General features: G+C 73.0%; 52 protein-coding genes (2 of these 52 cut by a window edge). 31 read left to right on the top strand and 21 right to left on the bottom strand.

From position 1 onward, the window contains the following. Window positions 1-408, bottom strand: partial view of a cellulose binding domain-containing protein gene (locus tag ACZ6QO_RS22780; protein ID WP_465853589.1) — the 5' portion only. It extends 57 nt beyond the left edge of the window; only the first 408 of its 465 coding nucleotides appear in the window; its start codon is at window positions 406-408; its stop codon lies beyond the left edge, outside the window. Window positions 409-708: 300 nt separating this feature from the next. After that, window positions 709-1467 carry a TetR/AcrR family transcriptional regulator gene (locus tag ACZ6QO_RS22775; RefSeq protein WP_465853588.1) on the bottom strand — a complete coding sequence of 253 codons (759 nt, stop codon included), beginning with the start codon at window positions 1465-1467 and terminating at the stop codon, window positions 709-711. Between the two features lie 141 nt (window positions 1468-1608). Here ACZ6QO_RS22775 and ACZ6QO_RS22770 point away from each other — a divergent pair, with 141 nt between their 5' ends. From ACZ6QO_RS22770 to ACZ6QO_RS22760, 3 genes are all read left to right on the top strand, one after another. Next, on the top strand, window positions 1609-2613 hold the full coding sequence (locus ACZ6QO_RS22770) for an ATP-binding cassette domain-containing protein (protein ID WP_465853587.1): 1005 nt from the start codon (window positions 1609-1611) through the stop codon (window positions 2611-2613). After that, window positions 2610-3461 (top strand): ABC transporter permease, encoded by an 852-nt coding sequence (locus ACZ6QO_RS22765; protein WP_465853586.1) that lies wholly within the window; start codon window positions 2610-2612, stop codon window positions 3459-3461. Before ACZ6QO_RS22770 ends, ACZ6QO_RS22765 begins: the two co-directional genes overlap by 4 nt. A gap of 215 nt (window positions 3462-3676) precedes the next feature. Further along, window positions 3677-4900 (top strand): YVTN family beta-propeller repeat protein, encoded by a 1224-nt coding sequence (locus ACZ6QO_RS22760; protein WP_465853585.1) that lies wholly within the window; start codon window positions 3677-3679, stop codon window positions 4898-4900. A gap of 49 nt (window positions 4901-4949) precedes the next feature. Here ACZ6QO_RS22760 and ACZ6QO_RS22755 read toward each other — a convergent pair whose 3' ends face one another. The 5 genes from ACZ6QO_RS22755 to ACZ6QO_RS22735 form a co-directional block, all read right to left on the bottom strand. Next, window positions 4950-6212 carry an ABC transporter substrate-binding protein gene (locus ACZ6QO_RS22755; RefSeq protein WP_465853584.1) on the bottom strand — a complete coding sequence of 421 codons (1263 nt, stop codon included), beginning with the start codon at window positions 6210-6212 and terminating at the stop codon, window positions 4950-4952. A gap of 1 nt (window position 6213) precedes the next feature. After that, complete coding sequence (locus ACZ6QO_RS22750) at window positions 6214-7344, bottom strand: branched-chain amino acid ABC transporter permease (protein WP_465853664.1); 1131 nt, start codon at window positions 7342-7344, stop codon at window positions 6214-6216. 88 nt (window positions 7345-7432) lie between these two features. Further along, complete coding sequence (locus ACZ6QO_RS22745) at window positions 7433-8323, bottom strand: branched-chain amino acid ABC transporter permease (protein WP_465853583.1); 891 nt, start codon at window positions 8321-8323, stop codon at window positions 7433-7435. Beyond that, a complete protein-coding gene (locus ACZ6QO_RS22740; protein WP_465853582.1) occupies window positions 8320-9129 on the bottom strand; it encodes an ABC transporter ATP-binding protein in 810 nt (269 codons plus the stop codon). Before ACZ6QO_RS22740 ends, ACZ6QO_RS22745 begins: the two co-directional genes overlap by 4 nt. A 67-nt stretch (window positions 9130-9196) precedes the next feature. Next, complete coding sequence (locus tag ACZ6QO_RS22735) at window positions 9197-10009, bottom strand: ABC transporter ATP-binding protein (RefSeq protein WP_465853581.1); 813 nt, start codon at window positions 10007-10009, stop codon at window positions 9197-9199. A gap of 186 nt (window positions 10010-10195) precedes the next feature. Between ACZ6QO_RS22735 and ACZ6QO_RS22730 the strand changes: the two genes are divergently transcribed. Together ACZ6QO_RS22730 and ACZ6QO_RS22725 are read left to right on the top strand one after the other, a co-directional pair. Further along, a complete protein-coding gene (locus tag ACZ6QO_RS22730) occupies window positions 10196-11410 on the top strand; it encodes a PucR family transcriptional regulator (RefSeq protein ID WP_465853580.1) in 1215 nt (404 codons plus the stop codon). Window positions 11411-11676: 266 nt separating this feature from the next. After that, on the top strand, window positions 11677-12354 hold the full coding sequence (locus tag ACZ6QO_RS22725) for a phosphatase PAP2 family protein (protein ID WP_465853579.1): 678 nt from the start codon (window positions 11677-11679) through the stop codon (window positions 12352-12354). A gap of 111 nt (window positions 12355-12465) precedes the next feature. Here ACZ6QO_RS22725 and ACZ6QO_RS22720 read toward each other — a convergent pair whose 3' ends face one another. Further along, window positions 12466-12849 (bottom strand): STAS domain-containing protein, encoded by a 384-nt coding sequence (locus ACZ6QO_RS22720; RefSeq protein WP_465853578.1) that lies wholly within the window; start codon window positions 12847-12849, stop codon window positions 12466-12468. A gap of 173 nt (window positions 12850-13022) precedes the next feature. Between ACZ6QO_RS22720 and ppk2 the strand changes: the two genes are divergently transcribed. Both ppk2 and ACZ6QO_RS22710 read left to right on the top strand, forming a co-directional pair. Beyond that, complete coding sequence (gene ppk2, locus ACZ6QO_RS22715) at window positions 13023-14000, top strand: polyphosphate kinase 2 (protein ID WP_465853577.1); 978 nt, start codon at window positions 13023-13025, stop codon at window positions 13998-14000. A 145-nt stretch (window positions 14001-14145) separates the two neighbouring features. Next, complete coding sequence (locus tag ACZ6QO_RS22710; RefSeq protein WP_465853576.1) at window positions 14146-14610, top strand: ATP-binding protein; 465 nt, start codon at window positions 14146-14148, stop codon at window positions 14608-14610. Between the two features lie 36 nt (window positions 14611-14646). Here ACZ6QO_RS22710 and ACZ6QO_RS22705 read toward each other — a convergent pair whose 3' ends face one another. Next, window positions 14647-15621: a helix-turn-helix transcriptional regulator gene (locus ACZ6QO_RS22705; RefSeq protein ID WP_465853575.1), complete on the bottom strand. Its 975-nt coding sequence runs from the start codon at window positions 15619-15621 to the stop codon at window positions 14647-14649. Window positions 15622-15750: 129 nt separating this feature from the next. On the opposite strand from ACZ6QO_RS22705, the gene ACZ6QO_RS22700 reads away from it, so the two are divergent. The 6 genes from ACZ6QO_RS22700 (at window position 15751) to ACZ6QO_RS22675 (ending at window position 25119) form a co-directional block, all read left to right on the top strand. Then, window positions 15751-17355, top strand: coding sequence for a peptide ABC transporter substrate-binding protein (locus ACZ6QO_RS22700; protein ID WP_465853574.1), 1605 nt, complete (start codon window positions 15751-15753; stop codon window positions 17353-17355). A 100-nt stretch (window positions 17356-17455) separates the two neighbouring features. Continuing rightward, on the top strand, window positions 17456-18382 hold the full coding sequence (locus tag ACZ6QO_RS22695; protein ID WP_465853573.1) for an ABC transporter permease: 927 nt from the start codon (window positions 17456-17458) through the stop codon (window positions 18380-18382). Then, window positions 18375-19286, top strand: a complete 912-nt coding sequence (locus tag ACZ6QO_RS22690; protein ID WP_465853572.1) for an ABC transporter permease — start codon at window positions 18375-18377, stop codon at window positions 19284-19286. Before ACZ6QO_RS22695 ends, ACZ6QO_RS22690 begins: the two co-directional genes overlap by 8 nt. Window positions 19287-19532: 246 nt before the next feature. Next, a complete protein-coding gene (locus tag ACZ6QO_RS22685; protein ID WP_465853571.1) occupies window positions 19533-23339 on the top strand; it encodes a S8 family peptidase in 3807 nt (1268 codons plus the stop codon). Between the two features lie 117 nt (window positions 23340-23456). Continuing rightward, entirely contained in the window at window positions 23457-24191 is a 735-nt protein-coding gene (locus ACZ6QO_RS22680) for an alanyl-tRNA editing protein (RefSeq protein WP_465853570.1), read from the top strand. 40 nt (window positions 24192-24231) lie between these two features. After that, entirely contained in the window at window positions 24232-25119 is an 888-nt protein-coding gene (locus ACZ6QO_RS22675) for an aminoglycoside phosphotransferase family protein (protein ID WP_465853569.1), read from the top strand. Between the two features lie 141 nt (window positions 25120-25260). On the opposite strand, the gene ACZ6QO_RS22670 is transcribed toward ACZ6QO_RS22675, so the two are convergent. Both ACZ6QO_RS22670 and ACZ6QO_RS22665 read right to left on the bottom strand, forming a co-directional pair. After that, a complete protein-coding gene (locus ACZ6QO_RS22670; protein WP_465853568.1) occupies window positions 25261-26703 on the bottom strand; it encodes an acyltransferase family protein in 1443 nt (480 codons plus the stop codon). 58 nt (window positions 26704-26761) lie between these two features. Beyond that, a complete protein-coding gene (locus ACZ6QO_RS22665) occupies window positions 26762-27256 on the bottom strand; it encodes a hypothetical protein (protein WP_465853567.1) in 495 nt (164 codons plus the stop codon). Between the two features lie 883 nt (window positions 27257-28139). On the opposite strand from ACZ6QO_RS22665, the gene ACZ6QO_RS22660 reads away from it, so the two are divergent. Then, window positions 28140-28880, top strand: coding sequence for a fasciclin domain-containing protein (locus tag ACZ6QO_RS22660; protein WP_465853566.1), 741 nt, complete (start codon window positions 28140-28142; stop codon window positions 28878-28880). A gap of 124 nt (window positions 28881-29004) precedes the next feature. Here ACZ6QO_RS22660 and ACZ6QO_RS22655 read toward each other — a convergent pair whose 3' ends face one another. The 6 genes from ACZ6QO_RS22655 to ACZ6QO_RS22630 all read right to left on the bottom strand — a co-directional run bounded on the left by ACZ6QO_RS22655 (window position 29005) and on the right by ACZ6QO_RS22630 (window position 36831). Then, a complete protein-coding gene (locus ACZ6QO_RS22655) occupies window positions 29005-29667 on the bottom strand; it encodes a hypothetical protein (protein ID WP_465853564.1) in 663 nt (220 codons plus the stop codon). A 12-nt stretch (window positions 29668-29679) separates the two neighbouring features. After that, window positions 29680-31395: a hypothetical protein gene (locus tag ACZ6QO_RS22650; protein ID WP_465853562.1), complete on the bottom strand. Its 1716-nt coding sequence runs from the start codon at window positions 31393-31395 to the stop codon at window positions 29680-29682. An 88-nt stretch (window positions 31396-31483) separates the two neighbouring features. Further along, window positions 31484-32095, bottom strand: a complete 612-nt coding sequence (locus ACZ6QO_RS22645; protein ID WP_465853560.1) for an SgcJ/EcaC family oxidoreductase — start codon at window positions 32093-32095, stop codon at window positions 31484-31486. A 406-nt stretch (window positions 32096-32501) separates the two neighbouring features. Beyond that, window positions 32502-33851 (bottom strand): M20/M25/M40 family metallo-hydrolase, encoded by a 1350-nt coding sequence (locus tag ACZ6QO_RS22640; protein WP_465853558.1) that lies wholly within the window; start codon window positions 33849-33851, stop codon window positions 32502-32504. Next, window positions 33848-35680 carry a prolyl oligopeptidase family serine peptidase gene (locus tag ACZ6QO_RS22635; RefSeq protein ID WP_465853556.1) on the bottom strand — a complete coding sequence of 611 codons (1833 nt, stop codon included), beginning with the start codon at window positions 35678-35680 and terminating at the stop codon, window positions 33848-33850. Before ACZ6QO_RS22635 ends, ACZ6QO_RS22640 begins: the two co-directional genes overlap by 4 nt. 35 nt (window positions 35681-35715) lie before the next feature. Then, entirely contained in the window at window positions 35716-36831 is a 1116-nt protein-coding gene (locus ACZ6QO_RS22630) for a C39 family peptidase (RefSeq protein ID WP_465853554.1), read from the bottom strand. 200 nt (window positions 36832-37031) lie between these two features. On the opposite strand from ACZ6QO_RS22630, the gene merB reads away from it, so the two are divergent. The 7 genes from merB to ACZ6QO_RS22595 all read left to right on the top strand — a co-directional run bounded on the left by merB (window position 37032) and on the right by ACZ6QO_RS22595 (window position 45972). After that, window positions 37032-37694 (top strand): organomercurial lyase, encoded by a 663-nt coding sequence (gene merB / locus ACZ6QO_RS22625; RefSeq protein WP_465853552.1) that lies wholly within the window; start codon window positions 37032-37034, stop codon window positions 37692-37694. A gap of 205 nt (window positions 37695-37899) precedes the next feature. Then, window positions 37900-38679, top strand: coding sequence for a peptidoglycan recognition protein family protein (locus tag ACZ6QO_RS22620; protein ID WP_465853551.1), 780 nt, complete (start codon window positions 37900-37902; stop codon window positions 38677-38679). Window positions 38680-38801: 122 nt separating this feature from the next. Continuing rightward, window positions 38802-40619 (top strand): methylmalonyl-CoA mutase subunit beta, encoded by a 1818-nt coding sequence (locus ACZ6QO_RS22615; RefSeq protein ID WP_465853549.1) that lies wholly within the window; start codon window positions 38802-38804, stop codon window positions 40617-40619. Further along, window positions 40616-42823, top strand: a complete 2208-nt coding sequence (gene scpA, locus ACZ6QO_RS22610; RefSeq protein ID WP_465853547.1) for a methylmalonyl-CoA mutase — start codon at window positions 40616-40618, stop codon at window positions 42821-42823. The genes ACZ6QO_RS22615 and scpA overlap by 4 nt, the downstream gene beginning before the upstream one ends. A 15-nt stretch (window positions 42824-42838) precedes the next feature. Further along, window positions 42839-43828, top strand: a complete 990-nt coding sequence (meaB, locus tag ACZ6QO_RS22605) for a methylmalonyl Co-A mutase-associated GTPase MeaB (protein WP_465853545.1) — start codon at window positions 42839-42841, stop codon at window positions 43826-43828. A gap of 192 nt (window positions 43829-44020) precedes the next feature. Beyond that, window positions 44021-44347, top strand: a complete 327-nt coding sequence (locus ACZ6QO_RS22600; RefSeq protein ID WP_465853543.1) for a hypothetical protein — start codon at window positions 44021-44023, stop codon at window positions 44345-44347. A gap of 125 nt (window positions 44348-44472) precedes the next feature. Next, window positions 44473-45972: a phosphatase PAP2 family protein gene (locus ACZ6QO_RS22595; protein ID WP_465853541.1), complete on the top strand. Its 1500-nt coding sequence runs from the start codon at window positions 44473-44475 to the stop codon at window positions 45970-45972. A gap of 266 nt (window positions 45973-46238) precedes the next feature. On the opposite strand, the gene ACZ6QO_RS22590 is transcribed toward ACZ6QO_RS22595, so the two are convergent. After that, complete coding sequence (locus tag ACZ6QO_RS22590; RefSeq protein WP_465853539.1) at window positions 46239-46496, bottom strand: TFIIB-type zinc ribbon-containing protein; 258 nt, start codon at window positions 46494-46496, stop codon at window positions 46239-46241. A gap of 35 nt (window positions 46497-46531) precedes the next feature. Continuing rightward, window positions 46532-47584: a phosphotransferase gene (locus ACZ6QO_RS22585; protein ID WP_465853537.1), complete on the bottom strand. Its 1053-nt coding sequence runs from the start codon at window positions 47582-47584 to the stop codon at window positions 46532-46534. A gap of 77 nt (window positions 47585-47661) precedes the next feature. Between ACZ6QO_RS22585 and ACZ6QO_RS22580 the strand changes: the two genes are divergently transcribed. The 4 genes from ACZ6QO_RS22580 (at window position 47662) to ACZ6QO_RS22565 (ending at window position 51122) form a co-directional block, all read left to right on the top strand. Next, a complete protein-coding gene (locus tag ACZ6QO_RS22580) occupies window positions 47662-48567 on the top strand; it encodes a TIGR03619 family F420-dependent LLM class oxidoreductase (protein WP_465853535.1) in 906 nt (301 codons plus the stop codon). A gap of 300 nt (window positions 48568-48867) precedes the next feature. Beyond that, window positions 48868-49467, top strand: coding sequence for a hypothetical protein (locus tag ACZ6QO_RS22575; protein ID WP_465853533.1), 600 nt, complete (start codon window positions 48868-48870; stop codon window positions 49465-49467). Between the two features lie 242 nt (window positions 49468-49709). Then, window positions 49710-50765, top strand: a complete 1056-nt coding sequence (locus ACZ6QO_RS22570) for an outer membrane protein assembly factor BamB family protein (protein WP_465853531.1) — start codon at window positions 49710-49712, stop codon at window positions 50763-50765. A gap of 162 nt (window positions 50766-50927) precedes the next feature. Next, the gene (locus ACZ6QO_RS22565; protein ID WP_465853530.1) at window positions 50928-51122 is read left to right on the top strand and encodes a hypothetical protein; all 195 of its coding nucleotides are present in this window, start codon (window positions 50928-50930) and stop codon (window positions 51120-51122) included. A 250-nt stretch (window positions 51123-51372) separates the two neighbouring features. Here the strand turns inward: ACZ6QO_RS22565 and ACZ6QO_RS22560 are convergent, their stop codons facing one another. Next, entirely contained in the window at window positions 51373-52155 is a 783-nt protein-coding gene (locus tag ACZ6QO_RS22560) for an aminotransferase class IV family protein (RefSeq protein ID WP_465853528.1), read from the bottom strand. A 105-nt stretch (window positions 52156-52260) separates the two neighbouring features. On the opposite strand from ACZ6QO_RS22560, the gene ACZ6QO_RS22555 reads away from it, so the two are divergent. Both ACZ6QO_RS22555 and ACZ6QO_RS22550 read left to right on the top strand, forming a co-directional pair. After that, on the top strand, window positions 52261-53061 hold the full coding sequence (locus ACZ6QO_RS22555) for an HAD-IIA family hydrolase (protein WP_465853526.1): 801 nt from the start codon (window positions 52261-52263) through the stop codon (window positions 53059-53061). A 39-nt stretch (window positions 53062-53100) separates the two neighbouring features. Next, on the top strand, window positions 53101-53739 hold the full coding sequence (locus ACZ6QO_RS22550; RefSeq protein WP_465853524.1) for a hypothetical protein: 639 nt from the start codon (window positions 53101-53103) through the stop codon (window positions 53737-53739). Between the two features lie 108 nt (window positions 53740-53847). On the opposite strand, the gene arfB is transcribed toward ACZ6QO_RS22550, so the two are convergent. Continuing rightward, the gene (gene arfB, locus ACZ6QO_RS22545; protein WP_465853522.1) at window positions 53848-54273 is read right to left on the bottom strand and encodes an alternative ribosome rescue aminoacyl-tRNA hydrolase ArfB; all 426 of its coding nucleotides are present in this window, start codon (window positions 54271-54273) and stop codon (window positions 53848-53850) included. 214 nt (window positions 54274-54487) lie between these two features. Here arfB and ACZ6QO_RS22540 point away from each other — a divergent pair, with 214 nt between their 5' ends. The 4 genes from ACZ6QO_RS22540 to ACZ6QO_RS22525 all read left to right on the top strand — a co-directional run. Continuing rightward, window positions 54488-55339: a hypothetical protein gene (locus ACZ6QO_RS22540; protein WP_465853520.1), complete on the top strand. Its 852-nt coding sequence runs from the start codon at window positions 54488-54490 to the stop codon at window positions 55337-55339. A gap of 19 nt (window positions 55340-55358) precedes the next feature. After that, window positions 55359-55967, top strand: a complete 609-nt coding sequence (locus ACZ6QO_RS22535; protein ID WP_465853518.1) for an HAD family hydrolase — start codon at window positions 55359-55361, stop codon at window positions 55965-55967. 122 nt (window positions 55968-56089) lie between these two features. Then, a complete protein-coding gene (locus ACZ6QO_RS22530; RefSeq protein WP_465853516.1) occupies window positions 56090-56362 on the top strand; it encodes a GlsB/YeaQ/YmgE family stress response membrane protein in 273 nt (90 codons plus the stop codon). Between the two features lie 189 nt (window positions 56363-56551). Further along, window positions 56552-56989, top strand: partial view of an alkaline phosphatase D family protein gene (locus tag ACZ6QO_RS22525; protein ID WP_465853515.1) — the 5' portion only. 1134 nt of this gene lie beyond the right edge of the window; only the first 438 of its 1572 coding nucleotides appear in the window; the start codon lies at window positions 56552-56554; the stop codon falls past the right edge of the window.

The following is a 56989-nucleotide window of genomic DNA, read 5'->3' as shown; positions in this document are numbered from 1 at the left end:
GGCGAAGGAGGTGGGCACGGGGTTGGCGCCGGGCGTGTTGGCGATGAAGCCGATCACGACGGTCGCGCCTGTGGCCAGGGAGCCGTTGTAGGAGGCGTTGGAGGCGGTCACGTCGCCGCCGCTCTGGGCGTAGATCGCGTTCCACTGGTAGGCGATGGTCTGCCCCGCGGTGAAGGACCAGGCCAGTTGCCAGCTCGTCAGGGCGTCGCCCAGGTTGGTGATGGACACGCTCCCGACGAACCCGCCACGCCAGGTGTTGTCGACCGTGTAGGAGACCCGGCAGCCGGCGTCGGCGGAGGCCGGGCCGGCCCCGGTCAGCGTGGTGGCGGCGAGGCCCGGGACGATGAGCGCGAGTGTCACGAGCGCCTTCCGCCATCGTCGGCGGGTCTTCAGGGGGATGGCCTGCATGTCGGACCTCCTGTGCCGGGCGTCGATCGCTCACCGGGACGCGGCGCCGCCGAAAGGATGTGGTGCCCGATGGTGACGTCACGTCCGGCCGGACGGTCAACGCGACCCGTCGGCACGACGCGTCCAGGCGAAGAACCCGCTGCTCCGGGCATGCGCGCCGACGTCACCAGGTGAAAGTTTCCACCGCCCTTTCACCGTGATCCCCGAGCCGGGCGCCGCGCGGAGGCGTGTGGCGGGCGGTCGAAAGGGACCGCCCGCCCGTCCCGCCGGGCCGTGAGCCCCGGGTGAGTCCTGGGCGGGTCAGGACGGGCGCGAGGAGGGCGCCCGGTCGTGGAGGCGGGGAAGGAAGCCGTCGAGGAGGCAGTCGAGCCCGTAGGCGAAGTCGAGATCGGGGTCGCTCTCTTCGTCTTCCTGCTGGATGAGGCGGCTGAAGGTGGGATAGCGCCCGCTCGCCACCACCTCCTCGATGTACGGCTGGACGGAGGCCGCCCACTGCTCCTCCGTCATGCCGTTGCGCCGCTTGGCCTCCTCGCCCGCCAGCTCCTGCAGCACGAAGCCGGTGACGTAACTGGTCGTCGCGCCCACCATGCGCGCCATCTCGGGCAGGCGCAGCCCGTGCCCGTCCAGGGCGGCCAGGGTGTGCTCAAGATGGCGCAGCGCGTTCGGGCCCAGCGGCGCGCGGGAGGAGGCGGCGGCGACGAACCACGGGTGGACGCGCAGCACCGCGCGGGTCCGCGTGGCGATGTGCGCCAGGACCTCGCGCCAGTCTCCCGACCTCCCGGGCGGCTCGATCATGCCGTACACCTCGTCGACCATCAGGTCGAGAAGGTCGTCCTTGTCGGGGATGTGCCGGTAGAGCGACATGGTGCCCGCGCCGAGGCGCACCGCGATGGCGCGCATGGACAGCGCGCCCAGGCCTTCGGAGTCGGCGATCTCGATCGCCGCGGCCACGATCTGCTCCCTGGTCAGCGCCGGGCGGCGGGCCGGAGCCGACCGCCCGATGCGCGACCACACCAGGCCCGCGCGCGGCGCGGCCCCGCCGCCTTCCCGCTCACCCATCGCGCTCTCCCCTCACGTGCCGGGACGCCGCCGAGCGCCCTCGCCGTCCATTATCCGGCTTGCGTACAGCGCACGCTGAGGCGTACGTTCAATCTATAAGCGTACTAAGTACGCATGGCGATGACCGACCGGAGGCGGGCGATGACGGACCGGGAGGCTCCCGCGATCGAGGCGGAGGGCCTGCGCAAGCGATACAGGAAGACGGTCGCGCTCGACGGCGTGGACCTGGCCGTAAGGGCCGGCGCCGTCTGCGGCCTGCTCGGGCCGAACGGCGCGGGCAAGACCACCGTGGTCCGCATCCTCGCCACGCTGCTGCGACCCGACGGGGGCGCCGCGCGGGTGACGGGTCACGACACCGTCCGGCAGGCCGAGCTCGTGCGCCGCCGCATCGGCCTGGCCGGCCAGTACGCCGCGGTCGACGAACTGCTCACCGGCCGGGCCAACCTGGAGATGATCGGCCGCCTGTGCCATCTGCCGCGCAAACGGGCGCGGCGGCGGGCGGACGAGCTGCTCCACCGGTTCGCCCTCGCCGACGCGGCCGAGCGGCCGGCCAGGACCTACTCGGGAGGCATGCGCCGCCGCCTGGACCTGGCGGCCGGCCTCATCGCCGAGCCGCCCGTCCTCCTCCTCGACGAGCCGACCACCGGCCTCGACCCGCGCGGCCGCTCGGACATGTGGACGCTCGTCGCCGGCCTGGCGGAGGCCGGGACGACGGTGCTGCTCACCACGCAGTACCTGGAGGAGGCCGACCGCCTGGCCGGCCAGATCGTCGTCATCGACGCCGGCAGGGTCCTCGCCACCGGGTCGCCCGCCGCGCTGAAGGCGGCCGCCGGCGGCGAGCGCGTGGACGTCGTCGTGCGCCGCGACGACGAGGTCGAGGCGGCCCGCGCCGCGCTGGCCCGCCTCGCCTCGGCGCGGCCGCGCGTCGAGCGGCACCTGCGGCGCGTGACCGTCCCGGTGACCGGCGGGCCGGCGGCCCTGGTCGAGGCGGTGCGCGAGCTGGACGCCAGGTCGGTCGGCATCGAGGACATCTCCCTGCGCCGCCCCACCCTCGACGACGTCTTCCTGCGCCTGACCGGGCGGCCCGCCGGCCGGTCGGGCGACATCCCCGCCACCGGCGAACCGACCCTCCACGGAGCGGCATGATGGACATCCCCGGCACCCTGGCCCCGCCGCCGCCGCGCGGCCGGCGTTCCCGCCTGCGCTGGATGGCGGCCGACTCCCTGACCATCACCCGGCGCGACCTCAGCCACATCAGGCGGACGCCCGAACGGTTGCTCGACGTGACCCTGCAACCGATCATGCTCGTCCTGCTGTTCGCCTACGTCTTCGCGGGCGCCATCCACGTCCCCGGAGGCGACTACCGCGACTACCTGGTGCCCGGCGTCTTCGTGCAGTCCATCTTCTTCACCGCCGGCGGCACGGCGGTGCGCGTCTCGCTGGACATGACCCGCGGCATCCACGACCGGTTCCTGTCGCTGCCGATGGCGCGGTCGGCGGTGCTGCTCGGCCGTACGGTCTCCGACCTGTTCGAAAGCGCGCTCAGCCTGGTCATCATGGCGCTGTGCGGGCTCGCCGTCGGCTGGCGGGCGCACACCTCCGCCGGCTCCGTCCTCGCGGGGTTCGCCATGCTGCTCGTACTGGCCTACGCCGTGAGCTGGGTGGCGACCTACGTCGGGCTGGTCAGCCGCGGGCCGGAGGCCGCGACCGGCGTCACCATGGCGGTGCTGCTGCCGTTGACCTTCGTCGCCAACACCTTCGTGCCGACCGAGGGCATGCCCGCGCCGGTGCGCTCCATCGCCGAGTGGAACCCGATCAGCGCCGCCGCCTCGGCGGCGCGCACCCTGTTCGGCGGCCCGGGCATGCCGCTCCAGGGCGGCACGGCCTGGCCGCTGCGGCACCCGGTCGTGGCCGCCTTCGCCTGGTCGGGGGCGCTGCTGGTGGTCTTCGCCTCGCTGGCGATCCGCCGGTTCCGCGACGCGGCGGCCCGCTGACCGCCCGCCGAGCCGGCTCGGCGGACGCCCTCCATCGTCGGCGTGGCCCGCAGAACAGGGGGGACGCCGACGCCCCGATGACCCGGCGTTGATCGTCGGCTGACCTTCGTGCCCCTAGCGTTTCCGTAGCCGGCCGGGAGCCGGGATCTTCGATCGCGAAGGGGAGCCATGCAGCGGCGCACGTTGCCGGTTTCGTCGCCCGGGGGACGGGCTCGATGAGGGAGGCCCCGCGCGCGGCCGGGCGGCTGCTCCTCGCCGCGTCCGCGCTCGCGCTGACGACGACCATGTCCGCCTGCGCCGGCGAGGCGCCGCGCCAAGGAGCGGCGCCGGCCGTCCCTGCGCCCTCGCCCGCCCCCGCCGAGACCGCGCCCCAGGCGCCCGCGGCGGACGGGGCCCGCCCGCATGGCGGGGCCAAGAGGGTTGTGGCCAGGGACGTCTACGCCAACGACCGGCCCGGCATGCTCAGCCCGGTCGTCGCCTCCTTCCCGTCCCTCGTGTACGTGCCCAACAGCGAGAGCGGCACCGTCACGGTCATCGACCCGGAGACCTACAAGATCGTGCGGCACTTCGCCGTCGGCCGCAGGCCCCAGCACGTGGTCCCCTCGTGGGATCTGAAGACGCTCTGGGTGAACAACAACGACGGCGATACGCTGACGCCGATCGACCCGGCGACCGGCAGGCCGGGCCGGCCGATCCCCGTCGAGGACCCCTACAACCTGTACTTCGCCCCCGACGGCTCCGCGGCGCTGGTGATGGCGGAACGGCTCAACCGGCTCGACTTCCGCGACCCGCACACCTTCAAGCTGCGCGAGTCGCTGAAGATGCCCTGCCGGGGCGTCAACCACGCCGACTTCACCGCCGACGGGGCGACCATGCTGGCGAGCTGCGAGTTCTCCGGCCACCTGGTGGTGGTCGACCTGGCGCGGCGCGAGGTGCGCCAGGTCGTGCGCCTTCCGCATCGCGGCATGGCCCACCACCCGAACATGCCGCAGGACGTCAAGCTGTCGCCGGACGGGACGACGTTCTACGTCGCCGACATGGCCGCGGGCGGCCTGTGGCTGGTGGACGCCGCGAGCTTCAAGGTCGAGGACTTCGTCAGGACCGGCGCCGGCGCCCACGGCCTCTACGTCAGCCGGGACTCACGGCACCTGTACGTGTCCAACCGGGGCGCCGGGTCGGTGTCGGTGGTGTCCTTCGCCCGCCGCCGGCCGGTCGACACCTGGCGCATCCCCGGCGGCGGCTCGCCCGACATGGGCGGGGTGTCCGCCGACGGCCGGCGGCTGTGGCTGGCCGGCCGCTACCACGGGGTCGTGTACGTCTTCGACACCGAGAAGGGCAGGCTGGCCCGCACGATCCGGGTGGACGCCGGACCGCACGGGCTGGCGGTGTACCCGCAGCCGGGCCTGCACTCGCTCGGCCACACGGGGGTCTTCCGCTGACGGCCGCGCCGCGGGGACGCGCCGGAGGAGGCGGCGCGTCCCCGCGCGGTCAGCCGACGGGGACCTGGTAGTCCTTCGCCAGGTCCGACACGGCGGCCTCCTTGAGGATCACCGTGCCGCCGACCGCCGTCTTGTCCGGCCGGACGACGTAGGAGGCGCGGGAGGCGGGCTGGTCGATGCGCGAGAAGTTCATCGGCTGCCCGAAGCCGCCCTCCCACGACGGCTGGGAACGGTGCGCCTTGACGATGCCCTCGCGGCTGAGGTCCTTGCCCTCGCACGCCTTCTTCAGCGCGTCTCCCACGATCATGGCGGCGCCGTAGCCGGCGCCCACGCCGCTGTCGACCGGCTGTCCGGGATACTTGGCCTGGTAGTCGGCCACCAGCTTCTGCACGGCGGGGATCGGCGCGCTCATCGGCGCCGCGGCCGTCATGACGAAGAAGTTCTTCAGCAGCGCGGGCGCGGCGGGGGTGCCGAGCAGCTGCGGGCTGTAGGCCGAGTTGCTGCCGACGAACGGGATGTCCATGCCCTTGGCGACGGCCACGCCGACCAGGGACGCCGCCTGCCTCGGGCCCACCGACACCATGATCGCCTTGACGCCCGCGTCCTTGAACGCCGACACCTGCGCGCTCATGTCCTGGTCGGTCGCCTTGATCTTCTGCTCGACGACGGTCAGCCCGAGCTTGCCCGCCGCGTACTTGGACCCGTTGAGCGCGCTCTCGCCATAGTCGCCCTCGAAGTACAGGTGGCCGATCTTGTCGCCGGACTTGACGCCCTGCTCCTTGGTGAGGAAGTCCACCCCGTTGATCATGTCGATGTCGTAGGTGGTGCCGGTGACCTGGATCGCCTGGCCGCCGAGCAGGCTGGTGGCCCATGCCATGGGCAGCGTCAGCATCTTGTCGCCCTCGATGCGCTGCTTGAGCGCCGTGACCATCGGCGAGCCGATGAACTGCGGGACGGCGGCGCTCTTCGGGGCTATCTCGGTGTAGGCCGCCACCGCCTTCTGCACGTCGTAGCCGTGGTCGCGGACGATCCCCTCCAACTGGCGGCCGCACACCCCGCCGGCCGTGTTGGTCTGCTCGAAGTACAGCTGCTGCGCCTGCGTGAGGCTCTTGCCGAAGGAGGCGTAGGGGCCCGTCAGGTCGGTGAGGAGGGCGAGGGAGATCTTGTCGGCGGTCACGCCGGGGCCGGTCTTCACCCCGTCTCCGCCGGTGGCGGGCTCGCCGCCCGTGGCCTTGCCGCTCGCGCACGCGCTGGCCGCCAGCGCGAGCGCCGCCAGTGCGACGCCTGCGTGGCGGATGCCGGACTTGCCCATGTCAGCTCCTGGTGTCGGGGGAAGGAGAGGGTGAGGGGGAGTGCGAGGCGGCCGGCGGGGAGAGCCGCGTCCGCCGGGTGCGGGTGAGCAGGGCCGCCCTGGCGACGGCCGCGGCGCGCAGCCGGGACAGCAGCCCCGCCAGGCCGCCGGGCAGGAAGAGCACCACGGCGACCACGGCGGCGCCGTACAGGATGCGGGCGGCCTCTGCGGGCGAGACGCCGCCGGAGCCGGGCTCGGCGATGAGCGGCAGGTCGGCGCTGTAGCGGGTGAGGAGCTGGGGCAGCACCGAGACGAACAGCGCGCCGAGGACCGCGCCGCCGATCGACCCCAGCCCGCCGATGACGATCATGGCGAGGTAGTCCAGCGACAGCAGCACACCGAAGTAGTCGGGGACGGTCCGCTGGAACACCAGGGCGAGCATCACCCCGGCCAGCCCGCCGTACATGGAGGACAGCACGAACACCGCCGCCCGGTAGCGGGCGACCGGGACGCCCATCACCCCGGCGGCGATCTCGTGGTCGCGGATGGTGTTCATCGCCCGGCCGGGCCGGCCGCGCAGCACCCCGCGGGCGAACGCGGCGGCGCCGGCCACCAGCAGCAGGCCGAGGAACCACAGCCGCTCCAGCGAGCCGAACGGCACGTTGAGGACGACCAGCGACGGGGAGTCGGCGAAGACCAGCCCGAACAGCTCCATCGGCGGGACGGCCCGCCCGTTGTAGCCGCCGGTGAGCGGCTCGGCGTTGAACAGCAGGTGCTGGCCGAGGAAGATCAGCGCGAGGGTGGCGATGCCCAGGTAGGCGCCCTTCAGCCGCCCGGCGATCGGGCTGAACAGCCCGCCGGCCACGCCCGCCGTCAGCACCGCCAGCACCGCCGCGACCGGGGTGGGCAGCCCGAGCCCGGCGGGCGCGTGCGCGGCGCCGGCGGCCGGATGGTCGGCGAAGTAGACGTAGGAGTAGGCGCCGACGGCCAGGAAGAACGCGTGACCCATCGACAGCTGTCCGGTGGAGCCGGTCAGCAGGGCGATGCCGATGGCGCCGACCGCCGCCGACATCGCGAACAGGCCGGTCTGCAGCCAGAAGCCCTCCAGGTAGAAGGGGACGGCGATCGCGGCCGCCGCCGCGACGGCCCACATCAGCGCCCGGTTCAGCGCCCGGCTGAGCACCCGGTCCTGTGCCGGGTCCTGTGCCGGGTTCAGCGCCCGGCGCGGCCTGGGACGGTCGTCAGACACGGGCCGTCTCCCTCGTGCCGAACAGGCCCGCCGGGCGCAGCAGCAGGATGACGACCATGACCAGGAACGGCGCGACGTCCCCGACGCCGCGCCCGAGGAAGGCGAGCTGGTTCTGGTAGCCGCTCATCAGCGCCTCGGTCACCCCGACGATCAGCCCGCCGGCCAGCGCCCCGGTGGTGGAGTCCAGCCCGCCGAGGATCGCCGCGGGGAACGCCTTGATCGCGGCCAGGGACGTGCTGCGGTCCAGTCCCGGCGTCGGGAACACGCACAGGAACAGCGCGGCCACCGCCGCCAGCGCCCCGGCCACCGCCCACGCGCTCAGCGACACCCGGCCGAGGCGGATGCCCATGAGGGCGGCGGTCTCGGCGTCCTCTGCGGTCGCGCGCATCGCGATGCCCCAGCCGGTGTACTTGAACGCCAGCAGGAACAGCGTGATCAGCGCCGCGGCCGTGCCCAGCGCGACCAGCCGCGTCTCGGCGATCGTCACCTGGCCGAGGTGGACGACCGAGTCGCCCCACGGGTCGCCGAGCGCGAGGATCTCCGTGCCGATCTGGCGGGTCAGCTCGGTGGTGAGCACGATGTCCACCCCGATGGTCACGATGGCCAGCAGGCTGTGGGAGCCGACGTCCGCCCGCCGGATGATGAGGAACTCGATGAGCGCCCCGACGACCGCCGCCGCGGCGACGCCGATCACCAGCGCGGCCCAGAACCCGGTGACCGGCTGGAGCCGGGCCACCAGGTAGCCGCCGGCCAGCAGCAGGGACGCGTGGGCGAAGTTGACCACCTCGGTGGCCTTGAAGATGACGACGAAGCCGAGGGCGATGAGCGCGTAGACGGCCCCGATGGAGATCCCGTTGAGGAGGAGCTCCAGGAAAGTGATCACATGTCCTCCTGGTCGGCGCTCGTGCCGAGATAGGCCCGGATGACCTCGGGGTCGTCCTGCACCTGCGCGGGGGTGCCGTCGGCGATGCGGCGGCCGAAGTCCAGCACGGTGATCCGGTCGGCCAGGCGCATCACCATGCCCATGTCGTGTTCCACGAGCAGGATCGAGATGCCGAGGTCGTGCCGGACCGCGCCGATCAGCGCGGCCATCTCCGTCCGCTCCTCGCCGTTCATCCCGGCCACCGGCTCGTCGAGCAGCAGCAGCCGGGGCTCCATGCACAGGGCGCGGGCGATCTCCACCCGCTTGCGCACCCCGTACGGCAGCAGCCCGACCGGCGTGCCCAGGTGGCCGCCCAGCCCGACGAAGTCGGCGATCTCGGCGGCTCGCGCCCGGTGCCGCGCCCACTCGCGGCGCGCCGAGGGCAGCCGCAGGCCCGAGGAGACGAACCCCGCCCTGGTCAGCCGGTGCCGCCCGAGCATCAGGTTGTCGATCACGGGCTGATGGCGGGACAGGGCGATGTTCTGGAACGTGCGCGCGACCCCGAGCGCGGCGATGCGGTGCGGCGGCAGCGCGGTGAGCTCGGCGCCGGCGAACCGGACGCTGCCCGAGGTGGCGCGGTACACCCCCGACAGCACGTTGAAGCAGGTGGACTTGCCCGCGCCGTTCGGCCCGATGACCGCGTGCACGCTGCCCGGCGCCACGGTGAAGCTCACCTGCGACAGCGCGGTCAGCCCAGCGAACCGCACGGTCACCTCGCGCACCTCCAGCGGCGCCGGCTCCTGGCCGCCGCCGGGCGGCTCGGGCATACCGTCCGGTTGGTATGACCCGGTCACGCGGCCCACCGCGCGATACCGTCCGGTTGGCATGACCTGGTCATCCCTGCCACCTCCCGATCGCGCGCCGCCCCGCGGGCCCGTCCAGTGGCCGCTCGGCGGCCGGGTCGCCCACGCCCAGATAGCGCCTGCGCACCTCGTCGCCGGCGGCCAGCTCGGCGGTCGGGCCCTCCAGCGCCACCTCGCCCACCTCCAGCACGTAGGCGTACGACGCGAGGGACAACGCCAGCGCCACGTTCTGCTCGATCAGCAGCACCGAGGTGCCGCGCGAGTTGATCTCCTTGACGGTCTCGGCGATGCGGGCCGCCATCAGCGGCGCCAGGCCCAGCGTCGGCTCGTCCAGCAACAGCATCGACGGGCGCGCCATCAGGGCCCGCCCGATGGCGAGCATCTGCTGCTCGCCGCCCGACAGCAGGCCCGCCCGCTGGTGGGCGCGCTCCGCCAGCACAGGGAACAGGCCGAGGACCTCCTCGCGCGCCGCCGCGGACCGCCGGCCCCCGCCGAGCCCGCCGGCGCGCAGGTTCTCCTCCACGGTCATCCGGGCGAACACCCGCCGGCCCTCGGGGACCTGCGTCACGCCGCGCGCCACCACGGCGGGCGCGGCGAGGCCGGACAGTTGTGTCCCCGCCCAGCGGACCTGCCCGCCGCCGATCGCGCCTCGATGGAAGCGCAGCGTCCCGGAGATCGCCCTGAGCAGCGTGCTCTTGCCCGCGCCGTTCGCGCCCAGCACCGCGACGATCGACCCGGGAGGCACCCGTAAGGACACCCCGCGCAGAGCGGGCACCGCGCCGTAGTTCACCGCCAGTCCGCTGACCGCCAGCCCCGCGTCGCCGGGGGGCGCCGTGGCCACCATGTGCTCCTCCTGTGGGTCGGTGTGCCACATACGAACGCCGCCCGCGCACCGTCGTCCAGATGCGGAGGTGAAGTCGCAACCGGTGCCCACCGCCGCGGGAGGGCCGTTGTGCGCCCGCACAACGGCACGTCACGAAACGAAACCGAACCTTGTTCCGTAAGGCGGGCGGATGGCAATCTACGAAAGATGGCCGCCAAGCGAAACGAGCACGTGGACGACGATGTGCGGCACGTCCTGCGCATCGGCGCCGCCCGGCTGCTCGAACGCCTCCCCGAGCTGGCCGACGACCTGGTGGGCCGGGTGCGCGAGGGCGACGAGGCCTACCGCAGGCTCGTCTCGCCGGAGGAGCACCGGCAGAGCACCGAGGAGGGCCTGCGCATCGGCATCTCGGCCATCCTGCAACGGCCCGACAAGCGCCGCGACCTCGAGTTCGCCCGCTCCATGGCCCGCCGCCGCGCCGAACAGGGGCTGCCCATGGACTCGCTCATGCGCATGTACCGCCTGGCGGCCCAGGTGACCTGGGGCGGGTTCGTCGACCTGGTCGAGCGCGAGCACCCCGAACTGCTCGGCGCCCTGGTCCGCACGGCCACCCACGTCTGGCACGCCATCGACCGGCAGGCGCTGACCGCCGCCGAGACCTACCGGCGGCGCGAGAAGGAACTGCTGGGCCGCAGCAACGAGCGGGTGAACGCGCTGCTCGACGACCTGCTGGAGGGCACCGGCGACGCCGCCGTGGCGCGCTCGGCCGCCGCCGCGCTCGACCTGCCGGAACGCGGCCGTTATGCGGTCGTCACAATCAGGCTCCCGGTCCGCCAGGGCGGGGGCCAGGGGGCGGGGGCCGACGCCCACCCCGAGACGCTCGGCGTGATGCGGCTGATCTGGCGGATGCGCACCCAGTACGAGGTGGCCGTCGTGGCGCTCGGCGACGCCGCGCTGGAAGACCTGGTGGAGGGCATGATCCCCGCGGTGTGCGGCCCGGCGGGGGTCAGTCCCGTCGTGGACGGGCTGGAGGAGCTGGCCTCGGCGCGCAAGCTCGCCGAGCTGGCCATGCGCACCTGCGCCGGATGCGGGCCGGAGATCGCCCGCCTGGACCGGCGGCTGCCGGCCGCCCTGGTGGTCGCCCAGCCCGAGCTGTCGGGCCGGCTGACCTCCGAGGTACTCGGCGCGCTGCTCGCGCTCGACACCCCCGACCGGGAGGTGCTGCTGGCCACGCTGTCGGCCTGGCTGCGCTGCGAGGGGTCGGCCGTGCGCGCCGCTGGGCTGCTCTACTGCCACCGCAACACGGTCTTCAACCGGATCCGCCGCGTCGAGCAGCTCACCGGCCGCTCGGTCTCCCGCCCCCGCGACATCGTCGAACTCGCCCTGGCCCTGGAGGCCGTCCGCCTGCTCCCGGTCGTCTGACCGCCCCTCTCCCGGGACCTCGCCCGCAGAGACCTCGCGCAGGGCCGGTCAAGCGGTCCGGGCGGTGAACCGTGAGGGCCGGCCGCGCGGAAAGGTAGGGCGGCGAGCTGTGCGCGGTGCGGGTGCGAAGGAGCGTGGGGGAGGGCGGGGGCGGCGATGACCGGGGTTTGGCGGTCCGCTGACCGGGTCTCTCCTAGCGTGGCGGTGAGTGGACGCGCCGCTCGTCCCGGCGCGGACGCGCGAGGAACGAGATCGGAACACCGCCTGTGATCAGAAGAGCGCTCGACATCCTGGGGCCTTCCCTGCTGCTGCTCGCCACAGCGCTGGTCCTGGGCCTGGCCGCCAGGACCCCCGAGTGGACCGGCGCCGACCTGCGCCTGGAAACCGCGGTGCGAACCACGCGATCCGGCCCGCTGACGGCGTTCGCCCACGCCATGCACGCCGCGTTCTCCCCGCCCGCCGGAGTGACCATGATCGCGCTGCTCACCGCCGCGCTGCTGCTCGCCCGGCGGCCCCGCACGGCGGTGGTCACGTTCCTGCTGGTCACCGCCGGGTGGACGATCAACTCCGCCATCAAGGCGCTCATCGACCGGCCCAGGCCGCCGGCCGCCTTCCAGCTCGTCCCGGTGCTCGGGCACGACAGCTTCCCGAGCGGCCACGTGGCCCTGACCATGTCGCTGGCGATCGCCGCGGCCTTCCTCGCCCGGCGCACACGCTACTTCCCCGCGGTCGTCGCCGCCGGGGTCGTGATGGTGGTCGTGCAGGCGCTGGCCCGGCTGTACCTGGGCGTCCACCATCCGACGGACGTGGCCGCCGCGATCCTCACCAGCACGGCGGGCGCCGGCGCCGTGCTCCGCCTGAGCGCCGCCTACCCGGGCCGGCGCACCCCCGCCGCCCCCGGAAGGCACGACCCCTCCCACGCGACCACCGGCCGGCCCTCCTGAGGCTCGGCCGCTCGATCGCCCGCCCGCGGCCCCGCGCCGAACGCCCGTGGTGGCGGACCTGCGGCTCCGGCCGGCGGCCTTGTGCCGTTCAGCCCGTGCGCCGCCCGTGCCTCAGGTGGGCGGGCCTCCCGGCGCGGGAGGCGGGAGGGCGGCGGCGGCCGACATGGAGGCGGCCACGTCGGCGTCCAGGACGAACGCGGCGTCAAGGTGCGTCAGCCTGAGCAGGCGGCGCAGGAACCCCTCGACCCCGGCCAGCCGCACCCACCCTCCCGACCGGCTCACCCGGCGGTGGACGTCGAGCAGCAGCCAGAGGCCGCCGGAGTCGCAGAACCGCAGCCCGGACACGTCCAGGATGACCCGGTCGCGCCCCTGCGCGAGCAGGGCGTCCAGCGCCTCGCAGGCCTTGGCCCGCGTGGTCGCGTCCAACTCGCCGTCCAGCACGACCACCGTGCAGACGGGGTCGTGATGAGGGACGATCGCCAGCTTCAGAGGCACCCGGCCGCTCCCTTGCCGAACGTCGAAAACGGCAGTGTCAGCTCACGTGGACAGTGATCCCATCGTCGCACCACGCCATGACCCGTGGACCCCTTCGGGGGCGATGTACCTCGATCGAGATCTGAACCGGAGGGTACGCCAGAACCATTCCGTTTATATGTAATGCTGACGTTATGGAGTCGGCACCCTCGGACACCCTCTATCCGCAGGCCACCGAGTCGAGCGAGCTTCTCGACCGCACTCCCGGCCTGTGGGTGGACGCCAGCGACGACGACGATCCGATCTTGCTGTACGCCGACGGGCGTACGGTCGACACCTGGCGGGAGCACTATCCCTACACCCAGCGGATGTCGCGCTCGGAGTACGACCAGACCAAGCGGCTGCTGCAGATCGAGCTGCTCAAGCTGCAATATTGGATCAAGGACACCGGGGGACGCCTGGTGATCCTCTTCGAGGGCCGCGACGCCGCCGGCAAGGGCGGCACGATCAAGCGGTTCATGGAGCACCTCAACCCGCGCGGCGCGACCGTGGTGGCCCTGGAGAAGCCCAGCGAGCGCGAGCGCACGCAGTGGTACTTCCAGCGGTACATCGCCCACCTGCCCGCCGCGGGGGAGATCGTGCTGTTCGACCGGTCGTGGTACAACCGTGCCGGTGTGGAGCGGGTCATGGGGTTCTGCACCCCTGAGGAGTACCAGGAGTTCATGCTGCAGGCGCCGCTGCTCGAGCGCATGCTCGTGCGCGAGGGCATCCATCTGGTCAAGCTGTGGTTCTCGGTGTCCCGCCGCGAGCAGCGCACCCGGTTCGTCATCCGCCAGGTCGACCCGGTCCGGCAGTGGAAACTGTCCCCGATGGACCTGCAGTCGCTCGACAAATGGGACGACTACACCAGGGCCAAGGAGGACATGTTCCTCAACACCGACACCGAGGACGCCCCCTGGACCGTCATCAAGAGCAACGACAAGAAGCGCGGGCGCATCGAGGCCATGCGCCACGTCCTCGGCCGGTTCGAGTACACCAACAAGGACCACGAGGTCGTCGGCACCCCCGACCCGCTCATCGTGCGCTCCGCCGCCGACATCGTCGACGAGGACAACTCCGACCAGGAGGCCCCGCTGCACCTGCCCGCCGCCGAGGACGCGCGAGCGAGTTGACCGGACCGCCACGCGCCTTCGCGGGCGCGTCTCAGTGAGTGGGAGCGCTCCCGATGGAGACGGCATTCCTACCTTTCCGCGACATCGCGCAGGCAGGTCCCGGCGTCCTTAACTGGGTGCGGGCAGATCACTACGGGGGGGTCGCATGACTTCATCAGGATTCGGCAGGGCGCAAACAGACAGTGACCGGGTTCTGCACCTCGCCGGCGATCCTGACGCCGTCGCCCGAGCCCGGCGGCTGGTGTCCTCCGCACTCGGCAAGAGTCATCCGCTCCACGACGACTGCGTGCTGCTGACCAGCGAGATCGCCACCAACGCGGTCGTGCACTCCGACTCCGGGCACGGCGGCACGTTCACCCTCAGCGTGTCCTACTCCGCCGAATGGGTGCGCATCGCCGTGCAGGACGCCGGCTCGCTGGACCCGCCGTTCGGGTGGCGGCCCTCCTCGCCGCTCGACACCGGCGGCCGTGGCCTGCTCCTGCTGGAGGCGCTCGCCCACCGCTGGGGGTTCATCAGGGAGGCGGGGACCAACAACGTCTGGTTCGAGATGCACGTCGACCTGCTGAACCCCTCCGCCGCCTCCAACGGCTCGCTGCGGATCGCCCGCTGACACCGGCGCCGCCCGCACGGGGGTGCGCGGGCGGTGTCAGGGCAGGTCGAGGCGGCACAGGCCCTCGGCCAGCACCTTGGTCGTCAGGCGGGTGCGGCTGTCGCAGCCGAGCTTGGCGAAGATGTGCTCCAGGTGCGTGGTCACCGTGCGCACGCTGAGCACCAGCGCGGCGGCGATCTGCGGGTTGGAGTCGCCGAGCGCCACCCTGGTCAGCACCTCCACCTCCCGCGCGGTCAGGTCGTAGGGCAGGACGCACGGCCGCTCGGCGATCACGGCGCCCTGGATCGCGCCGTGGAAGCCGACGCCCGCGCGGTGGACCCGCACCTCGCGCCACTGGCCGCAGGAGTCCAGCCACAGCCCGCGCCGCGACAGTTCGCGCGAGTCGATGAAGTCCCTGGCCAGCTCGGCCATCGCCGGCTCACGCCCGACCGCCTCCGACGCCGGCCATCCGGCGACCGCGCGCCGCCGCCCGCCGCGCTCGAACGCGACCGCGTGGAAGCCCGGGGGCAGGCCCATCGGGTCGATCACGCACCGGGTCAGGTCGGTGACGTGGGCGAGCGTGCCCGAGACGGCGCTGATCACCGTCGCGGTCTCGGGCGGCAGGGTGTCGCGGCTGCTGACGTGCAGCATGCCGGTGTAGCGGCCCTCGTCCACGAACAACGGCGAGGTCAGCCCGGACCGCCAGCCGTACGGCTCCAGATGCCTGCGGTAGTACAGCTCGGTGCCCGGGGAGCCCATCGTCAGCGGGACGCGCGCGCTCATGGCGCGGCGGTAGGGGTCGAGCCGGGCGTACTCCTCGGCGGCGTCCTCGTCCACCCGCGCGTACCCGGAGGAGACCAGGCTGCGGTGGCGCCCGGTCGCGGGGTCGAACGCGACGAACTCGTACGCCTCCACCGGAATGATCTTCCGCAGGGCCGTCATCGCGCCGTGTGCCCCCGACCCGCCCGCCACCTGGAATCCCACTTCGGTGAACGCGTGGAGGTGGCGTGCGCTCAGGGTGATCGAATCCATCAGTCCTCCGCGCTCAGCTTGCCCGACACAGATCTTTTCACGGAATACGTAAACCATCCGATGCAGACCACTGCCTTGCTATTTAGCCTCTCCGGCATCACGCCGGAGCGACGGAGAGGCAGAGGAACAGTGACGGTCCACAAGAAGGCGCGAGGTGCCGCCGTCCTCCTCGCGGCGGCGCTCAGTCTGAGCGCGTGCGGCGGCTCCAGCGGCGACAAGGGCGGTGACCAGGGCGGACAGGGTCCCAAGCAGTTCTCCGTCGCGCTCAACGAGCCTGACCATCTCACGCCGGGCAACACCTCCTCCAGCTACTCGATCACCGTCCTGCAGGCCCTGTTCGACACGCTGGTCGTGATCGACCCGCAGGGGCAGCCGCAGATGCGCGCCGCCGAGTCGGTGACGAGCGAGGACCAGAAGACCTGGACCATCAAGATCAAGCCCGGCCAGAAGTTCCACAACGGCGAGGCGGTCACGGCCGAGAGCTTCGCCGACGCCTGGAACGCCGCCGCCTACGCGCCCAACGCGTGGACCAACAACTACTACTTCGCCAACATCGAAGGCTACGACAAGCTCAACCCCGAGGCCGAGGGCGCCAAGCCCGAGACCGACAAGCTGAGCGGCCTGAAGGTCGTCGACCCCGCCACGCTGGAGGTCCACCTCACCGCGCCGTTCAGCCAGTTCCCGATCACGCTGGCCTACACCGGCTTCGCGCCGATGCCCAAGGCCGCCTTCACCGACCTGAAGGCCTACGACCAGAAGCCGATCGGCAACGGCCCCTTCGCCCTGGACGGCGACTGGGCGCACAACCAGCAGATCAAGCTGAAGAAGTTCGACGGCTACGCCGGCCCGCGCCCGGCCAAGTCCGACGCCGTCCTGTTCAAGATCTACGCCAGCCGCGACACCGCCTACACCGACCTGCGGGCCAACAAGGTCGACCTGCTGCAGACCATCCCGCCGGCGAGCGCGCCGGAGGCCAAGAAGCTGCTCGGCGACCGCTTCGTCCCGACGCCCAGCGGCACCATGGACTACCTGGGCTTCCCGACCTTCGACAAGCGGTTCCAGAGCGCCGACCTGCGCAAGGCCATCTCGATGGCGATCGACCGGCAGGGCATCGTGGACGCCGTCTACAACGGCGCGTTCAAGCCGATGGGCTCGCTGGTGGCGCCGCTCGTGCCCGGCTACCGCGAGAACGCCTGCGGCGAGGCGTGCACCTACGACGCCGCCAAGGCCAAGGCGCTGTTCGACAAGGCCGGCGGGTTCGCAGGGACGCTGAACCTCTACTTCTCCAACGCCGACCCGAGCTACGAGCAGTGGATGCAGGCCGTCGCCAACCAGCTCAAGCAGAACCTCGGCATCGCCGACATCCAGTTCAAGAAGATCCCGGCCGCCGACTACCTCTCGACGCTGCGCGAGAAGAAGGAGGACGGTCCCTACCGCAACAACTGGGTGATGGACTACCCCAGCCCGCAGAACTACCTTGAGTCGATGTGGGGCGCGGGCAACCGGATGGGCTGGGAGAACAAGCAGTTCAACGAGCTGATCGCCAAGGCCAACGCGGCGCCGAGCATGGAGGCGAGCATTCCGCTCTACCAGCAGGCCGAGGACGTCGCGCTCGCCGAGATGCCGATGATCCCGCTGTGGAACTGGCAGGACCAGGCCGGCTTCAGCAACAAGATCGGCGACGTGCGCATCGACGCCTACAGCCCCAACCTCGACACCATCACGGTCAAGTAAGGATGCACGCGATGGGGACTCCGCCCCCGGTCACGCCTCCCGGCCGGCCGGGGTCCCCGCCCGTCCGCACGCCGGCCCCTCGACGCACGGGGGGCCGCCGGTGAGGTACGCGGTCCAGCGCCTGCTGCAGGCCATCCCGGTCTTCGTGGCCACCACGTTCCTGATCTACGCGATGGTCTGGGCCCTGCCGGGTGACCCGATCGTCGCGCTCGCCGGGGACAAGCCGCTGCCGGAGAACGTCCTGCAGACGCTGCGCGAGCACTACCACCTCAACGACCCGCTGATCGTGCAGTACGGGTTGTACATGGCGGGGGTGTTCCTGCGCGGCGACCTCGGGGAGACCTTCACCGGGCAGCAGGTCGGCGAGCTGCTCACCGACCGCTGGGCGGTGACCGCGCAACTCGCCGTCACCGCCTGGGTCTTCGAGCTGGTCGTCGGCGTCGGCCTCGGCGTGCTGGCGGCGCTGCGGCGCGGCAGACTCGCCGACACGGCGGTGCTGGCCGGCACGACGTTCGTGATCGCGGTCCCCGTCTTCGTCGTCGGGTACACCGCCCAGATCGTGCTGGGCCTCGACCTCGGCCTGTTCCCGACGGCCGGCACCGACGAGGGCTGGCCGACCAGCTACCTGCTGCCCGGCATGGTGCTCGGCTCGTTCGGCCTGGCGTACGTCGCCCGGCTGACCCGCGCCAGCGTGGTGGAGAACCTGCGCGCCGACTACGTGCGCACCGCGACCGCCAAGGGGATGCGGCGCACGAGGGTCATCGGCAGGCACGCCCTGCGCAACTCGCTGATCCCGGTCGTCACCTACCTGGGGGTGGACATCGGCAACCTCATGGCCGGCGCGGTGGTCACCGAGGGCATCTTCAACCTGCCGGGCATCGGCCAGCAGGTCTTCCAGTCCATCCAGCTCCAGGAGGGACCGGTGGTCGTCGGCGTCACCACCCTGCTGGTAATGATCTTCATCGTGGCCAACCTGCTCGTCGACCTGTTGTACGGCGTGCTCGACCCGAGGATTCGCCGTGGTTGACCTCAAGGCCTCCGTGGAGTCCGCCGCCCCGGGACCCGAAGCCTCCGCGGGACGGGCCCGCGGCTCCCTCTGGCACGACGCCTGGCTGGAACTGCGCGGACGGGTCGTCTTCTGGCTCTCCATGGCCATCCTGCTGCTGGCCTGCGCCATGGCGGCCTTCCCCTCGCTGTTCGCCCGGTTCGGGCCGAACGAGGCCTGCAACCTGCGGATGTCCAAGAAGGGGCCCGGCGGGGGAGCGCTGTTCGGCTACGACCTCCAGGGCTGCGACTACTGGTCCCAGATCGTGCACGGCACCCGCGCCTCGGTGCTCATCGGCGTCGCGGTGACCGTCTTCGCCCTGCTGATCGCCGTCCTGCTCGGCCTGGTCGCCGGCTACTACGGCGGCGCGCTCGACGCGATCATCGCCCGGGTGACCGACGTGTTCTTCGGCATCCCCTTCGTCCTCGGGGCCACCGTCGTCCTGGTCGCCTTCCCCGGGCACGGCATCTGGGCCATGACCGCCGTGCTGGTGCTGCTGGGCTGGACCACCATGACCCGCCTGATGCGCGGCCAGGTCATCGCCGTGCGCGACTCCGACTACGTGCAGGCCGCCCGCGCCCTCGGCGCCGGCGACGTGCGCATCATGGTCAAGCACATCCTGCCCAACGCCGTCGCCCCGGTGTTCGTGGTCGCCATGCTCAACGTCGGCAACGTCATCTCCGGCGAGGCCACCCTGGACTACCTCGGCGTCGGCCTGCAGTACCCGGACGTCTCCTGGGGCCTGCAGCTGAACGTCGCCCAGTCGTTCTTCGCCGAGTACCCGCACCTGCTGCTCTTCCCCGCGCTCTTCCTCACCGCCACCGTCCTGAGCTTCCTCATGCTCGGCGACGTCGTCCGCGACGCCCTGGACCCCAAACTCCGCTGACGCACCCGGCGTCCGCGGCGCCCCCGTCGCCGGCCGCCCCCACCGCTGTGTGCCGCGGGCCCTTCTCAGCCGCCGGTGGCCGGCCGACGGCCCGCACTACCTGCATGGCGGCCGGGGCCGCGCCGGGGCGGCTGTCGCAGGTGCGACATGTCGCATTTGTGACAAGTCACTCCCGTTGCTGGTGTCACATGCACCTCGTCACCATTGCAGTTATTTCGGCGATTTGCCTAATTTTGGAGTGGCTTCGTGTACCGCCCCCCTTCCCTACGGCTCGGGTTCACCTCCCTGGCCGCGGGACTCACTCTCGTCATGGCGGCCTCGCCGCTCACCGGCGGGACCGCCTCAGCCGACGCCCCCGGTTCCCGGCTCGCCGCGGCCGCGGCCACCCGGGCCGCGACCGGCCCGTCCGCCGGCACGCGGACCGTCACGCTCGTCACCGGTGACAAGGTCACCTACCGGTCCGGCGGCGACACCCCGGAGATCGTCTCGGTCCAGGGACCGCACGGCGGCCGCGCCGCGGCCCGCGTCACCACCGTCGGCGACGAGGTGTACGTGGTGCCGGACACCGCCGCCCCGTACGTGACCGCCGGAACCCTCGACCGGTCGCTGTTCGACGTCACCAAGCTCGCCGCCTACGGCTACGACGACGCGAGCATCGACCACATCCCGATGATCGTCACCTACACCGACGCCGCCGCCCGCAAGCGGGCCGAGCCGGTGCCGGGCGGCGCGGCGAAGGTCCGTACGCTCAGCAGCGTCCAGGGCGCGGCGCTGACCGCCGGCCACGACCGGGCCGCGGACTTCTGGAACTCGCTCACCGGCACGGCCGGCGCGGGCGCCTCCTCCCGCCGCGCCGCGCCCGGCGCCGCGCTCGCCGGCGGCATCGCCAAGGTGTGGCTGGACGGCAAGGCAAAGGCGGACCTCGCCGACACCGTCGCGCAGGTGCACGCCCCCGAGGTGTGGGCCGAGGGGAACACCGGCACGGGCGTCAAGGTGGCCGTGCTGGACACCGGCGTCGACGCCGCGCACCCCGACCTTAAGGACAGGATCACCGGCACGGCGACCTTCGTCCCCGGCCAGGACGTGACCGACCGCCACGGCCACGGCACCCACGTCGCCTCCACGATCGCCGGCACCGGCGCCGCGTCCGAGGGCGTGGAGAAGGGCGTCGCCCCCGGCGCCGACCTGCTGATCGGCAAGGTGCTCGACAACACGGGCAGCGGCCAGGACTCCTGGATCATCGCGGGCATGGAGTGGGCCGCCCGCGACCAGCAGGCCAAGGTCGTCAGCATGAGCCTCGGCGGCGGTCCGTCCGACGGCACCGACCCGCTCAGCCAGGCCGTGAACCGGCTCAGCGAGGAGACCGGCGCGCTGTTCACCATCGCGGCCGGCAACGCCGGTCCCGAGGACGAGACCGTAAGCGCGCCCTCCACCGCCGACGCCGCGCTCTCGGTCGCCGCGGTGAGCGTCGGCGGCAAGGGCACCTCCCTCGCCGCCTTCTCCAGCAGGGGCCCGCGCGTCGGCGACTACGGCCTCAAGCCGGAGATCTCCGCGCCCGGCGTGGACGTGCTCGCGGCCCGCTCGCAGTACGCCCCCGAGGGCGAGGGCGCCTACCAGACGATGAGCGGCACCTCCATGGCCACCCCGCACGTCGCCGGGGTCGCCGCGCTGCTCTCCGCCGCGCACCCGGACTGGACCGGGCAGCGGCTGAAGGACGCGCTCATCAGCAGCAGCAAGGTCCTGTTCCAGTTCAGCCCCTACCAGGCCGGCGCCGGCCTGGTCGACGCGAACGCCGCCGTCGGCGGCACCGTCTTCGCCACCGGCACCGCCTACATCGGCACCCACTGGCCCTACACCTCCGGCCAGAAGGCGACCCGCAAGGTGACCTACACCAACACCGGCGACGCCCCCGTCACCCTGAACCTCAACGTCACCGGCGGCGCCCCCGAGGGCCTGTTCCAGCCTTCGGCCGGCACGGTCACCGTCCCCGCGCACGGCACGGCCGACGTCGAGGTGACGCTGGACGTCGACCAGGCCGAGCTGGACGGTCACCTGGCCGCCCGGCTCGACGCGGTGGACGAGGAGGGCGTGCTGCGCGCCCACACCGTGCTCGGCTACTACAAGGAGGGCGAGCGGGCCCAGCTCACCGTCCACGCCAAGGACCGGTCCGGCAAGCCGCTCGCCGGCGAGATGGTCGTGACGCGTCAGCTGCCGGACGGGCACCAGAGCCTCGACGCGTACACGATCGACGAGTCCGGCACCCGCACGCTGCGGCTGCCGACCGGCACGTACTCCATCTGGATGTGGGGCGAGGTGCAGGGCGCGAACGGCCCGCACTCGCTCGGCGTGGCGCTGCTCACCGAGCCCCGCATCGACCTGAAGGCCGACACCGCCGTCACCCTGGACGCCGGCGGCGCCCGGCGGCTCTCCTCCGTCCTGCCCAAGGGCATGGACCAGCCGCGGACCACGGTCGACACCCGCGTCGACTTCGTCCGCGGCTTCGGCGACAAGGAGGCCGTCGCCGACAGCCGCCTCCTCGGCGTCCAGCACGACAGCATGTGGGTGCTGCCGACCAGCGGGAAGGTGACCGGCCGGATGGGCCTCGCCGCGCGCTGGCGCGACGAGGAGCCCCGCCTGGCGGTCTCCTCGAAGGACGACGACTTCGCCGACCTGCTGATCCAGTCCCGGTACACCCCGCTGCCGGAGGGCCGCCACTCCTTCGACGCCGTCTTCGCCGGGCAGGGAAGCGCCGCCGAGCTGGCCGCGGCGAAGGTCAGGGGGAAGGTCGCGGTCGTGCGGTGGAGCGACGCCGCCGACCCGGTCGCGATGGCCGAGGCCGCCCACGCCGCAGGCGCCGGGCTGCTGCTCCTGGTGGGCAACGGCCGGGGCAGGCTCGATGCCTGGGACGCGGTGCAGACCCCCGCCCCGATGCCGGTGGCCTCGGTCACCATGGACGAGGGCGAGCGCCTGATCGCCCGCATCCTGAAGAAGGGCAAGGCCCCGCTGCGGGTGACCTCGCACCCCTCCGCCGGCTACCTCTACGACCTGGTGCACAAGTGGACCGGCGCGATCCCCGCCGACCCGGTCTACCGGCCCGGCAAGCGCGACCTCGCGCGCGTCGAGATGTCGTTCGCTTACCACAAGCAGGCCATCGCGCGCGACATGCGCACCGACGTGCTCCCCGACTGGCCCCACGGGTTCAGCGGCTACCTCACCGAGGGGCCGGCGCGCGGCACCCGCACCGACTGGGTGTCCGCCGAGGGCGGCGTGCGCTGGATGGAGTACGCGCTCGCCCTGGACGGCGGGCCGCAGGAGCAGTCCGACCTGCTCACCTACAAGGGGGACGCGACCGCCGACTCCCGGTGGTTCGGGCCGATCGTGCGCCCGAGGATGAACGACGGCACCGGCTGGTTCCCGCTGCGCGGCGGCGACGCCCTGATCTTCTTCATGCCCGCCTGGGGAAGCTCCGGCGGCGACCACCAGGGCGAGATGCTGTTCAACGAGCACGTCACCCAGACGGCCTCGCTGTACCAGGGGGACACCCTGGTGGACCGCGCCACCAACGAGCGCACCGACCGGTCGGTCTTCCTCGCCCCGATCGTCAGCCCCGACCGGCTGCCCTACCGCCTGGTCAACGAGGCCGCCCGGGACGCGTCGCTGTACCCGTACTCGACGCGCACCCTCACCGAGTGGAACTTCACCAGCGGATACGTCGAGACCGACCACACGCTGACGCTGCCGATCATCCAGGTGGACTACGACGTCGACGTGGACGCCGACGGCCGGGCCCGCCGCAAGGCCGACCTGACGGTCACCCCCCGTCAGCTGCCGTACGCGGTGGACGCCGGGCCGATCAGCGCCGTCACCGTCGAGGTCTCCTACGACGACGGCGCCACCTGGCGGAGCGCCCGCCTGGCCCGCTCCGGCGACGGCTGGACGACCAGGCTGGACGCCCCCCGCACCGCCCAGACGGTCACCCTGCGCGTCTTCGCCAAGGACACCGAGGGCAACAGCGTCAGCCAGACCATCACCCGGGCCTTCGGCCTGAGGTGACCCCCTAGCCCGAGGCCCGGCCACCGCCGGGCCTCGGAGCGCCCGCGCGGACCCACGGCGCGCACCGGACGGTCCGCGCGGGCGCCGGCCGGGGGAATGGGCCTAGGCTGTCCGGTCATGAGCGTTGATCTCCATGGGCGTACGCGGCGGCTCGAACTGTCCGACCAGAACCTCCGCTCCTTCGAGGCCGTCGTCCTCGCGTCGGCGCCCGACGGCATCGTGCTGGACAGGTCGGCCTTCTATCCCGGCGGCGGCGGCCAGCCGGCCGACCACGGGGTCCTCGTATGGCAGGGCGTGGAGACCCGCATCGTGGGCGCGCGCAAGGGCGACGACCTCTACCTGATCCCGGCGGAGGGCGACCCGATCCCGCCGGCGGGCGCCGCGGTGCGCGCCGCCGTCGCAGACGAGCGGCGCTCGGCGCTGATGCGCACCCACTCGGGGCTGCACGTGCTGTGCGGCGTGGTCTTCCGCGACTACGGGTCGCTGGTGACCGGCGGCAACATGGAGCCGTTCAGCGCGCGCATGGACTTCAACCTCCCTGAGGTGCCGCCCGGCTTCAAGGAGGCCGTCGAGGACGCCTGCAACGCCGAGATCGCCGCGGGCCGGCGCATCGACGTCCGGGTGCTGCCCCGCGCGGAGGCCTTCGCCATCCCCGACATCATCCGCACGGCGACCAACCTCGTCCCCGAGGACGTCCAGGAGGTCCGCGTCGTCGACATCGTGGGGCTGGACACCCAGGCCGACGGCGGCACGCACGTGGCCACCACCGGTCAGATCGGCCGCATCAAGGTCACGAAGATCGAGAGCAAGGGCAAGGGGTTCCGCCGCCTGCGCATCGCGATCTCCGACTAGCGTGGACCTCTTCCCGCGCTCGCTGCCCATCATGACGACGATGGGCAGGAGCGACGACGGGCGCTCGTGGCTCGCGGCGCTGCCGTCCCTGGTGGACGGGCTGCGCCAAGAGTGGTCGCTCCGGCTCGGCGCGCCGTTCCACGGCGGGAGCTGCTCGTGGGCGGCGCCCGCCCGCCTGCCGGACGGCGGCCCCGCGGTCCTCAAGATCAGCTGGCCGCACCGGGAGGCCGCGGGCGAGGCGGAGGCCCTGCGGTGGTGGGACGGGCGCGGCGCCGTGCGGGTGCTCCGCCACGACGGCCCGAGGTACGCGCTGCTGCTGGAGCTCTGCGAGCCGGGCGGCCCGCTCCGCGACGCCGGCCACCTCGCCGCCGAGGAACGTCTGCTGCTGGGCGCCGGAGTGCTGAACGAGCTGTGGTCGGCGCCGCCGCCCGCCGAGACGGCCCTGGAGCGGCTGGGCGACGTCACCACCGAATGGGCCGACCTGGTCGAGGAGCGGATGGACCGGCTTCGCCCCGGTTTCGACCCTGGCCTGGTGGCGCACGGCGCCCGGCTGCTGCGCGAACTGCCCGGCACCGCCGCGCGCACGGTCGTCGTGCACGGCGACTTCAATCCCGGCAACGTGCTGGCCGCCCGCCGCCGTCCCTGGCTCGCCATCGACGCCAAGCCGATGATCGGCGACCCGGGCTACGACCTCTGGCCGCTGGTGGAGCAGATCGACGACCCCTTCGCGCACCCCGACCCGCGCCGGGTGCTCGCCGCCCGGTGCGCGCTGCTGGCCGGCGCCGCCGGAGAGGACCTCGGGCGATCCCTGGCGTGGGCGGTGGCCCGCCGCGTCGAGATGGCCCTGTGGATGGCCGAGCACGAGGACCCCGGCGCGGCGATCCCGCTGGACAAGGCCCGCGTACTGGCCGGCCTGGCCGGCCTGTGACCTCCAGCCCTCCGCCGGCCCTGACGGCCTGGGACTTCCAGCCCTCCGCGGCCCCCTGACTGGCTTTGCCCCCCAGCGCTCCGCAGCCCCTGACGGCTCCTGACGGCCTGTGACCCTGGCCGTTCGTGGCGGCCGGCGGTCTCACCCGGGTAGCGGGCGGCCCCGGCGGCGGACGGCGGCGAGCAGCGCGGCGCCGCTCAGGTAGGTGAGCAGCACGCCCCATGGCAGGCCGGTGGGCCCGTGGTCCGACGGCCCCGCCAGGGCGACGCCCAGCAGACCCGCCACCACGGCGGCGGCGCCCATCGTGGTCAGCACGGCGGCCCCCGCTCCGTCGACCGGCTTCACTCCCGCGCGCCCGCTCGCGTCGGCCGCCTTCGCTCCAGCGGGCCGGCTCGCCTCGACCGGCTCCGCTGCGGCCGCCCGCGCCTTGCCGACCGGCTCCGTTCTGGCGGGCCGGCTCGCGCGGCGTTCGAAGCGCCCGAAGACGGCCACCAGGACGGCGAGGAGCACCGTCAGGCACGCGAGCCAGGGCAGTCGCAGGAGCAGCCAGTAGGGCGACCCCGGCGCGGCGTCCGGCAGCAGCCCCGTCCCGTACAGCAGCACGACCGCCGCCACCACCGCGGTCATGTGCCACAGGAACAGCGTCATGATCACCGAGTTGACGGCGACGACGGCCGTCCACGGGCCGGGCCGGCGTAGCCACCGGTTGCCCAGGTCGCGCAGCGACAGCGCGACCCCCGTCTGCGCGACCGCGAGGGCGAGCAGGGCGAGCGTCGGCGGGGCGGTGTTCTGCGTGCGCTCCCCGGTGACCCCCACCATGCTGAGCGGGTAAGGGCCGGTCACGGTGAGCAGCACCAGGGCGATCAGCCCGGCGGCGGCCAGCGGCAGCGCGACGCGCCGGCGCGACGGCAGCCGCCCGTCCTGCACGGCGAACCCGAGCTGGTGCACCGCCAGCCACGCCAGCAGGTAGTTCGCCTGGCCGACGTACGGCACGCCGAAGCCCAGCCGCGCCACGTCGTCCGCGCCGACCGCGACGGCCAGCGCGACCGGCACCGCCAGCCCCGCCCGCCGGTGCAGCGCGTACATGAACGGGGTCAGGAACACCACGGCGATATAGGCCACCAGGAACCACAGCGGGATCGACGCCAGCCACACCGCGGTGCCCACCATCGCCGGCGGGGCGCCGAGGGACCGGGCCACGAAGGCGCCGGCGGCAAGCCCGCACAGCAGCACCGTCGTCGGCTGGACGAGCCGGGCGGCGCGGACCAGCGTCCAGCCGGTGCCGTTGCCGCCGCGCGCCAGGTGCGAGGTCAGCGACGCGGCGTTCGCGAACCCGCCGACCAGGAAGAACAGCGGCATGACCTGGAAGATCCAGGTCAGCGGGTGCGTCCACGGCACCAGCTCCAGGATGCTGCGGCCCGTCGGACCCGAGCCGCCGCGGGTCACGTACACGGCGAGCCAGTGCCCGAGCACCACGGCGCCGATCGCCACGGCCCGGATCAGGTCGACATGGCGATCACGCCCCGCCGGCGTCAGCGCGGCCGCCCGCCGTATCTCGCGCACCACCCGCCGGACCACCCCCACCGGCTTTCCCTACCCAGCCGGCGCCGGTGTCCGCACCCGCCCCGCTCATCGCCGGACTTCAAACGTAGGCCAGCTCCAGGGAGTCATGGTTCGGGCCCCAGGACAGGTCGAGGACCCAGCAGCCCGGTGAGGGGACGTCGACGATCGACGGGTAGATCTCGCCCGGCCCGGAGTCGCTGGGCCGGCTCACCCGGACGACCGGTTCCGCGGCGCCCTTCGGATGGGCGGCGATCTCCAGCGGATGGCCGTCGCGGGGCTGCCGGACGTACCAGAGGATCTTGTTCGCCGGATCGGTGGGCTCCCCGGCCCGCAACGGATGGGCGAAGAGGTAGCCGAGCACGTCGCCCCGCGCGCCGATCCTGTACGGCGTCCCGCCCGGGGCGTTGACGCTCGCCCACGCGGGGATCGCCGCGGATGCTCCGGCCGGGTCGGCCGTCGGGTCCTGGCACGTCGCCGGCTCGGGCGCGGCCTGGGGGACCGCACGGCCGCCGGAGCAGCCCGCCGCCGTCAGCGCCATGACCCAGACCATGATGAACACCGAACTTCTCGTCATGCCCATGACTACCGGCGGGCGGCGGCCGAGGTTCCGCCGGGAACGGGGGCGGAAGCGGAGGATCCGCGTCGGCGTCGGCCCTCCGGGGTCCGGTGAAACCGTGGGCGCGGCCCCTGACGGCCGCCGCCGGTCAGGGACACGGCCGGTCGAACGTGCGGCCTGGTCGCGGGACCGGCCCGGTCAACCGCCGGAAGGTCATCACCCGCCGCTCGCCCATCCACCGTGGGAGCGCTGGGGCGGCGGAGCGCGCCGTGGCCGCTGTGGCCGGTGATGCGGGCCGTGGCACGGCCGGGCATGGCCGAGCTTTTGTCGGTTCAAGGTCGCCGGCTTGGGTGGAGGCGAGGGCGCTCGGTGATAATGAGAGGGACGCTGTGCGCGGGCCTGCCGTAACGATCGCGCGCATGGCGAGGTTGATTGAGCGAGGGCATGCCAGAACGGCCCTCTCATAGGGGCTGTCGCCGCGGGACTCCGCGAGGGACGAGGCGCCCGCTGACGCGCGAGCCGTGACGGACGCGGCCGGCGGACACGCGGGCCGTCGAGGGACGTGGCCCGTGAAGGTGCGGGCCGGGAGCGGCGCCGTCGCCGCGTCGCCGGTGTGAAGGGCCGGCGACCCCCTGCTCGTGGCGGGCCGGCCGTGGTCGCCGGCTCATGCACAGGCTCATGACACCGAGGCCGCCCGACCCCGCGTCAGCCAGTTCGCCGGGTCGGCGAGATCGCCGGATCAGCGCGAGATCGCCGGGCAGCCGTGATCGCCGACACCGTTCCGCCGATCTCCCATGCCGCCGTCAAGGCGCGAAGCCGCGGCCACTTCCCGTGACCGCCCTTCGCAGGTGGCCACTTCCCGGTGACCGCCCTTCAAGAGAGCGCAAAAGGGGACAGACCCATGAACACTCGTCTACTCGTCCTTCCGCTAGCAACGGCACTGTCGTTCACGGCCGCCTACGTCGCCGGAGCCGGCGCCACCACGAGCGGACGCGACGCGGGAGCCGGCATGCTGACGCCGGGAGCGGTGCGGACGCCGGTGCCTTCGCCGGTCTCTCCCACCGCGACCCCGCCGGTGTCGCCGACGGGATCGCCGGAGTCGCCGGTGCCCTCGGAGTCGCCGTCGGGATCGCCGACCGAGATGTCCCCGTCGCCCACCGCGCCGGCCGCGTCCCCCTCAGGGCCGGGGTGCGCCGCGCTGCCCACCTCCGGTCCCGGCAGCCCCGCGGAGCTCGCCAACGAGCCGCTGGGGACGGCCCTGTCGCACATTCCCGACCTGTCCACGCTGGCCGACGCCGCCAAGAAGGCCGGCCTGGTCGAGACGCTTAACTCCGCCAAGGACATCACGGTCTTCGCGCCCACGAACTCCGCGTTCAACAAGGTGCCGCAGGAGCAGCTGAGCAGGATACTCAACGACAAGCAGAAGATGACCCGGCTGCTCACCTACCACGTCGTGCAGGGGCGCAAGACCCCCGACGATCTGAAGAAGGGCCAGATCACGACCCTGGAGGGCGGCAAGATCACCGTCCGCGAGGCCGATGACGCCATCAAGGTCAACGACGCCAAGGTCACCTGCGGCCCGCTGCAGACCAGCAACGCCACGGTTTACGTCATCGACTCGGTGCTGAAGCCCGGGGGATGACGGACGGCCCGGCGCCCGGCGGGCGTGGGGCGCGAGCCCGGGAGGTGACGGGCTCGCGCCCGTGGCGCGCGGCCGGGCCGCCGCGCCGGGGCCGGGCGGGCCGCCGTCGCGGACGGAGCGCCGGTCAGGCCTGGGACCGGCAGCCGGGCAGGCTCCGGTCGGACGGGGCGCAGAGGGTGATGCCGAACGGCACGCGGAAGCTGCCCTCGACGCCTCCGCTGTCGTAGGTGATGACGAAGCCGGAGCCGGACGCGCTCGCGGCGGCGGGACGCGAGGTCTGCAGGACGACCTCGCTGAACTCGACCCGCGAGGAGTCCTCCGGCTGGCACACCTGGGTGACCGTGCGCAGGGCGGTGGAGACGCCGCGCCGCCGCAGGCTGTTCGGCTCGCCCCAGCCCACACCGTCCTCGCCGAACCCGCGGTAGAAGGGCCTGAGCGCGAACGCCTGGACGGCCAGGCCGCCGGTGGAGTCCTCGAACCGGACCCCGGTGACCTCGACCGCTCCGGCGCGGTCGAGGCAGACGGCGAAGCCGCCGAACAGGTACGGCATGCCCTGGACCGTGAGCCGGAGCGTCAGGGACTGCCGGCCGCCGTCGCCCGCCGGCTCGATCAGCCTGGCGACCTCGGGGCGCGGGCCGCCTGCGGCGCCGGGCGCCGCGCAGGCGGCGGCCGGTGACAGCAGGGCCAGGCACTGGCACACCCCGGCGAACGCCCTGGGGAACGCCTTCGGGAACGCCCAGGGAAACGTCTCGGGGAACGCCTTGGGGAGGAATGCCTTGGGAAACATCTGCGGGATGACTCAGCCCTTGTGCGCCTCGACGATGGAGGAAAGCCGTACTCCGACCCCTTTGTCGCCGCAAAGGCGGGTGAGTCGCGTCGGCCGGAACGACAGCTTGGAGCGGATATCGTAGCCGCTCTGCGCCGACGCGGTGAAACCCGCCACGCTGACGCCGCCGCCTATCACCACGTTCCTCGCCTGATCCTTGTCCCAGACGGAAGAATTGCCATAAAGCGTGATGCATTGCGCTTTCAGCGACGGGTGGTAGGCGCGGGCGAACCGCTTTATGGGGTCGCCGAGGCTGAGCGGGACCAGATTCCGCCGGCCGTCGCAGCCGTTGGCCACGACCCCGTAGTTGACGGTGCCGATGGCCCACGCGTCGGCGACCCGCGACACGGTGTGACTGTTGCCGACGCGCACCGACAGCGTGAGCGAGCCGCTGGAGGACCACCGGCCGGCGCCGCCGGCCGAGCCGACGCTGAGCGTGTGGTCGGCGCCGTCCGCCTGGGTCACCGTCGCGAGCGCGCCGGACCAGGCGTAGACGCCCATGTAGGTCTCCTCGCGCCCGTTGTAGCGCTTCACGACCCGGGAGACGCACGGCCCCGGCGACCTGCGCGCCGCCGCCAGGCGTCCTGCGGAGATCTGCCCGGCGGTGACCCCGCCGTCCCGCAGGGCCGCGGCGAGGGCGGGGAAGGCGGCCGTGCGGGGCATGACGAGCGCCCGCCTGATCTCCCCGGCCGACGCGGGGCCGAGCGGCCGGGACGGGGCGGGAGGCGGGGCGGCGGGCGGGACGGGAGGCGGAGCGGCCGCGGAGGCCGGTTCGCCGCCGTCGCGTACGGGGGCCACGCTCTCTCCGGCGGGGGCGGTCATCCAGGCGGCCGGGTCGTCGTTGGCGTCCGCGGCGGTCGGACGGGCGCCGAGGTCCACGACGAGCTGCCGGGGGACCGACACCCCGGCGGCCTCGCTGGCGGCGGTCGACCAGACGGGCACCACCGGACGGCCCTCCGCCGTGCCGACGACCACCACCAGCCGTTCCGACCCGCCCGCGCCGGGGACGACGTAGACCGGGTCGCCGGGATCGCAGCCCCGCCCCGCCACGGCCCCGCAGCGCCCCGCCGCGCCGCCGATCGGCACGGCGTGCGAGGAGCGGACCGCCGTGGTCATCCAGCGCACCTCGCGGGCGCCGTCGGAGACCGCCACCTCCAGATGGACGCGCCCCCGGTCGTCGACGTACGGCGCGGGCAGCGCGGCGGGGTCGATGTTGACCGAGAAGCGCCCGCGGCGGTCGGTGCTCGCCGCGCCGGCGACCAGCGTCCCGAGGCCGCCGCCCTCGGGAACGTCGAGCGCCTCGCCCGCCGGGTAGGCGACGGCCAGGACGTCGGCCCCCGGCAGGGCGGCGCCGTCTTGGGTGACCACGCCGCTCACCGCCGACAGGGCGGTCATCTCCGAGACGGGGAAGGCGACGTCGTCCCTCCCCGCCGGTACACCGGCCGCCAAGGCCGCCCCCGCCCGTACGCCGAGCGCCAAGGACGCTCCGGCCCGTACGCCGGCCGCGTGGTCCGCGGCCCCCTGGCCGCCGGCCGCCGAGGTCCCGGCCATGGGGGCGCCGGCCGCCGGGACGCCCGTCGGCACGCCGGCGGCCGGGACGAGGGCGGGGACGAGGGCGGGGACGACGGCGGCCGTCATGGCGGCCGCGGCCCTGAGCGGCGCCCATCTGCGCGACGGGTACGGCCTCACGCGCCCACTCCCGCCCTTCCGCTCCTCCCGCCGTGCCGGCCGTGTTCCGTCCGCGGGCGCCGCCGGGCCCGTCCTCCCACGGCCGCGGTCAGCGGCCGTGGGCCGGCTGGGCCGGTCGCGGGCGCACGAGGGTGTTCTGGAAGGTGGTGATCAGCCAGTCGCGGGCGTGCTTGACCACGACGCTGGTGTTGACCGAGAGGGTGTCGGGGCGGCAGGCCGTCTCGGCGCCGTACAGGACGCAGCCCTTGCGCACGATGACGGCGGTGGTCGGCGACACGAAGCGCACGTGCTCCTCCAGCTGGAGCAGGCGGGTCTTCTTCAGGCCCGTGTCGAAGTGCCGCTGGATGGCGGCCGCGATGCCCTGGCGGCCGTGCATGTGCTCGCCGAGGATGTTGACCAGGTCGCCGTCGGGGGCGTAGACCGCGGCGTACGCCTTGCCGTCCCCGCGCACCCAGGCGCGCTCCAGCTCGCGGCGGATCCGCGTGAAGTCGGCCAGGTCCGCGGCGTGGGCCTGCGGGGGCGCGGAGGCCGGCGTCATGGCCGAGGCCGGCGTGGCGCCCGATATCGGAATGGTCACCGCAATGGCGGCCGGGGCGGGTGAGGCGGTGCCGGTGGGTGAGGCGGCGCCGATGGAGGCGATGCCGAGTCCGGCCGCAAGAGCGAGGCGGATGGTGTCCCGCCCGTGTCGACGAATGCCCATCGTGTGCTCCCGTCCGATGTCGATCTGCAGCAAACGTATCCGCGCGTCATCCGATCAACGGTGAGGACTGTGACGTGTCTCGATAAGCGCCCTGAATGTGCGCGTGCGGGCGGACACGGCGGTGAAACTACCGGAGGGTCTCACGCCACCCGATCCGCCGGGGGAAAACCGGCGGCAGGCGTTTCCGGCGCGAGGTGTGCGAGCGATCCGAATTCTTCACGATGTATTCACGATGGCACGCCGTGCACTAACGTGCCTTGTCCATCCCCGGCATTACGGGGAACCTCGGTAGCAGTATTCCCCGGAATGCCGGGATTAGTACCTTTTCGGCACGCCGGCGAGGCCGCAGGCCGCCGAGGGTCGTTCAGGCCGCACGAAACGCCGCCCGGGCGGCAGGAGAGCCGGTTCAGGCGGCGGGAGAGGCGAGCAGGCGGTCCAGGACGCGGACGCCGAACTCCAGCCCGGCCACCGGCACCCGCTCGTCCACGCCGTGGAACATGCCGAAGTAGTCCAGGCCCGGGTCCAGCATCAGCGGCGCGAAGCCGTACCCCCGGATGCCGATCTTGGCGAACGACTTGGCGTCGGTGCCGCCGGTCATGACGTAGGGCACGGGCCGGCCGTCCGGGTCCTCGGCCAGCAGCGCGGCGCACAGGTCGCCGAACAGGCCCTCGGTGGGGGAGGCCACGCCGTCGTCGAAGCTCACGAACTCCCGGGTGATCTTGGGGCCGAGCAGCCGGTCGACCGTCTCCAGGAACTCGTCGCGGAACCCGGGGAGGAACCTGCCGTCCACGTGCGCCTCCGCCGTGCCCGGGATCACGTTGACCTTGTACCCGGCGTCCAGCATGGTGGGGTTCGCCGAGTTGCGGATCACGCCCTTGAACAGCGTGCCGGCCCTGCCGAGCCGCTCGGCCTCCTCGTCCAGCCGGTCCAGGTCGATGCTCGTCCCGAGCGCCTTGCCCAGGTCTTCGATGAGGGTGGCGACGGCCGGGGTGAGCCGGACGGGCCAGCGGTGGTCGGCGAGGCGGGCGAGCGCCCGGCACAGCTCGGCCACAGGGTTGTCGACCGGCGGTTTGGAGCCGTGGCCGGCCACGCCGTGCGCGGTGACCTTCATCCACGCGGTGCCGCGCTCGCCGACCGCCACCGGGTAGACCCGCCCGCCGTGCGGCCCGGTCACGCTGAAGCCGCCGGACTCGCTGATGGCCTCGGTGCAGCCCTCGAACAGGTCGCGGTGCCGGGTGACGGCGTACCCGGCGCCGTAGTCGCCGGTCGCCTCCTCGTCGGCCAGGAACGCCAGCACGATGTCGCGCCGCGGACGCACCCCGCGCCTGGCCCAGTCGCGCACCAGGGCCAGCGTCATCGACAGCGTGCCCTTCATGTCGACCGCGCCGCGCCCGTTGACGCACCCGTCGGCGATCTCGCCGGAGAAGGGGTGCATGCGCCACTCGGCGGGGTCGGCCGGGACGACGTCCAGGTGGCCGTGGATCAGCAGCGCCTCGGGGTCGTCGCCGGGGATGCGGGCCACGACGCTCGCGCGCCGCGGCGCCGACTCGAACACCGTGGGCTCGACGCCGGCGTCGGACAGCAGCCCGGCCACGTACTCGGCGGCCAGGCGCTCGCCCGAGCCGTCCGGGGTGCCGTCGTTGGTGGTGTCGATCCTGAGCAGGTCCGAGCAGATGCCCGCGACCCCCGTCTCGCCGGCCCCGTTCACGCCTGCCCCGCCCGTCTTCGTCGTCCTGGTGGTGTCGGCCTCGGTCACGTTCTTCCTTTCAGCGCCAGCGGCGGCACCTCGGGGGTGGGGAAGCCGAAGATCAGCCCGTAGAACGCCAGCTCGGCCTCCAGCGCCGTGACGATCGTCTCCTCCCGCCGCCAGCCGTGCTGTTCCCCGGGGAAGGTCAGATACGCCCACCGCCCGCCGTGCTCGTCCAGGGCGGCGATGAAGCGCTCGGCCTGGCCGGGGTCGACGATGGCGTCCTCCAGGCCGTGCATCAGCAGCGCCGGCCCGGACGCCCGCCCCGCGTGCAGCGTGGGGGAGCGGTCCAGGTAGCGCTGCCGGGTCTCGGGCAGCGGTCCGATGAGCCCGTCGAGGTAGCGGGACTCGAAGTCGTGGGTCTCCCGCGCCCAGCCCTCCGGATCGGTGATGGCGTAGTGGGCCACCGCGCCGCGGAAGACGTCGCTGTGCACGAGCGCGGCGACCGACGTCCACCCGCCCGCGCTGCCGCCGCGGATGGCGACGCGCCCGGGGTCGGCGAGCCCTGCGGCGATCAGGCCGCGGGCGACGGCCTCGCTGTCGCGCACGTCCACGACGCCCCAGTTGTGGCGCAGCCGCTCGCGGTACGCCCGGCCGTACCCGGTGGAGCCGCCGTAGTTGACCTCGGCGACGCCGATGCCCCTGCTGGTGAAGTAGGCGATCTCCAGGTCGAACACCATCGGGCTGGACCCGGTCGGGCCGCCGTGCACGAACATCACGTACGGGGACGGGGCGCCGTCCACGGCGCCGGCCGGCGGGTACACGTGGGCGTGCACGCCGTCGAAGACCATCGCGCTCGGCGTCGGCAGCACCGCCGGGTCGGGCAGGCGCTTGGGGCGGGACAGCACCTCGCGCCCGCCGGTCTCCAGGTCGACGCGGACCACCTCGAACGGCTTGTGCGGCGAACCGCCGACACCGACGACGGCGCCGCCGCCGGGCGAGGCCGACAGGGCCGGGGCCCAGTAGGTGTAGGAGCCGCCCACGTCGGCGATCTCGCCGGTGGCCGGGTCCAGCACGCCGAGCCGCTTGCCGTCGGCCGTGCCGTGCACGGTGACGACGCGGTCGCCGGCGAGCGTGAACCACTGGTAGCCGAGCTTCCAGGCCGCGTCGCCGAACTCCTCCGGCAGCGGGGTGAGGTTGCGCGGCGGGGCTCCGTCGAGGGTGACCAGGTGGAGGTTCCACCAGCCGGTCGGGTCGGTCACGGCGTACAGGGAGTCGTCGTCGCGCCACTCGGCCTGCGCCACCGCCTCCTCGGGCCCCCCGGCCACGACGCGGTGCGGCCCGGCGGTGCCGTCCTCGCGCAGCGGGGCCACGCACAGCGAGGTGCCGTCCCACGGCATGGCGGGGTGGTCGTAGCCGATCCAGGCGATCTGGCCGCCGCCGGGGGACAGGCGGGGGTTGAAGATGAAGTGCTGCGCCTTGACCACCACGCGCGCCGGGCCGCCGTCCAGCGGCACGGCGACCAGGTCGCGCTCGTCCTTGGTCTCGCGCACGCACCACACCTCCTCGCCGTGCACGACGAGGTCGGCGTAGCGGGACGCGCCCGGCGGGGTGAGCGGCGCCGGGTCGCCGCCCGGCCGCAGGACGTACAGCCGCTGGTCCTGCCAGTTGGTGAAGACCAGCCCGCCGCCCGGGAGCGGCCGCCAGGAGCGGCCGCCGTACTCGATCACCCGGTTGCGGGCGTTCCAGCCCGGCGGCAGGACGTCGTGGACGGCTCCGCCGGGGTCGCGCCGCACGACGCACCGCCGCCCGCCCTCGGCCGGGCGCGGCTCGTCCCACCAGACCTCCTCACCGGCGCTGGTTGGCACGACCTCAACCCAGAACGGGCGGTCGTCCACGCGTGCGACGTCAACGGCAGTGATAGGAGATGGGATCACCAGTTGCCCTCTGAGGATGGGAGTGGGATGTCGTGCGGGTGGATGACATGGACGATTCCCCCGCTGCTGGTGCTGCGTAACCAGACGTTCTCGAACGCGGCCCGTGGATAGATTCTCTTGACCGTCTCGTCGGACGCGCCCGCCGGGTCGTTGGCGATGACGTCCCCGCCGGCGGTGAACCCGATGACGACCATCAGGTGGCCGCGCGTGGAGTAGCCCGAGCCGGGCAGCTCGTGCTCCTTGAACGACTGGGAGGTGATCAGCGGGATGCCGGCCGCGATGAAGCGTTCCACTTCGGCCAGCGAGCGCAGGCGGGTGACGAAACCGCTCAGCCCGTACCGCCCCGCGTAGGCGACGCTGAACGGCCAGTTGCCGGTGCCCTGGTAGCTGTGGTCGTACATGTCGCGCGCCGCGTGGTCCACGGCGGGGCACGGGTCGGCCGGGTCGACGAACCGCAGCTCGTCGGGGCCGGGCCCGCGTCCCCAGTATTGCAGCACCATCGTCGTCGACGCCGGGCTGCACCAGGCCTCGCCCCCGCCGCCCCATTCGGGGTAGTGGCCGGCGTGGGTGCGCTGCGAACGCGGGGGCACGCCGAGCTCGACCCCGGCGGCCTCGCCGGGCGGGCTGGCCGGGACGCCGGCGCGCGTGGGCAGCGCCGAGGCCATCACGCCGACCGAGCGCACGGCGGCCCCCGGGCCGTGCAGCGTGATCCGCAGGCGGTAGGCGGAGACCGGCCGGCGGGCGACGAAGGTGTCCACGGCGACGTCGCCGTCCTCGTCGCCCTGACCCGGCAGCGAGGTGCGGTGGATGTCGCCGTCACCCTCGGCCCAGTGCCCCATGTCGTACCACTTGGTCAGCCCGCCGGTGACGGTGCGCGCCTGGAGCTGGACGCGCAGCCACGAGCCGGGCGGCGTGGCGGCCGTCCACGAGGGGACCAGCTCGGTCGCGGGGAAGCCGATCTCGCGCTCCTCCGAGGTCCAGCGGGTGTACGGCCAGGTGGTGGCCGCGCCGCCGAACGGGTCCAGGTGGGCCGTGACGCCGCTCTCGGAGGGGGCCACGGCGGCCCAGCGATGGAAGACGACGGGAATCAGGTCGGCGGACGGGTTGGCCACCCTGCGATTGTGGTTTCGCCCTCTGTGCGGCGCATCGGATGGTTTACGTATTCGACACATGGCTTCCGGTCCAGGTGATGCCGCACTATGCATCACCCTGAATACCGAAATATAGCTATAAGCAGCTCAGGCGGTGGCGCGCTCTCCCCCCGCTCCCCGCCCGTGGCATCGACCCATCCCGGGCCGGGTACGTCAGACGCATGCGCGATCTTGCGGACGTGCGGGTGTTCGTCTACCAGTGGTTCGCCGAACGAGGGGAGCCGCCGCGTCCGGAGGACGTGGCCGCCGAGTTCGGGGTGGACACGGCCGGGGCGCTGGACGCGCTCGGGGCGCTGCACGACGCCCACCTGCTCGTCCTGGACACCGGACGGCGCCGCATCCTCATGGCCCACCCCTGGGCGGCCCGGTCCCTCGGCTTCGTGGTCACCGACGAGCGGGTGAAGTGGTGGGGCGGCTGCGCCTGGGACTCCTTCGCCATCCCCTCGCTCGTCGGCCGTCCCTGCCTGGTGGCGACGCACTGCCCGGGCTGCGGCAGGGCGCTCGCGGTCGACGTGTGCCCCGACGGGCACCCGCCCGTCGACCTGGTCGCGCACTTCCTGGTCCCCATCCCGCGCATGTGGGACGACGTGCTGTACTCCTGCGCGCACCAGTCGCTGTTCTGCTCGGAGGAGCACGTCGGCCGCTGGCTGCGCCAGAACCACAGCCCGCGCGGCGCGATCCTCGACATGCGGACGCTGTGGCTGCTGGCCACCCGCTGGTACGCCGGCCGGCTCACCAGGGAGTACCGCCGCCGCACCCCCGACGAGGCGCGGGCCCTGTTCCACGAACTCGGCCTCGTCGGCCCCTTCTGGGGAGCGGCCTGAAGGCGGCCGCGTCCCGCGAAATCTGCCCGAATGCTGCGACTTCCTATGCGTAATTAACGAATTACGCCATGTGCTCATGTAGTGCTGGTTAGGGTGGCCATACGGATTCACTGCACTGGGAACCACTAAGAGGCGGTTTGACGTCGCTACCGGTGGACAGTGGGCCCTGAGTCCGCAGAACGCGTTCGTCCCCCAGGAGAAGTCAGTGGCAATCGACCTCGTGTCGCGCGAAGCCTGGGGCGCTCGCGCCCCGCGCGGCTCCTACTCGACGGTGACCTCGAACCGAGGCGTCAAGGTGCACTACACCGGCGGCCGGGTCGACCCCGCGATCGTGAACGACCACGCCAAGTGCGTCGCCATGGTGAAGTCCATCCAGAACTTCCACATGGACGGCAACGGCTGGCTGGACATCGGCTACAGCATGGTCGTCTGCCCCCACCGCAAGGTCTTCGTCGGGCGCGGCGCCCACCACCTGCCCGCCGCCAACGGCGCCGGCCTGAACAGCGCCCACTACGCCGTCCTCGGCCTGGTGGGCGACAGCGGCCTGGTGCAGCCGCCGGACGCCATGCTCGAAGGCATCGTGGACGCCATCGAGTACCTGCGTGAGCGCGGCGGCGCCGGCAAGGAGATCAAGGGGCACCGCGACGGCTACTCCACCGACTGCCCCGGCGAGCCGCTGTACGCGTGGGTGCGCAAGGGGGCGCCCCGCCCCGGCGACGGCGGGACCGGCCCGTCGACCCCTCCGCAGGACCACCCGCAGTGGCCGGGCAGGCTGCTGAAGTACCCGCCGATCATGCGCGGCGAGGACGTGCGCACCTGGCAGTCCCAGATGGACAAGCGCGGCTTCACCATCGACGTGGACGGCGCCTACGGCCCGGCGTCCAAGGCGGTCTGCCGCGACTTCCAGAAGCAGCAGAAGCTGGACGTCGACGGCATCGTCGGCGAGCACACCTGGGACGCGGCCTTCGAGGCCCCCATCACCTGAGCACCGCCGGCCGCCGGGCGGCACGCGGGGCCGCACGCCGCCGCCGGGCCTCGCCCGTCCGCCCGGCGGCCACGGCCAGGGCCGGTGACGCTCCCGCCGCGCCACCACCTACGATCCATGTCATGACCGTGCAGCATGAGGAGTTCCGACCGGGGGCCGGCTTCCCGCCCGGCACGCGCGAGGAGTGGCGGCGGGCGGCCGTGAGCGTGCTGCGCAGGTCCGGCGCCGACGTCGGCTCCCCCGAGGAGGCGCTGGCGCACACGACCTACGACGGCGTGACGCTCCGGCCGCTCTACGACGCCTCCGACCTGCCCGGCGACCCCGGGCTCCCCGGGTTCGCGCCCTACGTCCGCGGCGCCCGCGCCGCCGGCGGCGCGCCGTCCGGCTGGGACGTGCGCCAGCGCCACGCCCACCCCGTCCCCGCCGTCACCCGCGAGGCGGTGCTCGCCGACCTGGAGAACGGCGTCACCTCGCTGTGGCTGGTCCTCGGCGACGGCGGGCTCGACCCCTCCGCCCTGCCGCAGGCGCTCGACGGGGTCTACCTCGACCTCGCCCCCGTCGTCCTTTCCGCCGGAGCGGACACGCGGCAGGCCGCCGAGGCCTACCTGCGCCTGGCCGGCGAGCGCGGCACCGCCCCGGCGGGCGGCAACCTCGGCGCCGACCCGATCGGCCTGCGCGCCAGGACCGGGCGGCCCGCGCCGCTGGAGGACGCCGTCGCCCTGGCCCGGCGCGCCCGGCAGGTCCCCTCCCTGCGCGCGATCACCGTCGACGCCACCCCCTACCACGACGCGGGCGGCGCCGACGCCGAAGAGCTCGGCTGCTCCCTGGCCACCGGCGTCGCCTACCTGCGCGCCCTCACCGACGGCGGCCTGACGCTGGAGGAGGCGCTCGGGCAGCTCGAGTTCCGCTACGCCGCCACCGCCGACCAGTTCCTCACGATCGCCAAGTTCCGCGCCGCCCGCATGCTCTGGGCCCGCGTCGCCGAGGCCTGCGGCGCGCCCGAGCTGGGCGGCCAGCTCCAGCACGCGGTCACCTCCTCGGCGATGATGACCGCCCGTGACCCGTGGGTGAACATGCTCCGCACGACCCTCGCCTGCTTCGGCGCCGGCGTCGGCGGCGCGGACGCCGTCACCGTCCAGCCCTTCGACGCCCGCCTCGGCCTGCCCGACGCCTTCGCCCGGCGCATCGCCCGCAACACCCACTCCCTGCTGGTCGAGGAGGCCGGCGTGGCCCGCGTCACCGACCCCGCCGGCGGCTCCTGGTACGCCGAGCGGCTCACCGCCGACCTGGCGGGCAAGGCGTGGGAGTGGTTCCAGCAGATCGAACGGGCCGGCGGCGCCGAGGCGGCGCTCGAACGGCTCATCCCCGAGCGCCTGGCCGCCACCTGGGCCCGCCGCTCCCGCGACATCGCCCTGCGCAGGCAGCCGATCACCGGCGTCAGCGAGTTCCCCCACCTGGACGAGCGGCGCCCCGTCCGCGAGCCGGCGCCCGAGCCCGCCGGGGGCGGCCTGCCCCGGGTCCACTACGCCGAGCAGTTCGAGGCCCTGCGCGACCGGGCCGACCGGGCGCCCGAGCGGCCCCTGGTGTTCCTCGCCGCCATCGGCCCCGCGGCCGCGCACACCGCGCGCGCCTCCTTCGCCGCCAACCTGTTCCAGGCCGGCGGCATCGCCACCGTCACCGGCGGCGCGAGCACCGACCCCGCGGCGATCGCCGCGGCGTTCGCCCGCAGCGGCGCCGCCGTCGCCTGCCTGTGCTCCAGCGACGCGCTGTACGCCGAGCACGCCCAGGCGGTCGCCGCCGCACTGGCGGCGGCGGGGGCGCGCAAGGTCTGGCTGGCGGGGAAGGGCCACTATGAGGGCGTGGACGCCGTCCTGCACACCGGCGGAGACGCGCTCGACGTGCTCCGCACCACCTTCGACGACCTGGGGGTCGCACCGTGATTCCCGACTTCGCGCAGGTGCCGCTGACGGCGTCCGCGGCCGCGCCGCCCCCGCAGGGAACGGGCGGCCCGCGGGGCGACCTGGCGAGCTGGGCGCGGGCCGTGCGCGACCAGGTCGGCAAGGACCCCGCCGACCTGGTGTGGGACACCCCTGAGGGCATCGGCGTCAAGCCGCTCTACACCGCCGGGGACCTCGACGGCCTGGACTTTCTGTCCACCTACCCCGGCATGGCGCCGTACCTGCGCGGCCCCTACCCGACGATGTACGTCAACCAGCCGTGGACGATCAGGCAGTACGCCGGGTTCTCCACCGCCGAGCAGTCCAACGCCTTCTACCGGCGCAACCTGGCCGCCGGCCAGAAGGGCCTGTCGGTCGCCTTCGACCTGGCCACCCACCGCGGCTACGACTCCGACCACCCGCGCGTGGCCGGCGACGTCGGCATGGCCGGCGTGGCCATCGACTCGATCTACGACATGCGGCAGCTGTTCGACGGCATCCCGCTCGACCGCATGAGCGTGTCCATGACCATGAACGGCGCGGTGCTCCCGGTGCTCGCGCTGTACATCGTCGCCGCCGAGGAGCAGGGAGTGGCCCCCGAGCAGCTCGCCGGGACCATCCAGAACGACATCCTCAAAGAGTTCATGGTCCGCAACACCTACATCTACCCGCCCGGGCCGTCGATGCGGATCATCTCCGACATCTTCTCCTACACCTCCCGGCGGATGCCGAAGTTCAACTCCATCTCGATCTCCGGCTACCACATCCAGGAGGCCGGGGCCACCTGCGACCTGGAGCTGGCGTACACCCTCGCCGACGGGGTCGAGTACCTCCGGGCGGGAGTGCAGGCCGGGATGGACGTCGACGCGTTCGCGCCGCGCCTGTCGTTCTTCTGGTGCATCGGCATGAACTTCTTCATGGAGGTCGCCAAGCTGCGCGCCGCGCGGCTGCTGTGGGCCACCCTGGTCAAGGGCTTCGGCGCCCGCGACCCCAAGTCGCTGTCGCTGCGCACCCACTCCCAGACCTCCGGCTGGTCGCTGACCGCGCAGGACGTCTTCAACAACGTCGTGCGCACCTGCGTGGAGGCCATGGCGGCCACCCAGGGGCACACCCAGTCCCTGCACACCAACGCCCTGGACGAGGCGCTGGCGCTGCCCACCGACTTCTCCGCCCGCGTCGCCCGCAACACCCAGCTGCTGCTCCAGCAGGAGTCCGGCACCTGCCGGGTGATCGACCCGTGGGGCGGCAGCGCGTACGTCGAGCGGCTCACCTACGAGCTGGCCCGCGCCGCGTGGGGCCACATCCAGGAGGTCGAACGGGCGGGCGGCATGGCCAAGGCCATCGACGCCGGGCTGCCCAAGCTGCGCATCGAGGAGGCCGCCGCCCGCACCCAGGCGCGCATCGACTCCGGCCGGCAGCCGGTCATCGGCGTCAACAAGTACCGCACCGGCTCCGACGAGGACATCGAGGTGCTCAAGGTCGACAACACCGCGGTCCGCGCCCAGCAGATCGACAAGCTGCGCCGCCTGCGCGAGGAACGCGACGAGCGGGCCTGCCGCGACGCCCTGGACGCCCTCACCCGCGGCGCCGCCGCCGACGGCAACCTGCTCGACCTGGCCGTCCAGGCGGCGCGGGCCAAGGCCACGGTGGGCGAGATCTCCGACGCGCTGGAGAAGATCTTCGGGCGGCACGCCGGTCAGATCCGTACCATCTCAGGGGTGTACCGCGACGAGGCGGGCGACGCCGCCGGCATCGAGAAGGTCCGGGCGGCCTGCGCGGCGTTCGAGCGCGAGGAGGGCCGCCGGCCGCGCATCCTGGTCGCCAAGATCGGCCAGGACGGGCACGACCGCGGCCAGAAGGTCATCGCCACGGCCTTCGCCGACCTCGGCTTCGACGTCGACGTGGGCCCGCTGTTCCAGACCCCGGCCGAGGTGGCCCGCCAGGCCGTCGAGGCGGACGTGCACGTCGTCGGCGTGTCCTCGCTGGCGGCCGGGCACCTGGCGCTGGTGCCCGAGCTGCGCGAGCGCCTCGCCGGGCTCGGCCGCGACGACATCATGATCGTCGTGGGCGGGGTGATCCCTCCGGGCGACTTCGAGGCGCTGCGGCGGGCGGGGGCGAGCGCGATCTTCCCGCCCGGCACGGTCATCGCCGAGGCGGCGCTGGACCTGATGCGCGAGCTGTCCGGCCGGCTCGGCCACGCCACCTAGGACCGGAAGGGGCCAATGCCGTCGCTTGAGGACTACGTCCAGGGCGTCCGCGAGGGCGCCGTCGGGTGGATCGCCCGTGCCATCACCCTCGTCGAGTCCACCCGGGCCGACCACCGGGAGCTGGCCCAGCGGCTGCTCGTCGAGCTGACGCCGCTGTCCGGCAAGGCCAGGCGCGTCGGGGTGACCGGCGTGCCCGGCGTCGGCAAGTCCACCTTCATCGACGCCCTCGGCGTCCACCTCACCGGCGAGGGGCACCGCGTCGCCGTGCTCGCCGTGGACCCCTCCTCCACCCGCACCGGCGGCAGCATCCTCGGCGACAAGACGCGCATGGCGCGGCTGTCGGCCGACCCCGCCGCCTACATCCGGCCCTCGCCCACCTCCGGCACCCTCGGCGGCGTCACCAAGGCCACCCGCGAGGCCATGGTCGTCGTCGAGGCGGCCGGATTCGACGTGGTGCTGGTGGAGACGGTGGGCGTCGGCCAGTCCGAGACCGCCGTCGCCGAGATGGTGGACACCTTCCTGCTGCTCACCCTCGCCCGCACCGGCGACCAGCTCCAGGGCATCAAGAAGGGGGTGCTGGAGCTGGCGGACGTCATCGCGGTCAACAAGGCCGACGGCCCGCACGAGATGGACGCCCGCAAGGCCGCCCGCGAACTGTCCGGCGCGCTGCGGCTGCTGCGGGCGGGCGGCGGCGGCTGGGACACCCCCGTCCTCACGTGCAGCGCCCTGGAAGGCGCCGGCCTGCCCGAGCTGTGGCGGCGGATCGTCGGCCATCAGGACCTGCTGGAGGCCTCCGGCGAGCTCGCCGCCAAGCGCCGCCGCCAGCAGGTCGGCTGGACCTGGACCCTCGTGCGCGACCGCCTGCTCGCCCGCCTCACCGACGACCCCGCGGTGGCCGCCATCACCGCCGAGGTCGAACGCGAGGTCCTCGAAGGCTCCCTGACCCCCTCCCTGGCCGCCGACCGCCTCCTGTCGGCCTTCGACCGCCGCCCTGACCAGCCCTGACCAGCCCTGACCGGGCCGGCCGGGTGTCACCGTCACCCGCTCTGGGGTGTCGCGGGGCGCCGGGACGGGTTACTTCCGTCGGTACGGTGGTCACTCTGAGTGGAAGAATTCTCTTCCCCAGGGAGCCGTCAGCCGCGTTCACCGGCTCAATGATGTCACCATGACGACACACTGAGTTAACAGGAGGCGTGCGTGAGTGGTGATCTGGAGCCGCGGCAGGCCCGGCCAGGGGCGCCGGCGGAGCACGAGCCCGCGCGGCCGGGCGCCGGCCCCGACGAGTTCCCGCCGCTGTACGCCAGGGTGCGCCTGCTGTGCCGCCTGCTGGGGGAGGAGCGGTTCTTCCGCGCGGCGTTCGGCGACGCCGGGGTGCACCCGCGCGAGGCGGTCGTGGGCGAGCGCACCCGCGTCCTGGAGCTCGACGTCGACGAGGTGCTGCGCGCCGCCCTCGGCCGCGACGCCCCCGTGGACGCGCCCCCCTTCCGCGCCGCCGCCGAGCCGGGCACCCTGTCCGGGCGCTGAGGCGCCCCGCCCAAGCGCGACGCCGCCCACGCGCGAGGCCGTCCGCGCGCCCGCGTGCGACGCTGCCATGTACGTGCGACGCCGCCCACGTGCCGGGCTGGCTGGTGTGACTGGGCGCGCCTGGTGTGGGCACTAACGAAGGCATGTGGAACGCCAGCTCCAGCGGAACAGGGGTGCGCAAGCGGCTCGGCACCCTCGACCGGCGGCTGTTCAGGTCGGTGGCCGACGCGCACCTTCCCGGCTTCGACCTCGTCCTGCCGCGCCTGTCGCGCGCCGCGGACAACTCCCTGCTGTGGGCCGCCGTCGCCGGCGGCCTCGCGCTGACCGGCCGCAGGCGCATGCGGCGCGCCGCCATGCGGGGGATGCTGGCGATCAGCCTGGCCAGCCCCGTGGTCAACCTGCTCGGCAAGCGGGCGTTCGGCCGGGCGCGGCCCTCCATCGTCGACTTCCCGCTGGCGCGCCTCGGCCGGATCCCCTCCTCGCACTCCTTCCCGTCGGGGCACTCCGCCTCGGCGGCCGCGTTCGCCGCCGCCGTGGCGCTGGAGGCACCCGCCAAGGTCGCCGTGCCGGTCGCCGTCACCGCGGGCGCGGTGTGCTTCTCCCGCGTCTACACCGGCGTGCACTATCCCGGCGACGTGCTCGCCGGGACGGCGCTCGGCGTGACCGCGGCGCTGGTCACCAGGCGCCTGTGGCCGGGGCGGACGGTCATCGGCGAGGCCCGCGCCGCCGCCACCGCCCCGCTGCACGACCTCGACCCCGACGGCGAGGGGGTCGTCGCCGTGGTGAACAACGCCGCGGGGCACGACCCGTGCACCGCCGCCGCTGTGCGCAAGGCGCTGCCCAGGGCCGAGGTCGTCGAGACCGAGCCCGGCGAGGACGTGATGCGGCGTCTGCGAGAGGCCGCCAAGCGGGCCCGGGTGCTGGCCGTCGCCGGCGGGGACGGCACGATGAACTGCGGGGCGCAGGCGGCGATCGAGCACGGCGTCCCGCTGCTCCCCATTCCGGCCGGCACGTTCGACCACTTCGCCCGCACGCTCGGCATCGAGACCATCGAGGAGGCGGCCGCCGCCTACCGGTCGGGCCAGGTGGCGGCCGTGGACGTCGGAGAGGTCGGCGACCGGGTGTTCCTCAACACCGCGGGCGCCGGCATCTACCCGCTGGTCGTCGACCGCAGGGAGGAATGGGAGGACAAGCTCGGCAAATGGCCGGCGCTGGTGATCGCCATGGCCCAGGTGCTCATGCGCGACCGCCGCCCGCTCGAACTGGTCGTCGACGGCGTCCGCCGCAGGGTGTGGCTGCTGTTCGTCGGCAACTGCGCCTACGAGTCGCGCGGCATCGCGCCGACCCGCAGGAACAGACTGGAGGACGGCGTGCTGGACATCCGCATGCTGACGGCCGCCGGACGGCTGCCGCGCCTGCGCGCCATGGTGAGCACGATCTCCGGCGGGGTGGGCCTGTCGCGGCACTACACCCGGTGGCGGGCCGACACCCTGCGGCTCGCCGCGCCCGGGGACCCGGCGGGCGAGATCAGGCTGGCGCGCGACGGAGAGACGTTCACGGTGCCGGGACCGGTGGTGCTGGGCAAACGCCCGCGCACCCTCCTGATCTTCCGCGCCACCGACTGACCACACCCGAGGCCCGACCTGCAGACGAACGCCGAACGCCGCTGTTGCGGGGGCCGGCCACGCCGACGTGCTGGGGCACCCGCGGAGGGACGTAGCTCACACGGCGAACGAGGGCCGATCGTGCCCGTTCACACGGCCGCGCACGCCGGGCCAGGTCACATGCGTGCGGGCCGCTGTCACGTGCGTGCCGGCCGCCGTCACGTGCGTGACGGCGGCCGGTGGGGACGGCGTCGCGCGCCGTCCGGGCCGCGATGCCGGTGCGGTGCTCAGCTGGAGAAGAGCATGCCGACCCAGCTGCGCTGGTGATGGCCGTGGCGGCCGTGGTGCGGCGCGCCCCAGGCCGGGCCGCCGTGCACGGGGGGCGGCGCGGCGTACTGCTGCTGGGCCCACTGGCTCTCGATGCGAGACAGGGTCTCAAGCTCGCCGTAGTCGAGGAAGATGCCGCGGCAGTTCTCACACTGCTCGATGTGGACGCCGTTGCGGTCGTAGGTCCGCATGGTACCGCTGCACTTCGGGCAACGCATGGAGTCGATCTCCTTCGAGTGGTCCGGAGGCGACCCTACTGCGCCGTCGCGGCGTGTGCGATCCTCCCGCAGGAGGAGACGAGGGCTCGCTCTACTTCGTCGAGAGGACGGCCCTCCGCACCCGCCGCCGCCACAGCCGTGGCCGCCAACTGGACCGTCAACGCGCGGGCCGGGACGTCGAGTTCCCGCCACGGATCGGCGGCGGACACGGCCGTTCCGCCGGCGTCCAGGTAAGCCGGCAGGAAGCGCCCCCACAGGTCGGGGGAGAGCAGGCCGGTGGCGTACCAGGCCGCCGGGCGGGCCAGATCCCACGCCGGGTCACCGGCGCCCAGGTCGTCGACGTCGATGAGCACCCACTCGCCCTCGTACCGGACGACCTGCCCCAGATGGAAGTCCCCGTGGGTGAGCCCTCTCAGGGCAGCGGTCCCGGCGCGCGCGGAACCGTCCCGGGCGGGGGTCCCGGCGCGCGCGGAACCCTCCCGTGCCACGGTTCCGGCGTGCGCGGCCCCGCCGGGCGGCGGCGCGGGGGAGCCGGGGGGCGAAGGGGGGAAGGCGGTGGGAAGGCTGTGGAAGGCCGCCAGGATGGTCGCCGTGGGGCCGGCGAGTGCGCCGTCCAGGCCGCTCAACCGGCCGATGGCGCGGGCGAGCCGGGCCGGTCCCCCGGCAGGGGGAAGCGCCGGCACGGTCACCGGCGCGGCGTGCAGCCGGGCGAGCAGCACGGCCGCGGCCTCCCACGGCGCGCCCACCGGATCGGCGGGGTCCACCGGCTCGCCCGCGGGCCACACCGTCACCAGGCGTCCCTCCAGCCGTTCCGGCCGCTCGGCGAGCGGCGGCAGCAGCACCCCGGGCAGCGAGGCCGCGGCCCGCAGGCGCGCGGTCAGCGCCGCCTCGTCGACGCCGGGCGGATGCGCCTTGACCACCACGCCGCCGGCCCGCACGACCGTCACCCCGGTGTTCTTCAGCACCGCCGCCGCGGCCCCTCCGCCGTGCGCCCTCGCCAGCTCGGCCAGCCGCCCGGCGAGGCCGGCAGCGGTGTCCCTGATCTGTGGCGCGGTGTCGGCCGCCTCACCTTCTCGCTGCACGGTCACCGGTGCTCGTCGCCTCATCCCCGCCATGTACGGTCACCGGTCCAATCTACGTACGGGCGTGCCCGTAGGGTGAAGTCATGAGGATCGGCTTCGGAGTACCCCTCTCGGGCTCGTGGGCGACGCCCGCCAACATGCTGCGCGTGGCGCGGCGCGCGGAGGAGCTCGGCTACGACTCGCTGTGGACCTTCCAGCGGCTGCTCTACCCGGTCGGCCACCCGATGGGCCCGGTGTACCGCAGCGTGCAGGATCCCGTCGTCACCCTGTCCTATCTCGCGGGCGTGACCGAGCGCGTCCGGCTCGGCGTCGCCGTGCTGAACATGCCGTTCTTCTCTCCCGCCCTGCTGGCCAAGCAACTCGCCACACTGCAGGAGGTCTCGGGCGGCCGGCTGGACGCCGGGCTCGGCCTGGGCTGGCTGCCGGAGGAGTTCGTCGCCTCCGGGATGCCGCTGGAGGGCCGGGGACGCCGCGCCGTCGAGTACCTGCAGGTGCTGCGGCGCTTCTGGCACGACGACATCGTCTCCCACAAGGGGGAGTTCTACGAGGTCGCGCCCTCGCACATGGACCCGCGGCCACGGACGGCGCCGGCGGTGCTGCTGGGCGGGACGGCCGAGGTGGCGCTGCGGCGGGCGGGCGAGCTGGCCGACGGCTGGATCAGCTCCAGCCGGGCGGACCTGTCGTCCATCGACGAACAGATCTACATTGTAAAGGAGGCGGCCCGGGCCGCCGGACGCGATCCCGGCGCGCTGCGGTTCGTCTGCCGGGGCGTCACCAAGGTGCGCGAGGCGGGACAGGACGGCCGGGCCCCGCTGACCGGGTCGCTGGAAGAGATCCGGGCGGACGTCGCCGCGCTGGCCGCCACCGGGGTCACCGAGATCTTCCACGACCTCAACTTCGACCCCGCGATCGGCTCCCCGGACGCCGACCCCGAGGTCTCGATGCGCCGCGCCGAAGAAGCCCTGGAGGCCCTCGCCCCCGGCGCGTAGTGTCCCACGCCGGAGATCCGTGGATGGTGCCCTCGCCTGGGTCAGCGGGAACGGCGGCTACTTCGAACGCGACAGCCTCGCCGCCCTGGCCACCATTGCGGCTGTGGGCGGGTCTGGGGTGCCGGGCTGAGCATGCGCCTGAGTTTCCACCATGCGGTCCTCCTGTCGCACGAGTGAGGAGCGGATCCGCAGGACACACCGGACACGCTCGCCGACAGGCGTGAATAACCGGAAACCACTCGGACGCGCTCAAGATCGTGCTTACTCTGGTCTCGACGATCGGGGAGGGAACGCGTTCCCATGGGAAGAGGGCGCCGGAAGAAGCGCACATCGGCCGGCCTCGATGTCGCGGCCCAGCGGCAGGAGGGGGCCGAGGCGTCTGATCCCGCCCCGCAGAAAGGACTGCGGGCGTGGCTGGCGGGGATCGCCAGCGCCGTGATTCTGGCCGCGTTCGGCGTCGTGTTCACCGGGTGGTACAACGCGAACGGCTCCGACACGGTCGAGCGGGTGCGCGGGGCCGCCCCGATCACCGTCGGTCACGTGGCCGTCGACTACTCCGAGCGCGACACCGTCCTGCGTGAACCGGTGACCGACCCTGAGGACCGGGCGTTCATGCTGGCCGTCCACGCGGACAAGCAGCGTGACGCGGTGCTGGCGCGCCACCGGATGGCCCTGATCGACAGCATGGACGTCACCCTCGTGCTGACCGGGAACCGCAGCAGCCTGCGCATCGTGGACATCGAGCCGCGGGTCCTCGCCCGCATGCCGGTGTCGGAGGGCGCCCGCCTGATCGCCATCACCGGCAGCGGTGAGGCGGACACCGTCGAGATGGCCGCCGACCTCGACCGGCCCGCGCCTCGGTTCACGACCGATGGGGACACCGCGTACTTCCGGAAGTAGCAGATCGACCTGAAACGGGACGAGCGGGTCACGCTCATCCTGAGCTTCACCGGCAAGAAGGCATATTACGAGTTCGACCTCCTGGTCACGGTGCTCGCGGACGACCGTACGGAAGAGGTCGTGATCAAGGGGCCGGATGGAGGGCCGTTCCGATTGAGCGGCGAGGCCGCCCGCTACCGGGCCTACTATCGGCAGGCGCCGCAGGGAGGCTGGCGGCCGGTCTCCTGCGAGGGACGCCGGAAGTGCTGATCAGTCGTTGCCTCCGGGCCCTGGCGACGCTCTCTGTGGCCGCCGCGATCACGGTCGCCGACGACCCGCGGCCTCCGCTCGAACTCGTGGGGTGGAAGGCGGCGTGGTCGGTCCCCGCCGGGGACAGGCCCGAGCTCTCCTTCCTGTCCGACGAGAACCTGATCACGGAAACGCCGGAGGGGACCATCACCGTGCATGATCCCGGTACAGGCGCGATCCGGCGCACCATTCGCCCCTCCGCGCGTTCTTCCAACGCGTGGGCCACGACCGACACCCTTGTCGTGGGATCGTACGATCGGACCTTGTACGGCTACGACCTGGCCTCCGGCGGTCCGTTGTGGCAGCACACGCTGCCCCCGTTCGGGCTGCACGGGAAGAACCACCCGCGGATCTTGGTGTCCGAGTACGGCGTCGTCGTCTTCCAGCGGGAGTCCGGGCTGCTCTCGCTCGACGTGCGAACCGGCGGCGTCCAGGCGCGGGCCGCCGACGCGGTGAGGTGCGAGGGACGGCTCGGCTCCACATCCGGGGCCGTGCTGCTACTGAGCCATTGCGGGCAAGGGCGCGCGCGGCTCGACTCCTTCGATCCGCGCACGCTGCGGAGGAACTGGACACGTCCGTTGACCACCCGGCACACCACCCTGGACGACGACATACAGCCCTGGTTCAGTAGGGCGGCGGAGGGCTTCATCATCGCGGGGGTGGGCGACGACGAGTTCCTCTTCACACAGGACGGCACGCCGCTGCCCGTCTTCCGTCTGGACCGGGACGCCGCTTGGCGACCGGCCGGCGGCGAAGGCCGCTGGAGTTCCCCCATGGAGGTCGGCCATCATCCCGACGGCGACTCCGGCGGGTTCGACTGGAACAACGCGTGGCCGCTGCCCGGGTACCTCATCTCGCGCGACCGGGACACCGGCCGTCTTGGCGCGTTTCCCCTTGACCGGCCGCTCACCCACGCCACCAATCTCGTGGGGACGACCTCCGACCTGGCCTTCGTCCACGGCGACGACCGCATCACCGCCTGCCGCGCCACCCGTCCGGGAAGTCCGTGATCGCTACGACCACTGACCTCGGTTATTCAGCCGGTATTTTGCATTGAAGATCAACAATGAAAGAAATGCCTCCGGCCTGCGATCAACCTCCCACCCTGTGAGGCCCGTAACCCGGCTCCGCCCGCACTGACGGACTAGATCCACATCCCTCCGAGTACGGCCATGAGCACGAGCAAGCACACACCGATGGGCAGCGCAGCCGGATCTTCGCGGGTACCGGTGTGCGGCAGAGCGCGCAAGAAATCCAAGGTCAGTCCCGAGGAGAAGGCGGTGCTCGCGGAGCTGCGCGAGATCGCTGCCAAGCGTGCCAAGGTCTTGGAAGAGATCGCCGCGGTTCCCGCCAGGCGGGATGCATGAGGACCGCTCCCCGGCCTGGTCACTTGGGCCATCGACTCAGAGGACGAGATGGGGCGTGGGCATGGGCTGGTGCGGTGTCCACGAACGTTCGCCGGGCCGGCCGCCGTAAGGGCGGCGCCGGTTTCGCCGTACCGATGACCGGCCGCTTCGGCGCCGGAGAACGCATCCACGGAGGCGACGAAATCCCTCGGCACGGTGGAGGTGAGCGGACACCGCGCTGGTGTGTGCCGCGCCAGAAGCGCCCCAGGCCCTAGATGGGATCCCACGGGTTGCTCTCGTGGGCGGTGTGCAGGGTCCTCATCAAGGCCGGGTCGTCGGGGAACGTCACCTTGCCGATCCTGCCGACGGGCATGACGCCCCACGAGTTGCACAGGAAGGCTCCGCTGAAGGAGGCCGCGCCGTCCAGGCACACGACCTGGCGGCGGACCGGCACGCCCAGCCGGGCGAAGCCCCGTTCCAGGAGCATCATCGTGATCCCGTGCAGCATCGGCGCCTCGGGCCAGACGACAGAAGTGCCGTCCCAGAAGCCGACGTTGGTGATCGCGCCCTCCGCGACCGTGCCGTCGGGCGCCACGAGCAGCGCCTCGTCGAAGCCGGCACGCTCGGCCAGCCGCAGGTGGTACGTCTGGCCGAAGCCGCCGACGTGCTTGAGGTGCGCCGCGGGCCGCTGATAGACCGCCGGCCAGAGGCCGCGCGGGGTGACCGGAGGGTCGTGGGGCGGGCGGACGCTCACGAGGATGGACGGGCCGTCGCCGGTGGGCGCCGGCTCCGGGCCGAGCACGTAGACCCGCACCGATGCGTCCCGGACGTCATCGCCGAGCGCGTGCCTGACGCGGTCGCGCACGAGGTCGCCGTCGAGCCCCCGGCCGAACAGCTCTCTGGTCGCGCCGTCCAGTCGGCGCAGGTGCAGGTCCAGCCCTCTGGCACTGCGGTCGCGCACCTGCATGGCCGTGAAGTGCCCGTAGTTGCGCGTCGCCATGGGCAGCAGGTCACCGACCTCGGGCGGGCGTCCGTCGATCTCTATACGCTCCACGTCCGCGGATGATAGGGCACGTCAGCGGGCGGTGGGTGAAATGTCCGCGGGGCACCTGTCATCCTGGTCCGGTACGGATATGTGACGCCCGAACGCGGGGGAACGGTGAACGAACGCAAGCCGATCGAATGCTGGCTGTCGGACATGGACGGCGTTCTCGTCCACGAAGGGAACCCCGTGCCCGGGGCGGAGGAGTTCATCCGCAAGCTACGCGACTCGGGCAAGCGGTTCCTCGTCCTGACCAACAACTCCATCTACACCCCGCGCGATCTGTCGGTGCGGTTGCGCGGGGCGGGACTGGAGGTGCCGCCGGAGTCGATCTGGACCTCGGCGCTGGCCACCGCCCGGTTCCTGGACGACCAGCGCCCCGGCGGGTCGGCGTACGTGATCGGCGAGGCGGGCCTGACCACGGCCCTGCACGAGGTCGGGTACGTCCTCACCGACACCGCCCCCGACTACGTGGTGCTGGGCGAGACCCGCACCTACAGCTTCACGGCGATCACCAAGGCCATCCGGCTCATTGACGCGGGCAGCCGCTTCATCGCCACCAACCCCGACGCCGTCGGCCCCTCCAACGAGGGGTCGCTGCCGGCGTGCGGCGCGGTGGCCGCGATGATCACCAAGGCGACCGGCGTCGAGCCGTACTTCGTGGGCAAGCCGAACCCGATGATGATGCGCAGCGCGATCAACGCCATCGACGGGCACAGCGAGAGCACCGCCATGATCGGCGACCGGATGGACACCGACATCGTGTCCGGCATGGAGGCCGGCCTGCACACCATCCTCGTGCTCACCGGGGTGACCACCAAGGACCAGATCGACCGCTACCCGTTCCGGCCATCGCGCGTGGTGAACTCGGTGGCCGATCTCATCGATCTGGTGGATTCGCCGCACGTGGTGGAATGACTGCCATGTCCTGTCAGGTTCTCGGGGCAGGATGACGGCATGACCGATGTGTATCTGGAGATCGGCGCCAAGAAGGTCTTCGCCTGCTCCTTGGACTGGCCGGGGTGGTGCCGGGTGGCCAAGGGCGAAGAGGCGGCCCTGGAGGCGCTGACCGAGTACGTCCCGCGTTACCGCGCGATTGCCGAGCGGGCCGGGCTGCCGTTCGACCCGGACGCCTTCACCGTCGTCGAGCGGCCGCCCGGCGGCTCGACGACCGACTTCGGCGCCCCGCAGGCCGTCCCCGAGGCCGACGCCCTGCCGGTCGCCGCCGCGACGGCCGAGCGCGACACCGCGCTGCTGCGGGCCGCCTGGGAGGTGTTCGGCGACGTCACCGCGGCCTCTCCCGAAGAGCTGCGCAAGGGCCCTCGCGGCGGCGGGCGCGACCGCGACAAGATGGTCGCGCACGTGGTGGAGGCCGAACGCGCGTACGCGCGCAAGATCGGCGTGCGGCACAAGCCCTTCCCGATGGACGACCTGGCGGCGCTGGAGGCCATGCGCGACGACATCGCCGCGGTGCTGTCGAAGCCGTCCGACGGCTCGGCGCTGGTCGCGCGCGGCTGGCCCGCCCGCTACGCCGCCCGGCGCATGGCCTGGCACGTGATCGACCACATCTGGGAGATGGAGGACCGCCGCGTCTGACGCTCCGGCCCTTCCCGGACGGACGGGCGGACGGGCGCGGGGCGGCGGGGTGGCGGGCCGGTCGCCCTGGCCGCGACGGCCGCCCGCCGCGCCTGCCCGCGCGGCAGGTCAGCGGTCGTCGGTGCGGCGCATGCGCTTGATGTCGGAACGGTGCTTCTTGGCCGTGAGCCGCCGTTCGACGGCGCCGCGGGAGGGCTTGGTGGCGCGGCGCTTGGCCGGCGGGGGAGCGACGGCCTTTTCGAGCAGGTGGGTCAGGCGCACCCTGGCGGCCTCGCGGTTGCGCAGCTGCGAGCGGTACTCCGAGGCGATGACGGTGATGACGCCGTCGACCAGGCGGGAGGCGAGCCGTTCGAGCGCGCGCGCCTTCAGCGGCGCGGGCAGCGCCTCGGTGGCTCCTAGGTCGAAGCTCAGCTCGACCCGGCTGTCGGTGGTGTTGACCCCCTGGCCGCCCGGCCCGGACGAACGCGAGAAACGCCAGGAGAGCTCGGCCTCCGGAATGACGACCGAGCCGCGGACGAGAAGAGGACCGGGCATTCCTCCAGCGTAGCCGCCCGTCCCCGCCCTCGATCAACTGGTTTGTCCGGCCCTTCCCGGCGGGTCAGTGTCTTGTCACGTGGCGGGAGCCGCTTGCGAAGATCGCATGGCTGGAGCACAGTGGCCCTGTACTCCGGGCCGGCCGCATCCGGCCCTTTTCCAGGGGCCGGCCGCATCGCCGGGCCGAATGCGTCACGACGTGGGGAGCCGTGCGGTGGCGAGCATCGTGGGGGTTCACGGCATCGGCAAGTACCGCTACTTCCTGGACGCCGGGTCGGCGCGGGGGGCGGCCGAGACCATGCGGGCCAAGTGGGACCGTTACCTGCACCAGGGGCTGTCGGGCGGCGCCGCGTACGCCGGGCAGTCCTATGTCAGCGAGATCGCCTACTATGCCCACCTGCTGCGCGAGGAGAAGCCGCAGGCGACCAAGCGCGACCTGCGCAAGATGGACCCCGCCTCCCAGCTCGTGCTGGCCGGGTGGATGGAGCAGATGGGCGGCGTGGGGGCCAGGACGGGCGAGACGCTGACCGGGCTGATCCACCGGTTCGCCGAATGGCTGCTGATGAGGCTCGGGCCCAAGGCCAAGGACTTCGCCGAGGACTTCTGCCCCGAGGTCGCCGCCTACCTCGCCGGCGCGCAGGCCGCGGCCCGGGTGCGGTCGCGCGAGGCCGTGGCCGACACGATCCGCCGCAACCGGCCCAAGGTGCTCATCGCGCACTCGCTGGGCAGCGTGGTCGCCTACGAGGCGCTGTGCGCCCACCCAGACCTGTCGGTCGAGCTGTTCATCACGCTCGGCAGCCCGCTCGCGATGCGCAACGTCGTCTTCGAACGGCTCCAGCCGCTGCCGGCGGCCGGCCGCGGCGCGCGTCCCCAGGGCGTCAGCCGGTGGGTCAACATCGCCGACAAGGACGACATCGCCGCCATCCCGGGGCAGCTGAAGAAGTTCTTCGACGGCGTCACCCGCGACGAGACCGTCAACATCAGCTGGGCCGACTTCCACACCGTGCGCAACTACCTGGCCTGCGGGGCCGTGAACGACCACGTGCGTCCCTTCCTCGCGTCCTGATTTGGGTAGGATCGCGATCATGAGGTGGGTGCTGTTCGACTACGGAGAAGTGCTGTGCCATGCGCAGCCGGCGGCCGACCGCGAGCAGCTGGTGCGGGCCGCGGGCATCGACGCCGAGCGGTTCTGGCGGGGCTACTGGGAGCACAGGCTGGAGTTCGACCGCGGCACCCTGACGCCGGGAGCGTACTGGTCGGAGGTCCTGGACCGCCGCGCCCGCGACGCCGAGGTCGCGCGCCTGGTCGAGCTGGACGTCCAGAGCTGGACCCATGCCAACGACGACGCCGTGGCGCTGCTGTCGGAGCTGCGCGAGTCCGGGCGGCCGGTGGCGCTGCTGTCCAACGCCCCGGCCTGCGTGGCCGAGGGCATCGAACGGCTGCCGTGGATCTCCGGCATGCAGGCCCGCTTCTACAGCGGCCACATGGGCCTGGTGAAGCCCGAGGCCGAGATCTACCTCAGGGTGGCGTCGGCGCTCGGGGTCCGGCCGCAGGACGTCGTGTTCGTGGACGACCGTCTGGTGAACGTCAACGGAGCCGAGTCGGCCGGCATGACCGCCGTCCACTTCCACGACGCCGAGACGCTGCGCGCCGACCTGAAGCTGGCGCTCACCACGTCCGGCGAGGCCTCCTGACCCGGCCATCCCGGCCGTCCCGCGCCTGACATGTGGCGCTATGTCATGCTCTGACCTGCACCGACGTATCGGATGTTCCGTATTCGGGAATACGGATAGCAACCGAATAACGGAGTGTGAAGATGCATGTCAGCGGCATAATCAGCGCGATCGTCGTCGGTCTGGTGATAGGCGTGCTCGCGCGTCTCCTCATCCCCGGGCGGCAGAACATCCCGATATGGCTGACCATCGTCATCGGCATCATCGCGGCCCTCATCGGCACCGCCATCGCCGGCGCCCTGGGTGTCGCCAACACCAGGGGCATCGACTGGATCGAGCTGATCCTGCAGATCATCCTCGCCATCATCGGCGTCCTGCTCGCCAGCGCCCTGTACGGCAGACGCAGAGTGACCTGACCCGCCGGGCCTCCCCCCGCCCGGCCGGGCCGGACGCGGAGATTTCGCGTGGAATGCCGGAGCCGGTCGCCCCGGCGTCGACGGGCGTTCGATGACGGCGGGTAGTCCACCCGCCTGGCCCGGAGGTGTTCACGCCGGCGACATCGAGCACTCGCCCGCGGGTCAGCCGGGCCGTCTGCACTTGCGAACGTGGAGCATACCCCCTCACGCAGAGCGTTCCTGATCGCCGCCGCCGCGGGAGCCGGCGGCCTGCTTTCGCCCGCGTCCGCCGGCGCGTCCAGCTCGGCGGCGCCCGCGCGCGCCGTCCGCACCGTGCGGGACCCGTTCACGCTGGGCGTCGCCTCCGGCGACCCCTCGGCGGACGGCTTCGTGCTGTGGACCCGCCTCGCGCCCGACCCCCTCACCCCCGACGGACGCGGCGGCATGCCGTCCCGCGACGTCGAGGTCGGCTGGCAGGTCGCCACGGACGAGCGCTTCCGCCAGGTGGTGCGCACGGGCGCCGCCACCGCCCGTCCGGGCTCGGCCCACTCGGTGCACGTCGAGCTGCGAGGACTGCGACCTGGCCGGGAGTACTTCTACCGCTTCCGCGCCGGCGGCCACCTGTCGGAGACCGGGCGCACCCTCACC

The sequence above is a fragment of the Sphaerisporangium sp. NPDC049457 genome, assembly GCF_055586705.1.
Note: the sequence above shows the minus strand (reverse complement) of the source record. Positions and strands in the feature narration are given on the sequence as shown.

Excerpts from the sequence above, each read along its gene's own strand:
- ACZ6QO_RS22775 (WP_465853588.1), bottom strand. The coding sequence starts at position 1,467 with ATGGGTGAGCGGGAAGGCGGCGGGGCCGCGCCGCGCGCGGGCCTGGTG.
- ACZ6QO_RS22770 (WP_465853587.1), top strand. The coding sequence starts at position 1,609 with ATGACGGACCGGGAGGCTCCCGCGATCGAGGCGGAGGGCCTGCGCAAG.
- ACZ6QO_RS22765 (WP_465853586.1), top strand. The coding sequence starts at position 2,610 with ATGATGGACATCCCCGGCACCCTGGCCCCGCCGCCGCCGCGCGGCCGG.
- ACZ6QO_RS22760 (WP_465853585.1), top strand. The coding sequence starts at position 3,677 with ATGAGGGAGGCCCCGCGCGCGGCCGGGCGGCTGCTCCTCGCCGCGTCC.
- ACZ6QO_RS22755 (WP_465853584.1), bottom strand. The coding sequence starts at position 6,212 with ATGGGCAAGTCCGGCATCCGCCACGCAGGCGTCGCACTGGCGGCGCTC.
- ACZ6QO_RS22750 (WP_465853664.1), bottom strand. The coding sequence starts at position 7,344 with ATGTGGGCCGTCGCGGCGGCGGCCGCGATCGCCGTCCCCTTCTACCTG.
- ACZ6QO_RS22740 (WP_465853582.1), bottom strand. The coding sequence starts at position 9,129 with ATGCCCGAGCCGCCCGGCGGCGGCCAGGAGCCGGCGCCGCTGGAGGTG.
- ACZ6QO_RS22735 (WP_465853581.1), bottom strand. The coding sequence starts at position 10,009 with ATGGTGGCCACGGCGCCCCCCGGCGACGCGGGGCTGGCGGTCAGCGGA.
- ACZ6QO_RS22730 (WP_465853580.1), top strand. The coding sequence starts at position 10,196 with ATGGCCGCCAAGCGAAACGAGCACGTGGACGACGATGTGCGGCACGTC.
- ppk2 (WP_465853577.1), top strand. The coding sequence starts at position 13,023 with ATGGAGTCGGCACCCTCGGACACCCTCTATCCGCAGGCCACCGAGTCG.
- ACZ6QO_RS22710 (WP_465853576.1), top strand. The coding sequence starts at position 14,146 with ATGACTTCATCAGGATTCGGCAGGGCGCAAACAGACAGTGACCGGGTT.
- ACZ6QO_RS22705 (WP_465853575.1), bottom strand. The coding sequence starts at position 15,621 with ATGGATTCGATCACCCTGAGCGCACGCCACCTCCACGCGTTCACCGAA.
- ACZ6QO_RS22680 (WP_465853570.1), top strand. The coding sequence starts at position 23,457 with ATGAGCGTTGATCTCCATGGGCGTACGCGGCGGCTCGAACTGTCCGAC.
- ACZ6QO_RS22675 (WP_465853569.1), top strand. The coding sequence starts at position 24,232 with ATGGGCAGGAGCGACGACGGGCGCTCGTGGCTCGCGGCGCTGCCGTCC.
- ACZ6QO_RS22665 (WP_465853567.1), bottom strand. The coding sequence starts at position 27,256 with ATGACGAGAAGTTCGGTGTTCATCATGGTCTGGGTCATGGCGCTGACG.
- ACZ6QO_RS22660 (WP_465853566.1), top strand. The coding sequence starts at position 28,140 with ATGAACACTCGTCTACTCGTCCTTCCGCTAGCAACGGCACTGTCGTTC.
- ACZ6QO_RS22655 (WP_465853564.1), bottom strand. The coding sequence starts at position 29,667 with ATGTTTCCCAAGGCATTCCTCCCCAAGGCGTTCCCCGAGACGTTTCCC.
- ACZ6QO_RS22645 (WP_465853560.1), bottom strand. The coding sequence starts at position 32,095 with ATGGGCATTCGTCGACACGGGCGGGACACCATCCGCCTCGCTCTTGCG.
- merB (WP_465853552.1), top strand. The coding sequence starts at position 37,032 with ATGCGCGATCTTGCGGACGTGCGGGTGTTCGTCTACCAGTGGTTCGCC.
- ACZ6QO_RS22615 (WP_465853549.1), top strand. The coding sequence starts at position 38,802 with ATGACCGTGCAGCATGAGGAGTTCCGACCGGGGGCCGGCTTCCCGCCC.
- meaB (WP_465853545.1), top strand. The coding sequence starts at position 42,839 with ATGCCGTCGCTTGAGGACTACGTCCAGGGCGTCCGCGAGGGCGCCGTC.
- ACZ6QO_RS22590 (WP_465853539.1), bottom strand. The coding sequence starts at position 46,496 with ATGCGTTGCCCGAAGTGCAGCGGTACCATGCGGACCTACGACCGCAAC.
- ACZ6QO_RS22580 (WP_465853535.1), top strand. The coding sequence starts at position 47,662 with ATGAGGATCGGCTTCGGAGTACCCCTCTCGGGCTCGTGGGCGACGCCC.
- ACZ6QO_RS22575 (WP_465853533.1), top strand. The coding sequence starts at position 48,868 with ATGGGAAGAGGGCGCCGGAAGAAGCGCACATCGGCCGGCCTCGATGTC.
- ACZ6QO_RS22565 (WP_465853530.1), top strand. The coding sequence starts at position 50,928 with ATGAGCACGAGCAAGCACACACCGATGGGCAGCGCAGCCGGATCTTCG.
- ACZ6QO_RS22550 (WP_465853524.1), top strand. The coding sequence starts at position 53,101 with ATGACCGATGTGTATCTGGAGATCGGCGCCAAGAAGGTCTTCGCCTGC.
- arfB (WP_465853522.1), bottom strand. The coding sequence starts at position 54,273 with ATGCCCGGTCCTCTTCTCGTCCGCGGCTCGGTCGTCATTCCGGAGGCC.
- ACZ6QO_RS22535 (WP_465853518.1), top strand. The coding sequence starts at position 55,359 with ATGAGGTGGGTGCTGTTCGACTACGGAGAAGTGCTGTGCCATGCGCAG.
- ACZ6QO_RS22530 (WP_465853516.1), top strand. The coding sequence starts at position 56,090 with ATGCATGTCAGCGGCATAATCAGCGCGATCGTCGTCGGTCTGGTGATA.